49 protein-coding genes are annotated in these 44,936 nt (G+C 69.6%); 27 read left to right on the top strand and 22 right to left on the bottom strand.

Annotated features, from left to right (window positions below):
* The first annotated feature begins 107 nt into the window (after nt 1-107).
* Nucleotides 108-458, top strand: a complete 351-nt coding sequence (locus EJK15_RS76580) for a Sua5/YciO/YrdC/YwlC family protein (RefSeq protein WP_276615468.1) — start codon at nt 108-110, stop codon at nt 456-458.
* A 52-nt stretch (nt 459-510) separates the two neighbouring features.
* On the opposite strand, the gene EJK15_RS37325 is transcribed toward EJK15_RS76580, so the two are convergent.
* From EJK15_RS37325 to EJK15_RS37310, 4 genes are read right to left on the bottom strand one after another with little or no spacing between them, the layout of a single operon-like run.
* Entirely contained in the window at nt 511-2,622 is a 2,112-nt protein-coding gene (locus EJK15_RS37325) for an FtsX-like permease family protein (protein WP_138715182.1), read from the bottom strand.
* A complete protein-coding gene (locus tag EJK15_RS37320; protein ID WP_171074740.1) occupies nt 2,619-5,789 on the bottom strand; it encodes an FtsX-like permease family protein in 3,171 nt (1,056 codons plus the stop codon). The genes EJK15_RS37325 and EJK15_RS37320 overlap by 4 nt, the downstream gene beginning before the upstream one ends.
* A gap of 9 nt (nt 5,790-5,798) precedes the next feature.
* Nucleotides 5,799-6,524, bottom strand: a complete 726-nt coding sequence (locus tag EJK15_RS37315) for an ABC transporter ATP-binding protein (RefSeq protein ID WP_240777456.1) — start codon at nt 6,522-6,524, stop codon at nt 5,799-5,801.
* A gap of 20 nt (nt 6,525-6,544) precedes the next feature.
* Nucleotides 6,545-7,477, bottom strand: coding sequence for an ABC transporter ATP-binding protein (locus EJK15_RS37310; RefSeq protein ID WP_138715181.1), 933 nt, complete (start codon nt 7,475-7,477; stop codon nt 6,545-6,547).
* Nucleotides 7,478-7,668: 191 nt separating this feature from the next.
* Here EJK15_RS37310 and EJK15_RS37305 point away from each other — a divergent pair, with 191 nt between their 5' ends.
* Nucleotides 7,669-8,031 (top strand): hypothetical protein, encoded by a 363-nt coding sequence (locus EJK15_RS37305; protein ID WP_138715180.1) that lies wholly within the window; start codon nt 7,669-7,671, stop codon nt 8,029-8,031.
* Here the strand turns inward: EJK15_RS37305 and EJK15_RS37300 are convergent.
* Nucleotides 7,971-8,957 (bottom strand): LysR family transcriptional regulator, encoded by a 987-nt coding sequence (locus tag EJK15_RS37300; protein ID WP_138715179.1) that lies wholly within the window; start codon nt 8,955-8,957, stop codon nt 7,971-7,973. The two genes, EJK15_RS37305 and EJK15_RS37300, sit on opposite strands and share 61 nt — an antisense overlap.
* Before the next feature lie 184 nt (nt 8,958-9,141).
* On the opposite strand from EJK15_RS37300, the gene EJK15_RS37295 reads away from it, so the two are divergent.
* From EJK15_RS37295 to EJK15_RS37285, 3 genes are all read left to right on the top strand, one after another.
* Entirely contained in the window at nt 9,142-10,359 is a 1,218-nt protein-coding gene (locus EJK15_RS37295; RefSeq protein ID WP_206061335.1) for an MFS transporter, read from the top strand.
* Nucleotides 10,360-10,394: 35 nt separating this feature from the next.
* A complete protein-coding gene (locus EJK15_RS37290) occupies nt 10,395-10,895 on the top strand; it encodes a pyridoxamine 5'-phosphate oxidase family protein (RefSeq protein WP_138715178.1) in 501 nt (166 codons plus the stop codon).
* 380 nt (nt 10,896-11,275) lie between these two features.
* Complete coding sequence (locus EJK15_RS37285) at nt 11,276-11,839, top strand: dihydrofolate reductase family protein (protein ID WP_138715177.1); 564 nt, start codon at nt 11,276-11,278, stop codon at nt 11,837-11,839.
* A gap of 216 nt (nt 11,840-12,055) precedes the next feature.
* On the opposite strand, the gene EJK15_RS37280 is transcribed toward EJK15_RS37285, so the two are convergent.
* From EJK15_RS37280 to EJK15_RS71145, 6 genes are all read right to left on the bottom strand, one after another.
* Nucleotides 12,056-12,262: a Tn3 family transposase gene (locus EJK15_RS37280; RefSeq protein WP_138715176.1), complete on the bottom strand. Its 207-nt coding sequence runs from the start codon at nt 12,260-12,262 to the stop codon at nt 12,056-12,058.
* Entirely contained in the window at nt 12,217-13,122 is a 906-nt protein-coding gene (locus EJK15_RS37275) for a S8 family serine peptidase (protein WP_138715175.1), read from the bottom strand. Before EJK15_RS37275 ends, EJK15_RS37280 begins: the two co-directional genes overlap by 46 nt.
* 354 nt (nt 13,123-13,476) lie before the next feature.
* On the bottom strand, nt 13,477-14,682 hold the full coding sequence (locus EJK15_RS37270; RefSeq protein WP_138715174.1) for a CU044_5270 family protein: 1,206 nt from the start codon (nt 14,680-14,682) through the stop codon (nt 13,477-13,479).
* Nucleotides 14,675-15,271 (bottom strand): RNA polymerase sigma factor, encoded by a 597-nt coding sequence (locus EJK15_RS37265; RefSeq protein ID WP_138715188.1) that lies wholly within the window; start codon nt 15,269-15,271, stop codon nt 14,675-14,677. The genes EJK15_RS37270 and EJK15_RS37265 overlap by 8 nt, the downstream gene beginning before the upstream one ends.
* 551 nt (nt 15,272-15,822) lie before the next feature.
* Nucleotides 15,823-16,125 carry a tyrosine-type recombinase/integrase gene (locus tag EJK15_RS37260; RefSeq protein ID WP_138715173.1) on the bottom strand — a complete coding sequence of 101 codons (303 nt, stop codon included), beginning with the start codon at nt 16,123-16,125 and terminating at the stop codon, nt 15,823-15,825.
* An 88-nt stretch (nt 16,126-16,213) separates the two neighbouring features.
* Nucleotides 16,214-16,390, bottom strand: coding sequence for a hypothetical protein (locus tag EJK15_RS71145; RefSeq protein WP_171074738.1), 177 nt, complete (start codon nt 16,388-16,390; stop codon nt 16,214-16,216).
* A gap of 277 nt (nt 16,391-16,667) precedes the next feature.
* Here EJK15_RS71145 and EJK15_RS71140 point away from each other — a divergent pair, with 277 nt between their 5' ends.
* Complete coding sequence (locus tag EJK15_RS71140; protein WP_171074737.1) at nt 16,668-17,234, top strand: hypothetical protein; 567 nt, start codon at nt 16,668-16,670, stop codon at nt 17,232-17,234.
* 665 nt (nt 17,235-17,899) lie between these two features.
* Here EJK15_RS71140 and EJK15_RS73165 read toward each other — a convergent pair.
* Nucleotides 17,900-18,235: a tetratricopeptide repeat protein gene (locus EJK15_RS73165; RefSeq protein WP_206061334.1), complete on the bottom strand. Its 336-nt coding sequence runs from the start codon at nt 18,233-18,235 to the stop codon at nt 17,900-17,902.
* Nucleotides 18,236-18,364: 129 nt separating this feature from the next.
* On the opposite strand from EJK15_RS73165, the gene EJK15_RS37240 reads away from it, so the two are divergent.
* The 6 genes from EJK15_RS37240 to EJK15_RS37215 are packed head-to-tail and all read left to right on the top strand — an operon-like array spanning nt 18,365 to nt 22,235.
* Complete coding sequence (locus tag EJK15_RS37240; protein ID WP_206061333.1) at nt 18,365-19,090, top strand: SDR family oxidoreductase; 726 nt, start codon at nt 18,365-18,367, stop codon at nt 19,088-19,090.
* On the top strand, nt 19,087-19,902 hold the full coding sequence (locus tag EJK15_RS37235; protein ID WP_138715170.1) for an SDR family NAD(P)-dependent oxidoreductase: 816 nt from the start codon (nt 19,087-19,089) through the stop codon (nt 19,900-19,902). Before EJK15_RS37240 ends, EJK15_RS37235 begins: the two co-directional genes overlap by 4 nt.
* 60 nt (nt 19,903-19,962) lie before the next feature.
* The gene (locus EJK15_RS37230) at nt 19,963-20,670 is read left to right on the top strand and encodes a hypothetical protein (RefSeq protein ID WP_138715169.1); all 708 of its coding nucleotides are present in this window, start codon (nt 19,963-19,965) and stop codon (nt 20,668-20,670) included.
* Nucleotides 20,671-20,691: 21 nt separating this feature from the next.
* Entirely contained in the window at nt 20,692-21,039 is a 348-nt protein-coding gene (locus tag EJK15_RS37225; protein ID WP_138715168.1) for a DUF899 family protein, read from the top strand.
* Nucleotides 21,032-21,988: a sigma-70 family RNA polymerase sigma factor gene (locus EJK15_RS37220; protein ID WP_138715167.1), complete on the top strand. Its 957-nt coding sequence runs from the start codon at nt 21,032-21,034 to the stop codon at nt 21,986-21,988. The genes EJK15_RS37225 and EJK15_RS37220 overlap by 8 nt, the downstream gene beginning before the upstream one ends.
* A 1-nt stretch (nt 21,989) precedes the next feature.
* A complete protein-coding gene (locus tag EJK15_RS37215) occupies nt 21,990-22,235 on the top strand; it encodes a hypothetical protein (RefSeq protein ID WP_206061332.1) in 246 nt (81 codons plus the stop codon).
* A 155-nt stretch (nt 22,236-22,390) separates the two neighbouring features.
* Here EJK15_RS37215 and EJK15_RS73160 read toward each other — a convergent pair whose 3' ends face one another.
* From EJK15_RS73160 to EJK15_RS37200, 4 genes are all read right to left on the bottom strand, one after another.
* Nucleotides 22,391-22,609, bottom strand: coding sequence for a hypothetical protein (locus tag EJK15_RS73160; RefSeq protein ID WP_206061331.1), 219 nt, complete (start codon nt 22,607-22,609; stop codon nt 22,391-22,393).
* 17 nt (nt 22,610-22,626) lie between these two features.
* Nucleotides 22,627-23,736 carry an IS1634 family transposase gene (locus EJK15_RS37210; RefSeq protein ID WP_206061330.1) on the bottom strand — a complete coding sequence of 370 codons (1,110 nt, stop codon included), beginning with the start codon at nt 23,734-23,736 and terminating at the stop codon, nt 22,627-22,629.
* A 126-nt stretch (nt 23,737-23,862) separates the two neighbouring features.
* Nucleotides 23,863-24,930 carry an acyltransferase family protein gene (locus EJK15_RS37205; protein ID WP_138715166.1) on the bottom strand — a complete coding sequence of 356 codons (1,068 nt, stop codon included), beginning with the start codon at nt 24,928-24,930 and terminating at the stop codon, nt 23,863-23,865.
* Nucleotides 24,927-25,538 (bottom strand): TetR/AcrR family transcriptional regulator, encoded by a 612-nt coding sequence (locus EJK15_RS37200; RefSeq protein ID WP_138715165.1) that lies wholly within the window; start codon nt 25,536-25,538, stop codon nt 24,927-24,929. Before EJK15_RS37200 ends, EJK15_RS37205 begins: the two co-directional genes overlap by 4 nt.
* 511 nt (nt 25,539-26,049) lie before the next feature.
* Here EJK15_RS37200 and EJK15_RS37190 point away from each other — a divergent pair.
* From EJK15_RS37190 to EJK15_RS37170, 5 genes are all read left to right on the top strand, one after another.
* Entirely contained in the window at nt 26,050-26,382 is a 333-nt protein-coding gene (locus EJK15_RS37190; protein ID WP_138715164.1) for a hypothetical protein, read from the top strand.
* Nucleotides 26,383-26,411: 29 nt separating this feature from the next.
* Nucleotides 26,412-26,762: a hypothetical protein gene (locus tag EJK15_RS73155; RefSeq protein ID WP_206061329.1), complete on the top strand. Its 351-nt coding sequence runs from the start codon at nt 26,412-26,414 to the stop codon at nt 26,760-26,762.
* A 123-nt stretch (nt 26,763-26,885) separates the two neighbouring features.
* The gene (locus EJK15_RS37180; protein WP_138715163.1) at nt 26,886-28,046 is read left to right on the top strand and encodes an AAA family ATPase; all 1,161 of its coding nucleotides are present in this window, start codon (nt 26,886-26,888) and stop codon (nt 28,044-28,046) included.
* Nucleotides 28,047-28,224: 178 nt separating this feature from the next.
* The gene (locus EJK15_RS37175; RefSeq protein ID WP_138715162.1) at nt 28,225-30,576 is read left to right on the top strand and encodes a LuxR C-terminal-related transcriptional regulator; all 2,352 of its coding nucleotides are present in this window, start codon (nt 28,225-28,227) and stop codon (nt 30,574-30,576) included.
* 33 nt (nt 30,577-30,609) lie between these two features.
* Nucleotides 30,610-30,888: a hypothetical protein gene (locus tag EJK15_RS37170; protein WP_138715161.1), complete on the top strand. Its 279-nt coding sequence runs from the start codon at nt 30,610-30,612 to the stop codon at nt 30,886-30,888.
* 151 nt (nt 30,889-31,039) lie between these two features.
* Here the strand turns inward: EJK15_RS37170 and EJK15_RS37165 are convergent, their stop codons facing one another.
* From EJK15_RS37165 to EJK15_RS37150, 3 genes are all read right to left on the bottom strand, one after another.
* A complete protein-coding gene (locus tag EJK15_RS37165; RefSeq protein WP_138715160.1) occupies nt 31,040-31,657 on the bottom strand; it encodes a DedA family protein in 618 nt (205 codons plus the stop codon).
* Nucleotides 31,658-31,923: 266 nt separating this feature from the next.
* Nucleotides 31,924-32,610, bottom strand: coding sequence for a response regulator (locus EJK15_RS71135; protein WP_171074736.1), 687 nt, complete (start codon nt 32,608-32,610; stop codon nt 31,924-31,926).
* Nucleotides 32,582-33,067 carry a glycosyltransferase gene (locus tag EJK15_RS37150; RefSeq protein ID WP_276615467.1) on the bottom strand — a complete coding sequence of 162 codons (486 nt, stop codon included), beginning with the start codon at nt 33,065-33,067 and terminating at the stop codon, nt 32,582-32,584. The genes EJK15_RS71135 and EJK15_RS37150 overlap by 29 nt, the downstream gene beginning before the upstream one ends.
* Nucleotides 33,068-33,108: 41 nt before the next feature.
* On the opposite strand from EJK15_RS37150, the gene EJK15_RS37145 reads away from it, so the two are divergent.
* The 3 genes from EJK15_RS37145 (at nt 33,109) to EJK15_RS77815 (ending at nt 35,909) form a co-directional block, all read left to right on the top strand.
* The gene (locus EJK15_RS37145) at nt 33,109-33,681 is read left to right on the top strand and encodes a helix-turn-helix domain-containing protein (RefSeq protein WP_138715158.1); all 573 of its coding nucleotides are present in this window, start codon (nt 33,109-33,111) and stop codon (nt 33,679-33,681) included.
* A 642-nt stretch (nt 33,682-34,323) separates the two neighbouring features.
* A complete protein-coding gene (locus tag EJK15_RS37135) occupies nt 34,324-35,295 on the top strand; it encodes an alpha/beta hydrolase (RefSeq protein WP_138715157.1) in 972 nt (323 codons plus the stop codon).
* Between the two features lie 329 nt (nt 35,296-35,624).
* Nucleotides 35,625-35,909, top strand: a complete 285-nt coding sequence (locus EJK15_RS77815; RefSeq protein ID WP_138715185.1) for an SsgA family sporulation/cell division regulator — start codon at nt 35,625-35,627, stop codon at nt 35,907-35,909.
* 307 nt (nt 35,910-36,216) lie between these two features.
* On the opposite strand, the gene EJK15_RS37125 is transcribed toward EJK15_RS77815, so the two are convergent.
* The gene (locus EJK15_RS37125) at nt 36,217-36,825 is read right to left on the bottom strand and encodes a hypothetical protein (RefSeq protein WP_138715156.1); all 609 of its coding nucleotides are present in this window, start codon (nt 36,823-36,825) and stop codon (nt 36,217-36,219) included.
* A gap of 131 nt (nt 36,826-36,956) precedes the next feature.
* Complete coding sequence (locus EJK15_RS37120) at nt 36,957-37,892, bottom strand: quinone oxidoreductase family protein (RefSeq protein ID WP_206061328.1); 936 nt, start codon at nt 37,890-37,892, stop codon at nt 36,957-36,959.
* 104 nt (nt 37,893-37,996) lie between these two features.
* On the opposite strand from EJK15_RS37120, the gene EJK15_RS37115 reads away from it, so the two are divergent.
* Entirely contained in the window at nt 37,997-38,476 is a 480-nt protein-coding gene (locus EJK15_RS37115; RefSeq protein ID WP_138715184.1) for a MarR family winged helix-turn-helix transcriptional regulator, read from the top strand.
* A 258-nt stretch (nt 38,477-38,734) separates the two neighbouring features.
* Here EJK15_RS37115 and EJK15_RS37110 read toward each other — a convergent pair whose 3' ends face one another.
* Nucleotides 38,735-40,120, bottom strand: a complete 1,386-nt coding sequence (locus EJK15_RS37110; RefSeq protein WP_171074735.1) for a tetratricopeptide repeat protein — start codon at nt 40,118-40,120, stop codon at nt 38,735-38,737.
* 57 nt (nt 40,121-40,177) lie between these two features.
* Here EJK15_RS37110 and EJK15_RS71130 point away from each other — a divergent pair, with 57 nt between their 5' ends.
* The 6 genes from EJK15_RS71130 (at nt 40,178) to EJK15_RS71125 (ending at nt 44,923) form a co-directional block, all read left to right on the top strand.
* A complete protein-coding gene (locus EJK15_RS71130) occupies nt 40,178-41,155 on the top strand; it encodes a hypothetical protein (protein ID WP_171074734.1) in 978 nt (325 codons plus the stop codon).
* The gene (locus EJK15_RS37105; RefSeq protein WP_138715153.1) at nt 41,152-41,400 is read left to right on the top strand and encodes a hypothetical protein; all 249 of its coding nucleotides are present in this window, start codon (nt 41,152-41,154) and stop codon (nt 41,398-41,400) included. The genes EJK15_RS71130 and EJK15_RS37105 overlap by 4 nt, the downstream gene beginning before the upstream one ends.
* A 68-nt stretch (nt 41,401-41,468) precedes the next feature.
* A complete protein-coding gene (locus EJK15_RS37100; protein WP_171074733.1) occupies nt 41,469-42,920 on the top strand; it encodes an alpha/beta fold hydrolase in 1,452 nt (483 codons plus the stop codon).
* 7 nt (nt 42,921-42,927) lie between these two features.
* Entirely contained in the window at nt 42,928-44,046 is a 1,119-nt protein-coding gene (locus tag EJK15_RS76575; protein ID WP_138715151.1) for a sensor histidine kinase, read from the top strand.
* Nucleotides 44,043-44,702 (top strand): response regulator, encoded by a 660-nt coding sequence (locus EJK15_RS37090; RefSeq protein WP_206061326.1) that lies wholly within the window; start codon nt 44,043-44,045, stop codon nt 44,700-44,702. Before EJK15_RS76575 ends, EJK15_RS37090 begins: the two co-directional genes overlap by 4 nt.
* 68 nt (nt 44,703-44,770) lie before the next feature.
* Nucleotides 44,771-44,923 (top strand): hypothetical protein, encoded by a 153-nt coding sequence (locus EJK15_RS71125; protein WP_171074732.1) that lies wholly within the window; start codon nt 44,771-44,773, stop codon nt 44,921-44,923.
* Nucleotides 44,924-44,936: the final 13 nt, after the last annotated feature.

The raw sequence follows: 44,936 nt of genomic DNA, 5'->3' as shown, positions 1-44,936 counted from the left end.
CGGTATCCGGGCTGACGAGAAGCCGTAGCCGGCGCAGGACCTCGCGCGGCAGCGATGCCAAGAGGGCGGCGAGGAAGGATCGGTCCTCCAGGGCGAATCTCACCTTGGTGCCAGCGCCGAGTTGCCGCTTGGTCAAGGCGGCGACTCCCGGCGGTTACACATTCATCCTGCCCGCGACCAAGGAGGTGCCGCGGCGGTTGCTGCATCCCAGAAAGAAGACGGTCGGCGTCCGAATCCCCGATCACGTCGTCACCCAGGCGCTGCTGGCCGAGCTCGGCGAACCACTGCTGTCGAGCACCCTGCTACTGCCCGACGAGACCGAACCCCTGACACAGGTGACATACCACTGTGACCGTCTGGAATCTGCCGGGCTTATCGTGCGCCGACGGCAGGGACGGGAGATCTACGTGGACCGCACGCCACGCGCCTCCATTCTGGTGGAGCTTTTCACCACCTGACCGGTCCCACCTCCATAGGCGATGCCGATCCATTCGCCGGCAGTCGGCCGGCTCAGCTGTCGCCCGCGCGGAGTACCTCGCCCAACCGTCGTCGGCGGCGTAGCGCCGATTCGACGGGCACCACGACGGCGACCGCCGCCAGGAACACGACCGCCACCAGGCCGAGCCCCCACCACGGCAGCGCCAGGGCCGGATCGGCGCCGGTGAGCAGGCGCAGCGCGAGCGAGCCGAACGTCAGGCGGGCGAGCAGCACCCCGAGCAGCGGACCACCCACAGCGGCGACCACCACCGGCGGCAGCAGTTCTCCCGCGGCGACCCAGCGAGCCTCCCGGGGCCGCAGCCCGAGGGTGCGCAGCCGGGTCAGGGTCTGCCACCGCTCCGGCGCGCCGGCTGCCGTGCCGAGAGCGAGTCCCAGCAGGCCCAGAACCGGCAGGGTCACAGCCGAGACCCACGCCAACCGCAGCAGTCCCGAGGCCAGCGGCCCATCCGCAGTCCCGTGGCCGACAGCGGCACCAAGGGTCAGCGCGTACGAGGCCAAGGCCACGGAGGTCACGAGCACCAGCAGCGGTAGCACCCGGGCCGAGGTCGCCGCCGCCCTCGCGGCCCCGAACACCGCCAGCGGCCGGCTCGACCGCAGAAGCCGCTTGAGCACGAAGCGCATCCCGAGGGGCAGCGCCCGCGCCAGTATGAGCGCGCCTGCGAGCGAGCAGAGGGCAGGCGTGCTCGCGGGCAACACCCCGCCACCGATTCCACGCTGGTACAGAGCGACGACGGCACCGGACGCGGCCACCAGCACCCCGGTCTCAAGAGCCGCCCGCCGCAGTCGTACGGTGTTACGCACCCACCGCCGCGCACTCCGGTTGGCCGGGACGCGGCGATCCCGGGTGGCGCGGGCGGCGGTGAGCGTGCCGAACGCCGGTCCGGCGGCGACGGCGGTTACCACCACGGGAGCCACCCACTCCCAGGAGACCCCCGGCGCGACGGCCCGGGCCAGGCCGAGCCCGGCCGCCGCGGCCAGCAGCGCCATCACGGCGGATTCGAGCAGCAGTTCGCCACCGATCACCGGTAGCGACATCCCTCTCTGCCGGGCGGCGGCCAGGGCGGGGGCGCGGCGGTGTACCAGCAGGTCGGCGGCGAGCAGCAGGACCAGGACCGCGACGGCGAGCAGGGTGATGAGCAGGATGGACGCTTGCGCGAACGCGGCGTCGACCTGGGAGCTCACGTGCCGTAACACGCCGTCGAGCCGGGTCTCCCACTTCAGCGAGCCGTCCCGGGCGCCGGAGGAGCCGGAGGCCGCCTTGAGCGCGACCACCTTCGCGGCGACCGACGGGACCGCGTCCCAGGTGAGCCGGATCGGGTCGGGCGTGAACCAGACGGTACGCCGCAACTCGTCCTGGCCGAAGGAGAGCCGGGCGTCGGGCAGCGAGTCGCGTGACAGCAGCCCGGCGAACCGGGTGCTTCCCGTGCCGTCCACGCCGGCGACGGGACTCAGCAGCGAAGGGAGGAGCCGCCAGGCGGGATCGGCGCTGTCCCGAGGCCGGAAGATGCCGCTGACCTGGACCTTTTTGACATTACCCTGGTCGTCGGCCAGCGGGATGCGGGCGCCGGGACGGAACTGGAGAGCGGCGGCGTCCGCCTCCGACAGGCCCACCTGCACCGGCCACGGCGGCGCGCCGTAGGGAACCGACGCCGTCGCGGAGGCGGTGGGCTGGGGCGGGCCGCCCGCGATCCAGGTCACGTCGGGCCCACCGTCGCGGGCCACATAGGCGAGCTGGAACGTACGCAGCACGCTGCCATCGGTAATCTTGAGGGTGGGGCTGGTGACGGTGGCGACGGGTGGATGCAGGGCGGCGCGCAGGCTGGGGCCGAGTTCGTCCGTCGCCCTGGCTCGGAAGTCGTCGACGTCCTCGGCGAGGCGGGGGTGCCGGAGGCGGCTGCCGTCCGGCCCGTCGTCGCCTTCCATGCGGGCGTGGACCTGGAGGTCGCCGCCGGTCCTGCGTACCGCGTCCCGTACGGCGGCGTCGGCGGTCGCGGACAACGTCGGCGGCATCGCGCCGGCGAGCAGCGTGACGACCGCCACCACGACGGCGGCCAGGAGCAACGGCCCGGCGTCCGCGCGGGCGCGGCCGACGACGCTGGGCCAGTGCGGTGCCGGGATCCTCACGACGCCACCCGCAGATACGCGGCATCGGCAAGCCGGGCCTGGACGACGACCACCGCGCTCACCGCCAGCGCGCACCCGGCCAGCAGCCCGGTGAGCAGGGCGGCCTCGGCGGCCCACGGCCAGACGGGCAGAACCTCGGGAACGGGAGCGGCGCCAGTGTCGGAGCGGACGAGCAGAGGTGCGACGACGCGCGTGGCCAGCGCGCCGACGACCGCGCCCGCCGCGAGCAGCGGCAGCAGGATGCCGATGTGCTGGCCGAGCAGCACGGTACGGATCTCGCGCCGGGTCATCCCCAGACCCCTCAGGCGCGCCACCTCGACCGCGCGGGTCCGCAGGTCGAACGTCACGTGCAGGACGATCCCGGCGATCATCAGCAGCACCGCGGCCGGTACGAGCAGCCGGAGCACGGCCGGCAGCCCGGCCCGCAGCGGGCCGCCGGTGAGCCGGGCGGTCTCGGACGCGCGCGTGGTGACGCTGCCGAGGCGGAGATCGGCCGCATCACCTCTGGTGGGATGGCCGACCCACCACGCGTCCACGGGCACGCCGAAGTCGCCGCTGACAGCGAGGGCACGGGAGAGGGCGTCGAAGTCGGCCAGGATGGCCGCGGCGCCCGGAGCGGACGGCACGGCCGGCAGCACCTCGGCCACGCTGACCTGTACGGGGGTGAGGCCGACGGTGAGGTCGAGCCGGGAGCCGCGCCGGGCGTCCACCTCGTCGGCGAAGCGGGCGGAGACGGCGACGGGCACCGGTCCCGGAGCCGGGAAAGCAGTGGCGACCAGGTTCCTGGCGGCGTCCGGCGGGCCCTTCAGCGCGACGGTCGTGGTCATCTTCAGCTCGGTGCCCGCGGAGGTGCTGGTCAGGGCGACGGCCGGATTGCCGAGCTGCCCGGGGGCCGGCCCGGCTGAGGTGGCGGTCCAGGGCGATGGTACAGAGCCTGTTCCCGCCACGGTGAGCGTCACGGCGACGCGGCTGTCCCCCGCCGGGGGTTCCGCCAGGGGATCGGAGTGGCCGGTGCCCACGTTCTCCATCGCGATCGCGAACGGAAGAGACACTGCGACCAGCCGGAGCCCTTCGGCCGTCGCGCAGTCCGGCAGCGGATGCGCTTTGCCGTCGAGCGGGATGGGTTCACCTGTGCAAGGAGTACGCAGCCCTGTCGCATCCTGGAACAGCAGCCGGGGCGTCACGGTGAGCGGCGTCGTACCGGTCGCGTTCCCGACCAGGGAGAGCGCAGCTCCGGCCGGGACGGGAACACCGGCGGCGCGCGTCGGCGGCGCGAGACCGGCGCCCACAGCCTTCCAGGTGCGACCGTCGTTCAGCCGTCCGCGCAGCAGCGCCTCGGCACGAGTGGTGTCCACGGCGATCAGCCGCGGGGGGTCATCGGCGCCGCCGAGCCACTGCCCGACCGCGATGCCACGATCGGTGGCCGGGCTCACCTCTCCCCCGCTGGCCGCGCCGACCACCGGGCCCTGCCCGGCGACTGGCGGGGCGGTGAGGGTGAGCGCGAGGTCGGTGCCGACGGACAGATCGGCCTGGTCCTGCTGGGAGCGCTGCCACGTGGCGTCGAACCCGACCCCGTACGTGGCCGCCGCGCAGCCCAACCCGATCAGCAGCCCCGCCGCGACCGCCTGTGGCCTGCGGGCGGCTTCGAACGCGGCCAGCGGAACCATCAGCCCGCGAGCCCGGCCGGCCAGCCGTTCCACAGCGCGCAACGCGGGCCACACCAGGCGCAGCGTCACCGCGGCTCCGGCGATGAGCAGCAGCGCGGGAGCGAGCACCCGTACGGCGTCGACGGGAGAGCCTGAACCGGTCGGCTGATCGCGCAACTGCCACCAGCCGACGGCGGCGAGCGCCACGAGCAGCAGGTCGGCGCCGGATCGGGCGAGCAGCTCCCGCCGGCCGCGGACACCTCCGAAGGAGGCCCGCAGCGAGGGCACGACGAGCACCACCGCCAGCGCCAGCGCGCCGCCGGCGACGGACAGCACCTGTACGGCGTTCACGCCGGGAGGCATGGCGAGCCCGGCCCCGGCCATAGGCGGCAGCCGGGTCAGCCCGGCGTGCAAGGCCGACGAGGCCGGGATCGCGATCGCGGTGGCGAGCACGGCGAGCGCGCCGGCCTCGACGAGCGCGGCGGTGGCGTGTTGACCGCGGCCGACGCCCAGCGCGGACAGCAGGGCGGTCTCGTCGCTGCGCACACCGGCGCTGAGCCGACCGGCGAGAGCGAGGGCGGTCGCGGTCAGGACGAGGCCGATGGCGGCGACGGCGAGCACGGCGGCCGTGGTGACCCGCTGCTGGTCGTGGGCGGCCAGCAGGGTGGAGGGCAATCGGGAGGCGACGCGCTGGATCCGTACCCGGTCGCCGAGCGTCTGCCCCAGCCGGCGGTCGGCGCCGAGCACGGCCTGGGTGACGGTGTCGAGGTCACGGCCGGCGGGGGCGGACAGGTCGGGGTGGGCGCTGATCTCCAGCCGGTCGAGGGTGGAGCCGCCGTCGAGCAGGTCGGCGAGGTCGACGATGAACGGCCCGTACGCGTGAACCGGCTGTGCGGAGCGGCCGTCGCGGTAGGCCGGATCGTACCCGGTGGCGGCGAGGGGGTCACGGTCCCAGCCGGTGCCCGGCAGCGGGCGTACGACCCCGACCACGCTCACCTCGACCCTCTGGTCGGGATCGTCGGCCAACTCTCTGCCGAGGCGGACCCGGCTGCCGACAGCCAGGCCGAGCTGCCGCGCGGTGCTTTCCAGGACAACGGCCTCCGTCGGCGCGACACCCGCCCGCGGCAGGCGGCCGGCGGCCAGTTGGGTGCGGGCCGGCAGGTCCTCCACTCCCGACAGGTACGCCACAGCCGGAACACCGGCGCTGGGGAGCGACCGCATCACGGACGACGCGCGGGCGGCCGTCGTTGTCGCGAACGGAGCGAGGGCCGAGGTCAGCACGCCGCGGGTGTCGTCGGCGACGGATCTCGCGTGCTCGCCGCGAATGGTGACGGTGTAGGCGGTGACGTCGATCTGGTCGGAGGTGGCGCGAGAGGCGGCGGTCTCCAGCGCCTGCTCGGCGGTACGGGTGAGCAGGAGGGCACAGGCGCCCAGCAGCGTGGGGCCGACCACGGCGACGGCCAGGAGGGCTGCCAGCAATGGCCATTGCGCACGGGCTCGCCGGGCGACCAGCCTCAGCACGGGCAGCTCTTACTGATCAAGAATCGCCCCGGCCGTTGGCGAGCGCCCGTCGAGCTGCCCATCAGACCGCATGCCGGGATGCTCGTCGAGATGCCCATCGTTGATGCGGATCACCCGATCCGCCAGCGCGAGCATCGTCGGGTCATGCGTGGAGACCAGCGCCGTCACGCCCTCGGACTCCACCACCCCGCGCAGCAGCGCCATCACCGACAGACCGGTCTCGGCGTCCAACTGCCCGGTCGGCTCGTCCGCGATCAGCAGCCGGGGCGAGGCGGCCAGCGCCCGGGCGATCGCCACCCGCTGCTGCTGCCCGCCAGACAGCTCGCCGGGAAGCTGTTCGGCATGGGCGGCCAGTCCGACCAGCTCCAGCAGCAGCGCGACCCGCCGCTCACGCTCCACCGACGGTACGCGGGCCAGCCGCAGCGGGGCGCCCACGTTCTCTGCGGCCGACAACACCGGGATCAGGCCGAAGGTCTGGAAGACGTACGAGACCTTCTCCCGCCGTAGCAGGGACAGGCCGTCCTCGTCGAGGGCGGTGACGTCCGTTCCGTCGACGAGGACCGTACCGGAGTCCGGGCGGTCCAGGCCGCCGATGATGTTGAGCAGCGTGGTCTTGCCGGAGCCGGACCGTCCGACGAGGGCGGTCATGGTGCCGGCCGCGAGCTCGAACGTCACGTCCCGCAACGCGTGCACGGCGGTCGCCCCGCTGCCGTACCGGCGATGAACGCCACGCACACTGACCAGGGGCCCGCCGTTCATCCGGCCCCGCCGCCGTCGGGACGGATCGCGATGTGATCGGCCTCCAGCACCAGCCGGACCCGTCGCGTCAACGCCAGCGCCTCCCGGTAGTCGCGCGGAACCTGAATCCGCCCCGCCCGGTCCATCACCGCGTATTCCTCGGCGATCACCTGGGGGGCGCCGTCATCTCCGGTGGTGGTACGCCGCAACACCTCGCTGCTCGTGCGCCCGTCGCGAATCGCCACGGTCCGCTCCACCTGCCCACTGACCGCGGGATCGTGGGTCACGATGACGACGGTGACGCCCAGCCGCCGGTTGATCTCCCGCAACACCCCGAACACGGCGGCCGACGTGGCGCTGTCCAGTTCTCCGGTCGGCTCATCGGCCAGCAGCACCCTGGGCTCGTTGGCAAGGGCCACCGCGATGGCCACCCGCATCTGCTGCCCGCCGGACAGCTGTGCGGGCCGCCGCTCGGCGCACTCGGCGACGCCGAGCAGATCCAGCAACTCGGCAGCACGCCTGCGGCGTACCCGGCCGGGAGTGCGGGCCGCTGTCATCGGCAGGTCGACCATCTGCCGCGCGGTCAGGTACGGGATGAGGTTGGCGGCCGTCTGCTGGCGTACGAGTCCCACGGTGTGCCGCCGATACCGGACCCGATCGGCCCGCGACATGTCCAGCAGATTCCACTGATCGACCCGCACCCGCCCGGCGGTGGGAGCGTCGACCCCGGCCAGGATGGACAACAACGTCGACTTCCCCGACCCGGACGCTCCGACGACGGCCACCATCTCCCCGCTGTCCACGACCAGGTCCAGCCCCTGCAGTGCCTGCACCTCGACCGACCCGGACTGGTAGATCCGCACCAGGCTCTCGCACACGATCAGCGCGTCTTGTCCGAACTCCGGCGCCTTCGCAGGAGGCTGCGGCAGGGACAAGGGCGTGATGGACATCGCCCTCCTCAACCCCGGCACCACTCTGATCTAGGGCCAGACTCTATCCTCCTCGCAAATCGGACTCCAAGACCCTTTCACGCTGCGGATCTCACCGTGCGCTCGCCTGAAGGGTGTCGACACTCCGTTCACGGCCGCGAGCTGCGGTTTTGTTGTGGCCTCCTGGTCCGGAGCAGTGGCCTGGGTGGGGCATGCTCGAGTTCGTGGCGCTCCGTCTCTTCTATCTGATCTTCTGCCGCATCCTGGGCCGGCTGACGCTGGCGCTGGCCGACTCGCGCGAGCCGGCCGCCCGTACCCAGATCGCCGATCTGATCAAACGCACCCTGGCCGAGACCGACACCCTCCCGAACGCGGAAACGATCCGCCGCAAGATCAAGACCGGGCAGCATCTCACTCAGGAGATCACCGTCGAGCAGTGGCCGGCCGAGTTCCTCAACCGCAAGCGGAAGATCAAGGAGACCACCCGCCGCTCCTACGAAGGCCACATCCGCCTCTACCTCACCCCCTGGCGCGGCTCAGGCTGGATCAGCTCAAGGTCAGCGACATCGCGTTGATGTTCGAGCAGCCCCGGCTCCCACGACTGACCCGTCTTGGGAGAGGGCGTCTCCCCCAACTGGAGGGCGTTGATGGTGGTCCGCAGGGCGGTGATGAAGGCGGTCGTGGCGGGCGGGTCGGGTGGTTCGCCGAACGTGGCGAGGTAGATGCGGCGCCGGAACTCGGTCAGTTCGCTGGCGATGACCCCGTCCGCGTGGTGTGAGCGCAGCGCGAGGCCGGGCATGGTGGTGACCCCGAGCCCGGCGGCGACGAAGGCCTGCTCGACGACGATGTCGTCGCTGGTGTAGATGATGCGCGGGCTGAATCCGGCGGCTTCGCAGAACTGGAGCAGTTCGCCGCGGCAGTTCTCGCAGCCCGCGATCCACGCCGAGTCCCGGTGGTCGGCGAGCGTCTGGCCGGGGTGCCGGCTGAGCAGGTACATCGGGTCGTCGAGGAGGTAGGAGTAGCGGATGCCGTCGTCCGGCACGATGTCGTCGTAGCGGTGCACGATGGCCAGGTCGGCCGAGCCGTCGCGCAGCCGCCGCTGGGCCACCGTGGGATGGGCGTCGGCCAGGTGCAGCTCGATGTTCGGGTACGACTGGGTCAGCGCCACGGCCGCGGGCGGGACCAGGACGCTCAAGGCCGAGCTGAAGGCCGTGAGGCGGACCCGGCCGGTCTGCAGCCCGAGCTGGGCGGCCAGTTCGGCGCCGGCCGCGTCGACCCGGCCGACGATCTCCGCCGCGCGGCGGGCGAGCAGCTCGCCTTCGGGCGTGAGCCGGATGCCGCGCCCGGCGCGCTGGATCAGCTTGGCTCCGGTCGCCGCTTCCAGCCGGGCCAGATGGTGGCTGATCGAGGGCTGGGAGTAGTGCAACGTCTTGGCCGCCTCGGTGACCGAGCCGTGGGCGGCGACCGCCGCCAGGACGCGAAGCCGGACGATATCGAGCATTCATCAATCCTATCGATGGATTCTCGCTAAAGGTGGCATTAGACGCATAAGACCTCTTGGGTGCAGGCTCGTCAGTGAGCCGAGATGGGCTGGATGACCGGGTCAACCACAACGGCCGAGCCAGTGCCGGCCGCCGGAGGCTGTGAAGGCCCGACGGCGGACGAGAGTAAGGGAATCCCCAGCGATGCGTACGTACCAGGAACTGTTTCGAACACCCGAGTTCACCCCGCTGTTCGCGGCCTCGTGCGCGCAGGTCGCCTCGACCACGCTGAACGGGCTCGCGCTCGCCACGCTGGTGTATGCCCGCACGGACTCCCCGCTGCTGGCCGCGTTGAGCATGTTCGGGCCGTCGTTCGCCGAATTGCTCGGCGCCACCACGCTGCTGTCGGTGGCCGACCGGGTGCGACCGCGTACGGCGCTGACGCTGACCGCGCTGGCCGGCGGCCTGGCCGCCTCGGCTCTGGCCATGCCGGGCATGCCGCTGTGGGCGATGTTCGCGGTGATCTTGGCTCTGGGCCTGGTCAGCTCGATCGGCGGCGGTGTCCGGTACGGCCTGCTCAACGAGATCGTGCCGCCGAACGGGTACGTGCTCGGCCGCTCGATGCTCAACATCTCGGTCGGCGCGATGCAGATCGCCGGCTTCGCGCTCGGCGGCATCCTGCTGGCGGTGGTGTCGCCGCGGACGACGCTGGCCATCAGCGCGACGCTGGCCTTCGTCGCGGCTCTGGTGCTGCGGTGGGGACTCAGCGCCCGGCCGGCGCGGGCGTCCGGCCGCCCGTCCGTCGCGGCCACCTGGCAGGTCAACCGGCACCTGCTGTCCACGCCGGCCCGCCGGGCCGTCTACCTGGCGACGTGGGTGCCCAACGGCCTGGTGGTGGGCTGCGAGGCGCTGTTCGTGCCCTACGCGCCGCGGTCCGCCGCCGCGCTGTTCGTCGCGGCGGCGCTGGGCATGCTGTTCGGCGATCTGGCCGCCGGGCGGTTCATGTCGCCACAGGGGCGGCGGCGGTACGTCACCCCGCTGCGATTCTTGCTCGCGGTGCCGTACCTGCTGTTCGCGCTGCCGCTCAGCACGCCGGTCGCGGCAGGCGTCGTCGCGGTGGCGTCGATCGGCTTCGCCTCCACGCTGCTGCTGCAGGAACGGCTGATCGCGCTGATCGGCGAAGACGTCCGCGGTCAGGCGCTGGGCCTGCACGTCACCGGCATGAAGGCGATGCAGGCAGCCGGCGCCACGCTGGCCGGCCTGGTCGCGCAGTACCTGCCCGCGGGTGCGGCGATGACCGTGATGGCGGTGGCATCGCTCGCCGTCACCGCGATGCTCAACCCGGCCCTGCGCCTGTCGAACGGGACCCCGCCGCCCAGACCACAACCGACCACTGCGCAAGCAGTGGCCGAACGCCCCTGAACCGACGCCGAGAAACAACAATGAGAGGAATCACCGTGAAATCGTACGAGGTCACCGAGGTTCTGAACCGGCCGCTCAGCCGGGAACTGCTGGCCCGCGACGTGACCCGCCTGGCCTACGTCGCCAAGGACGGCACACCCCGCAACATCCCGATCATCTTTGCCTGGAACGGCTCGGAGATCGTCATGAGCACGCCGAAGAACGCTCCGAAGCTCCAGGCCTTGAGCGAGAACCCGATGGTCGCCCTGACGATCGACACCGAGGCGCACCCGCCCAAGATCTTGCTCATCCGCGGCCGGGCCGAACTTGACTACGTCGACGGCATCCCGGACGAGTACCTCCAGCAGACCAGCACCTACCAGATGACGCCCGAGCAGCGGGTCGTGTGGGAGGCGGAGGTGCATTCGCTCTACCACGACGGCATGGTCCGGATCGTCGTGACCCCGACCTGGGCGAAACTGATCGACTTCGAGACGACCCTGCCCAGCCCGGTCGAGGAGCTGATCCGGCAGCGCGAGGAGCGTCAGTCCGCCTGAGCGCCGCCAGGCCGCTCGCCTTGAGTGGATCGCCCACGCCTCCAACCTCACCGCGGTGCGCGGAAAGGCCTGCTCCTGCCGGCCACACCGGGTGCCGATCGAGAAGCGGCGATCCGACGCGGCTGCATCTGGGGCACCACCATGTCCTTGGCGCGCCTGGGACGCGAAGTGGCTCTCCCCGTGCCCGTTTGTGGCCGCCTCGCAGTGCGCGAATCCGTTGAAGTCCGCCAGGAAATGTCGAGATAAGTGGTCGAGAACCCGCGCACGGTTTCGTCCTCGAAAAAAGACCCGCTCCAGTTCCTCCGGTGTCGGATCCGTCACGAAGGCTTCGTACCGGCGGACCTGTTCAGCCGACAAATACTCGAAAGGCACAGTCAGTGATGCGAAAGCTCATCGTTCAGCAGTGGGTTACCGTCGACAACATCGCCGCGGAGGAGGACGGCGGGCTCAGCTTCGTGTCAGGGGAGCCCTTTTCCGAGACCACCGACCCTGCGTTCAAGGCAAGCGTGATGGGGCTCATCGACGAGGTCGACACGCTGATTCTCGGCGCGAACACCTACGCCCAGTCCACGGGCTGGGCGTACGCCGAGGAACAGGGCGAGTACGGCGAGAAGCTCAACAACCTCACCAAGTTCGTCGCCTCGTCGAAACTGGAAGACGCCCCCTGGGGCGACTTTCCCGCCGCGACCGTGACGCGCGACCCGGCCGCCACCATCCGGAAGCTCAAGGAGCAGAGCGGCAAGGACATCTGGCTGTGGGGCAGCTTGACCCTCATGCGCTCCCTGCTGCACGCCGGTGTCGTCGACAAGATCACCCTGCTCGTCTGCCCGGCGGCACGCGGCAAGGGAACGCGCATTTTCGAGGATCGGCAAGACCTGAAGCTGATTGAGGCCACCGGGTTCGAGAATGGCGTGGTACTTCTGCGCTACGAGATCAAGAAATAACGCGGAAAGTCCGCGCTTTCGAAGCATCGGACGCCGGCGATGCTACTGGTTTGGGCATCGGCCGGCGTCCGATTTCTTCTGCTACCGGTTACGGTACCGGCCGGCCAGATGAGGGAGGGCGCGGTGTGGGCGAGGTCGCCGGTGGGTGGTAAGGCCGGGGCCGGCCTCGCCACGGCGTGCCTTCGTCGGCTGAGGTGACCCCGCCCGGCATGCCGTTCAGGCTGCCTCTGTCTCCTCCTCGAGATCGAGGTGGACCTCCATGCCCTCCAGCGGCGCGTTCAGGTCGTAGATGTAGTCGCCGAAGCGGCGTACGTTGTCCTCCTGGTAGGGCGACATGATGGCCACGTCGGCGCGATGCACCGTCTCGCCCTCGCGGCTCAGCCGGTTGAGCACCAGCGACATGTCCAGCGTGGTCTGGTACATGACCAGGTGCGTTCCCGGCCCTCGTTTCCGGCGGCGGCGACGAACAGCGTGCCGTACCGGGCACTCAGCGCCTCGATCGCCTGCTCCAGCGGATCCTGCTCAGGCGTGTCCGCCAGACCCAGGCTCAGGTTCACCACTCGCGCGCCCCGCTCGGCCGCCCACTGCATGCCCGCCAGGATCGCCGAATCGCGGCACCACACCGAGCCGCACACCCGCCCGTCCAGCAGGTCCGCGCCCGGGGCGACGCCACGGTAGCTTCCCTGGGAGGCCGCGCCGCTCCCGGCGATGGTGGAGGCCACATGGGTGCCGTGGCCGACCAGGTCACTTTCGTCGGGCTCGTCGGTGAAGTCCTTGCGCAGGCTCACTTTGCCCGCCAGGTCGGGGTGCGCCGCGTCGATCCCGGTGTCCAGGACCGCGACCTTCACGCCCTCGCCGGTCAGCCCTCTGGCCCAGGCTGCGGGCGCGCCGATCTGCCGGACGCTGCCTTCTAGCGAGACCCGGCGCACTCCGTCCAGCCACACCTTCGCCTCGCCTCCCAGGGCGCCGGTGAGCTCCGTCCAGAATCGGACGGCCCGCGCGCGCTCTTGGCGTACGGCATAGCCGTCGACCGCGGCCAGCGTCGTGATCGCCGAACTCCCCGCCAGTGCCTTGGGCGGGGCCGCCTGTGTGATGATGAGCGGCAGATGGTCACGGCGGTCGTCATGGCCCGCCCGCAGTAGGGCATCGATGTCGAACAGTCGCGGGTCCAACCGTCCCTGCCCCAGCAGCGGCATGGCGTCGCTGGGGACCACTCGCCGCCACCCGTTCTCCTCTTCGGTGAGGAAGGTGAGGTCGTCCCGTCCTTCACCGGGGTCGATCATCACTCCGCCCCCGGACAGGGCGGGTCACCCGATCGCCGGTGATCAACGTGACGGTCCGCTCGTCCTGCCCTGCCTGCGCGCCCGCCCGTGGGTAACGGATGGGCGGCCAGCATGACCAGGGCGGACGCTGCCACCGCCGTTGTTCTCAGTCGCATACGATGCTCCAGATCGCTGACAATAGATCACTACCTATCCGCCGATCCGCGGGATGTGCTTCGCTCCGGGCGACCCGCCGGGCGCTCCACCACCGCGCGGGCACGCCCCGTCGGTCGTGCCCGCGTCGGTCGTGCCCGCGTCCAACGGCTCGTCACGGACCCGTGGAACTCTTCCCCTCGCCCGGTGTGGGCGTACGGGTCAGTTTCGGCGGGCGGGCAGTTCGGGGCGTTCGTCGGTCCAGCCAGCCACCTGGTAGGCAGTGGAGCTGCGGATCTCCGCCTGCCGCCCGTTCGCGAGAGTGATGGTGGTCGTCCGCATCTCGGCGAGAAGGCCCGTGCCGGGATCGACGACGAGCTGGGTCGTGGCGAACAGGCCCGGCTCAATCTCTTCCTCGTAGCTGAGCGCCTGCCCGTCCCGGCCCAGCGGGTCGGTGATTTCCCCTTCTGACCGGATGCCGGGCAACGATGCAAGGATCCGGTACGCGGACGCTCGCACCTCGCCCGAGACAGGCAAGGTGCTGATGAGCTCCACGCAGCCCTGCCGAAGGTGCCGCATCCCCACCTCCTCCCTGTCGCTGCCGGCGCTGTCCGCCAGCAGCCGGGTGACGCGCTCTTGGAGGTAGGTCCGGAGCCGGTCGGGATCGTCCGGGATCTCGCGCAGGTCCTTCCAGGTGATCGGTTGCGCTGTCAGGATGCCGCCCGTGCCCTTCCAACCGCCGCGGAGCCGTGTGGCCGTTCGCTCGCCCGCCGCCGCTTCCAGCGGCTTGGACGGGACGGCGAAGAGCTGTTCGTTCATGTCCTTGGGGTATCGCCAGCTCGTGGGCGCGCCCGCGGCCTGCCAGGCCGCCTCGTCCTGCGGGGTCGCGGGCTTGGTGCCGAGATACTGGTCGATCCACCAGCTCTGCAGCTCCGGCCGTTCGGCTAGCCACGACTCCTTCGACTGGCTGGCCTCGATCACGTAGTCGCGGTTGGGATCGGTCAGACTCCAGCGGGTGACCGTCGCGGTATGCCAGTAGTCACCGCTCGCCCGCTCCTTCTCCGCGGCGACGGCCGCCGCGAGCAGGATCTGCCGGGCGGTCGGCGCACCCGCCGGCGACGACGTGCCGGGCTGGGGCGTCAGGGAGACAGGCCCGCCGGACAGCATCGTGGGCGCCACCACCGCGACCGCGGCGGCCACGGCCAGGCTCAGCCCGGCGCCGACCAGCCGGCCGCGCCGCCTCTTCCGCGCGGGCTTCAGGTCGTGAACGGGGGCGGCGGTGGCGGCCGCCTCGGCCAGCAGCCGGGCGCGTCCCTCCATGACGGTGTCGAGGGAAGGTTCGTGCGTCCCGAGCAGGTCGAGGACCGCCTCCACCTGGCTCGGCTCGACCAGATCACGGGAACCGTCGCCCTCACGCAGCTCATCCATCAGATCCTCCAGATTCGGTGACGACGTCATCCAGTGCCACGCGCAGCTTCTTGCGCACCCGGTTCAGCCGGGAGGCCACGGTCCCCAGGGGGATGTCGAGGGCCTGGGCGATCTCGTCGTAGCTGAGGTCGCCGTACGCGACCAGGAGCAGCACGTCCCGCTCGCCGTCCGGCAGCCGCCCGAGTTCCGCGACCAACCGGCGCCGGGTGCCGGCCGCGGTCACCCGCGCCGCCACGCGGTCGGAGTGCTCGTCCTCGCCCGGCTCGTCCGCCGGCACCCTGGCCAGCGCCTCCAGCCGCCGCATCTCGCTGCGGCGATGGTCAGCGAGGAGGTTGGTGGCGATTCCGTACATCCAGCCGCGTACAGCGCCCCGGTCGGGGTCGAAACTATGTCGTTTGCGAAACGCGGTCAGGAACGTCTCTGAGGCCAGGTCATCGGCGACCTGCGGTCCGACCCGCGCGGCGACATAGCGGTAGATGTGGCCGAAGTGGCGGTCGTACAGCGCCGCGAACGACTCGGGCCGATGCCGTGACTGCTCGATGAGCTCGGCGTCGTCCAGCCTTTCCGGCGTATTGGGGGGAGCGGTCATCCGCATGGCGTCCCTTCTTCGAGGTACACCATTACTCCGCCGCAGACCCCGACTCACTTCGCGGCCTGTGCGAAAGGGGGGCGGCAGCCGCACACACGGTCCTGATCGTATGGGCGCAGCTCGTGGCCGGGTCTGTCCGGCGACACCACCGAGCCTGTTGCACGAGGTAAGCGGACGATTGTTAGATCAAGCTGATCACTTCGTCGGTGTGGCGGCGGACCCGGAGGAGGGACAGAGCAGGTGCCTCGGCCAGAGCGTCCGCTGGACACGGGAGACAGCTCGTTGTTACATTTCGCGGCCAACCTGCGTGCCCTGCGCAGAAAGGCCAGCGACCCCCACCTACCGGGTGCTCGCTCAGCGTGCCCACTACTCCGCTGCGGCGCCGTCGGAGGCCGCCTCTGGCCGTAAGCTGCCCACGCTGACGGTGACGCTGGCCTACGTGTCCGCCTGCGGTGGTGACGAGGCCGAATGGGAGGCCCGCTGGCGGCGTATCAGCGAGGCGTCCCGCTCATGGAGAGCGATCACCGTGCCGGTCAGGCTGTCCGGCCCGCTCACGACTGCGCCTGCCTTCTCGCGGCGGCCACCATCTCGACGGCCTCGCGCTTGTCGGAGTCGGTGACGTGGGAATACACATTTTGCGACGAGGCTGAGACATGGCCGCCGATCTCTTGGGCCACTCGGCGGTCCACCCCGGCCTGCCGCATCTTCGTAATGGCACTATGCCGCAGCATGTGCGGCTGGGCCCGGAACCCGGACACGGGCGGCCAGACGGCAAAACAGTCATATTTTCGGACCGGCTCGTGGGCGTTGTCGTACTTCATCGGCTCGCGCAGCGGGGCGTGGAACAGATTCACCGAACACCAGGTCGGCCCTCATTGTCCACCCCGGCGGCCTGGGCCTCGCGGACGAGGCGAACCGCGGCTGCGGCGGCCTGGTGCCAGTTCACCTGACGGTGCCAGCAGCACGCCTGCGGGGTTCGGCGGGCAGGAGCCAGAGAGCCAGACGGCGGATGCGGCGCGCTGCCCAGACCTTGGGGCCGATCATGCAGTCCGGTTCGCGGATCTCGTTGGGTACGGGCAGGCGGGCGACCTTCACCACCTGGTACACAGGCTGATACACCGGTTCGGATTGTGCGGACAGGTGCACCATCTTCCTGTGCGGAAAGACGAGCCGGGCGCGGACCGGTAAGGTCACCGCGCCGCCGCTGCGATCACGCCTGCCGTGCTGGTGGCGGCCCTGGCGTCGTGATCACGGAGCATGCGCAGGACGGTCGCCGCCGAGGGGTGGCGCCCTTTCCGCTTGCCCGTGGTGATGACCAGGCGTGCGGCGATGTCGCGCAGGCTGAGGTTCTGCTCGCGCAGGTGCAGGGCGGTGGCCCTCCAGGGTGCGGTCGCGGATGTACTCGCGTTCCATCCCCGGCAACGCGGCCAGCACGGTGAACACGATCCCGGACGGGTCGTGCGAGCCCTGCAGGTCGCCGGTGAGGAACTCCAGGCCGACGTCGGCCGCCTTCCTGCAAATCCTCAACCTGCACCGGGCCGAGTTTCCATCCGCGCAACCGCCGATAGCGCCACCCGTCCCCCAACCGAACGTTGCGACCTTTCTAGCGCCTCGGGAACAGCAGGCCCTGGCGGGCATCGGCATGTTCCAGCGCAAAGCGCGCGCCGAAGCGAAGCAGCGCGCACGACTAGCCGCTGAGGCCGACACGCAGCGTTGGTTGATCCAGGTCAATGGCGAGCGCGACAGATACCAGTGGGAACTCAACCAGCAATGGCAGCGCCTGCGCGGGAACGATCCAGAAGTGGTCCTGCCGGTCCTGGCGGAGGCGTTCGAGGACAACGAGGCACCCGCGGTCCCCGTAGCACTGAATGACTCAGAGGTTTCTCTCGTGATCCTGGCACCGGGCCCAGACTTCGTACCCGAACGGTTCCCATCCGTACTCCGGCAGGCAACTTCTCTCTGAAGAAACTCACCAAGACCCGGCGTGCCAGCTATTACGCATTGACGTAGTGCGGCTATCTCCTGGTCACCCTGCGCGAGGCGTTCGCTGTAGCCCCTGGCCTCGCCACCGCGCGTGCGGTCGTCCTGCGCACCAATCGGGTCGACGCCTACGGTCGGGTTCAGGTGGACTGCATGCTCGCCGGGCGTTTCGAACGACAGGCCTTCAATGGCATCCAATGGTGACCACCTGGCCATCCGGCCCGACGACTTCGGCCAGCAGCGCGGCGTTGTAGCCGCCGCTGCCGAAAAGCCGACGGGTTCGTGAAATCTCGCAGGGGCAGATGCGGGAACCTGAGGGCGAGGCACGTGGGTTCACTCGGTCAGGGTGGTTAGCCGGGGCGCTGCTGAATCAGTCCGGTGTAGCAGCTGCGGCAGATGGGGGCGCGCCAGTTGTCGTCCATGGTGGCGATGGTTCGGGGCCTGGCCGTGCCATTGGCAGCGGCCGCAGGTGTAGTTGGTGCGGTGGTCAGTTGGAGGACGCCTTGGGCGGGCAGGGAGGAGGTGACTCGGTCCCGGAGCGGTTTGGACGCCATGACGAGCTGCTCTAGCGCGGGGATGGGGTGTCGTGACGTCGGGCCTCGAGCTTGCGGTGGAGGCTGCCGCGGACGATGTTGCCGGCAAGCGTGATCACGTTCGTGGGTCGATGTTGGCGGCGGACAACACGATCGGGTAGGTGAGGCGGGCCGGGTCATCGGAGGGCGGCACGGTAGAGATCGCCTCGTAGCCAGTCGATGGGATGTCCCAGAGACGTATCCGCAACGACGTGTCGTACTCGTCTTCATAAAGCCAGAATTCGGCCTGCTCGGCGAGCACCCGCTGCCGATCCGCCGGCGTCTGCTCATACAGCGGGATCGCGCGGCCCAGGTCCCCCGCCGACTGGTAGGCGCCGGCGAGGTTGTTCCGCGACGACAGCGTGTCGCGATGGTCGCCGCGGCGGTGTGTGCGGGCGGTACCGCCACGCATGGCGTGATGGCGCTGAGGTTGTTCGACGAATCCGTGTCGGCAACCCGAAGCAAGCCGCAGCGATGACTTTCGCGGTGAGCTCGCCTCTGTATAGGTATGAGCTCATCGCGCCAGTCACAGACCACGGCGGTGGTCACCGGAGCGGGCCGCGGCTTCGGATCGGCGATCGCCGCCGCGCTGATCGACCAAGGTCACCAGGTCGTCGGCGTTGCGCGCACCGCCGACGCATTGGCGGACGTGCACCGACGATTGGGTGCGGCGTTCGTCCCGGTTGTCGCCGACGCGACCGACGCGGAGACCGCCCGCACCCTGATCGAGCAACACCAACCGACGTTGCTTGTGCTCAACGCGGGCGCGACACCCGCCATCGGCCCGGTACACGAACAGTCCTGGGAATCGTTCAGCCGCAACTGGCAGGTCGACACCCAACACGCTTTCCATTGGATCCGCGCGGCACTGCGCCACCCGCTGACGCCAGGCAGCCTGGTGGTGGCGATATCCAGCGGGGCTGCCCTGCGCGGCTCACCGCTCAGCGGCGGATACTCGGGCGCAAAGGCGATGATCCGATTTCTCGCCGGATACGCCGCCGATGAATCCCGCCGCGCCCAGCTCGGCATCGGCTTCGCCACCGTGCTGCCGCAACTGACGCCTGCCACCGAACTCGGCGCCGCCGGGGTCGCCGCATACGCCCAGCGGCAGGGAATCGACACCGACACATTCGCGGCGGCACTGCAACCGCTTCTCACGCCGGCCATCGTCGGCGCCGAGATCGCGCAGCTGTGCCAGGACACCGACAACCAGGACGAGCACCGGGAGTACCAGCTCACCGGCCACGGACTTCACGCGATGGCGTGAACAACCAGAAAGAGAAGGTTATGTTGCTGGAAAACAAGAATGTCGTCGTCTACGGCGCGGGCGGCGCGGTCGGTAGTGCGGTGGCCCGCGGTTTCGCTCACGAAGGTGCCAGGGTGTTCCTGACCGCGCGAAATCTCGACGTCATCGACACGGTCGCGAAGGAGATCTCCGCCGCGGGTGGAGCAGTCGAGACCGCCGTGGTGGACGCCGGGGACGAGAAATCCGTGACCGAGCACCTGGACGCGGTCGTCGCCGACGCCAGCAGCATCGACGTGTCGTTCAACGCGATCGGAATCTCGCCCGTGGGATTGCAGGGAATACCGCTCACCGAACTGCCGGCCGAGAATTTCCTGCGCCCGATCACCACGTATGCCCAGGCTCATTTCATCACCGCGAAATCCGCCGCACGGCACATGATCGCCCGGCGGTCGGGGGTGATCATGATGCACACACCCGAACCGGCCCGCTTGCCGCTGCCCCTGGTGGGCGGCATGAGCGTCGGCTGGGCGGCGATGGAAGGTCTCAACCGCGCGCTGTCGGCCGAATGGGCCCAGCACGGTGTTCGCGCGATCTGCCTACGCACCACGGGCATGGTGGAGACACCGGTCATCGACGTCGTGTACGGGCTGCACGCCGACGCGCTGGGGATCACCAAGGAGCAGTTCATTGCGCTAGCGAGTGGTATGAGCCACCGCAAGCGCCCGACCACGCTGGCCGAACTCACGGAAGCGGCGGTGTTCCTCGCCTCCGACCGGGCATCCGCGATGACCGGCACCGTCGCCAACCTGACCGGCGGAATCATCGTCGACTGACCCGACTCGCCCCGATCGCCGTTTCGGCGGCCGGGGCATCCCTACAGAGGAGCAAGAGCAATGAACGATCTACTCGCGAGCGCCGTCGCCGCGCACGGTGGCGTGGACCGGTGGAACCGGATCCAGACGATCGCTGTCGACGCCGCCATCACCGGGGCCTTCTGGCAGATCAAGGGACAAGGCGACGCGCTGACGAAGGTCCGCTTCGAGGTGGACACCACGCGGGAACGGCTGACCATGGACTTCGTCGGCCAGGACCGACGGTCGGTCTTCGAACCCGACCGGGTCGTCCTGCAACGACCGATCGGCACGGTGGTCGAGGCACGCGACGACCCGGAACGGTCGTTCGACGGCCACCAGTTCGAGACGCCGTGGGACGACCTGCATCTCGCGTACTTCACCGGGGAAGCACTGTGGACGTACCTGAATACGCCGTTCCTGTTCACCTGGCCGGGGTTCGTCTGCGAGGAGATCGCCCCGATTGAGGCCGACGGTGAAACATGGCGGCGGCTGAAAGTGACCTTCCCCGACCACATCAAGAGCCACACCCGCACGCAGGTGTTCTGCTTCGGCCCGGACGGGTTGCTGCGCCGCCACGACTTCACCATCGACATCGTCGGCCGGACGGTCGAGGCGCAGCTTTACGCCGCCGACTACCGCGACGTCGACGGCATCGTCATCCCCGCCACGCGACGGGCCTACGCCCCAATGGGCGACGACCAGATCGTCTTCGTCGCCATCGACATGGCTGACATCGCCGTCCACTGATCCGAACCCGACATCGAACGGATGAAAGCGCGCATGGGCTGGGCCATGCCCTGGTACACGATCATCGACAGCTTCGACGCCGACTTCGGCGTGGCCGAGTGGTACGGCACCAACGCATTCATCCGTGACGGCGACAACGTCTACCGCACGTACTTCATCAACGGTCGCGAGCACGAGCCGATGGGTGCAACGTTGGGTTCCCTCGACTTCACCGCGCTCGGACGCCAAGAGGACTGGGAGGACTCCCCCGACGGATACCCCCAGGTGCCGCGATATTCGTGGCTGAAGCGACACCACGAATACGGCTCGACCGGGCGAGCCGCGCACCCCGCCACCACAGAATCGGCGGATCATGCACACCATGACTGAAGCCAAGGCCGCCGGCGACAAGGATTTCGGAAGGCTGAGCGAACCGTTCCGGCGTGAGCTGCTCGCCTACTGCTACCGCATGCTCGGCTCGGTCGACGAGGCCGAAGAGGTGGTGCAAGACGTCTACCTCGAAGCCTGGCGTGCCTACGACGCGTTCGAGGGACGGTCGTCGCTGCGTACCTGGCTGTACCGTATCGCGGCCCGGGCGTGTTTCAAGGCGCTGGAAAAAAGTAGACGCAGGCCTCTGCCCGCGGATCTCGGCGCCCCCCAGACAGACCTGGATGCGGCGCTCGGCGCACAAGCTCGGGAGGTGCCGTGGCTCCAGCCGATACCCGACTTCCTGTTCACCACCGCACCGGCCGATCCGGCGACGGTCGTGGTGGAACGACAGACTATGCGGCTCGCGCTGGTGGGAGCGCTCCAGCAGCTGCCGCCGCGACAGCGAGCCGTGCTGATTCTCCGCGACGTGCTGCAATGGCGTACCGCCGAGGTGGCGCAACTGCTGGAGATGACGACAGCGGCCGTCAACAGCGCGCTCCAGCGCGCCCGAGCCCAGGTTCCGCTCAGCCAAGACGACCTGACCGAACCCGCCGAGCCACGACAGCGGGCCCTGCTCGACCGATACGTCACCGCCTTCGAAACCGCGGACGTCGATCAACTCGTCGCGGTATTGACCGAGGACGCCAGATGGGAAATGCCGCCGATCGCGACCTGGTTCGAAGGCCGCGACACCATCCTTGCCTTCCTGGCCAAACAGATACGAGTGATCGGACCGGCCGCACTGGTCCCCACCTCCGCCAACGGACAACCCGCCTTCGCGGTGTACGCCCGCGGCCGCGACGGCGCACACCACCCACATGCGCTGCACGTACTGACACTCACGACCGAGGGCGTCTGCCGGATCGTCGCGTTCCACGGCTCAGGGCTGTTTCCACTGTTCGGGCTCTGACATGGCCAACGGCATGTCCGAACCAGAAAACATCACCCAGCACAACGAGGAGCTTCACGCACAGCTGCGACTGTTCTGCCACCTCATGCTCGGTTCGGCCGACGCCGCCGACCGCGTCATGCGGCAGATCTACCATCGCGCACTCGATCACCAAGACGATCAACAGCATCGGCAATCAGCACGCGTCCGACTATTCAGTATCGCCGCCGACCTCTGCGGGGCCCGCGGTCATTCATCGCACGAATAAGCTACGCGACGAACTCCAACGCCTGCATCTGGGCACCTTCACCGGCCCCGCGGGTCCTTCCGCCAGCGCAGCCCGAGTTTCCGGATAAGACGATCTTGAGGGTAGTTCCCTCTGGTCACAGGTGGCGAGGTGGCCAGCGGGGTGTATTACCCACGTCATCGTTGCGGGGCGAACCTCCCAAGGTCGAACACCTCGAAGAGTCTGCGCTGGTCAGACGTGGTGTCGGTGAGCATCCGCCGGGCGCGAGGACGACCCCGATCGCCGGGGAACAGCAAAACGGTCTCCTGGATGGCGGCCAGGTGAGCCAGAAGTTCGCGGACCGACAGGCGAAGCCCGGCCTGGTCGGCACGGCGGCGCATTAGCTGCGCCACCATCAGCGCCAGAACACAGGTCAGCAGATGGACGCGGATCTTTTGGTCGGTCCAGTGGAACATCGGCGAGAAGGACACCACGTGGGGGTCTTTGAGCTGGCGGAATCCCGCCTCGACTCGGCCTGGGAGCGGTAGGCGGCGATCATCTCGGCGATGGGCCACTCGTCGTGGTCGGTCACCAGGATCCGCTTGCCGAAGATCTCCTCTTCGAGTTCGGCGTGCGCGGCAGCGTCGATCCACCAACGCAGTCGCAGGTCGGCGGGGGTGGCGCCGGTCAGCTCGGTGCGCAAGACTCTGCCGACCCAGCGGGGTTTGACGATGCGGTCGATGTCGGCCTCGACGGCCTGGCGCAAGCGGCGGGTCTTGCCCCGTTCCAGCCGCGCCGCCAGCTCCGTCAGCTGCCCGCTCGCCTTGCCGACAGTCTGGGCGAATCCGACCTGTTGGGCCTGATGCAGGCCGGGCGAATGGGTCAGCACCACCCGGCGCACAGCGCCCAGCACGCTCACCCGGTCTTCCAATGCGGTCAGCTGGTCGAACCGCTCGACATCGACCAGGTGCCGGTCGGTGGCAGGGCGTGCCAGCAGCCCTGGATGATCGCTGGGTGGGACCGACCCGACGAAGTGCAGCCCGAGCCGGGCAAGGCGGGTGAAGTTGTCGGCGGAGTTCTGCCCGGCGTCAAAGACGATGGTGGCCTGCGGCGCATCGCCCAGCACGTCGCCGTAGCGGCCGATCACCGCCTCGGCCAGGGCCGGGAACTGGGTGACGTCGGGCCGGTTGCCCGGGTAGGCGTGCGACAGCAGCGGGATGCCGCCGTCCCGGGTGACCACCAGGCCCAGCCCGACCAGCCGCAGGTCGGTTGCTTCGGCCCGGCCAGGTCCGCTGACCTGATCGACCACTTCGGCGATGCCGAGCTCGTCGATGATGGACCAGGTGGCGGCCACCTCGCCGAACCGCCGATGCTGGGTACGCTCGGGCAGCTCGGTGTCGCCGCCCTTCAGCCGGGCCATCACCTCCTCGGCGGTGCCGAGGTACTCCTGCGAGACGATCCGCGGCTTACCGTCGACCCGGGCCGACTCGGCCAGGTAGTAGTAGGTCCGCGCCCCACGGCGCTTCCCGATAATCGACGGCATATATGGGTAATGCGCGATCTTCGCTACAGAGATCAAGACCGCTCTGGAAACTCCCAGCCCAACGACTGGACCCAGACCGCGAACAGCCTCCGAAACCGACCTTGATTAACTTGCCCGGAACTCGCGCTAGAGGATTCGCTTGGCCCCGGGGATCATTCGGACCAGGTAGGCCAGGCCCCAGCACAGGGGCAGGCAGATCGCCGCGACCAGGGTGAACTTGAGGATCGCCAGGGTGTGCAGGCCGTCCAGGGCGGCGCTCACCGCGACCAGCGCGAGCGGGTGGATCACATAGACCGCGTAGGCCTGGTCGGCCAGGAAGCGGCCGAAGGGGCCCTGGCGGTTGAAGCGCTCGCGGAACAGCACGGTCAGCGCGATGATCAGGGAGATCGCGAACACCGTCTCCCAGGTCGCGGCGAGGAGCTGGTTGAGCACGCCCGTGGTCATCCAGGAGAGCGGGAGCAGGGTCAGCGAGGCGGCGGTAGCCGTACCGAAGCCGATCCGGACGGCGGCGCGCGGCAGGCTGGAGTGCCAGCCGCGCCGCCAGGCCAGCACGCCGACGGCGAAGAGTGACACGTACTGCGGCAGGTAGGAGGAGGTGGGCAGGCCGACGACCGGCCAGTACGTGCCCACCGGCACCAGGAAACGCCAAAGGAAGGTGGCCGCCGACAGGCTCAGCGCGAACAGCGCGATCCGGCGCAGCGTCAGCGGGCTCTCCTCGACGCGTGGAACCGGACGAGCCCGCCGTATCACCACGTAGCCGACCGCGAGGACCAGCAGCACCTCGACGAACCACATCGGCCCCGGGTCCCACGAGGCCAGATAGAACTTCCAGTACGGCACGGCGCCGTCATAGAGACCGAGCGTCACCAGCGGGCGCAGGAGCAGCAGGTAGGCCAGCAGCGGGATGCCCAGGCGCTTGAGCCGGTCGCGCAGGAAGGGGCCGCCGCCCTTGCGGTCGCGGGAGGACGGGGTGAAGAAGCCGGAGATGAGGAAGAAGAATCCCATGAAGAAGGCCTGGTCGAACATGACCATGACGTCCAGCGCGGTGCCGGTGGGGTCGGTGGCCCGCTGGTAGTAGTACCAGGCGGGGATGTTGCCGTAGGAGACGGCGACGTGGTGGAGCACCACCAGTGCGGTGAGCACCACTCGCAGGTTGTCGACGCCCAGGAGCCTGGCCCGGGTCTCGGTCTTCACGTGACCGCCCTTTCGAAGACGTCGGCGAGTTCGCGGGCATGGGCGTTGAGGTCGTGTTCCGGCCTGACCGCCCAGTAGGCGAACATGGCGTCGATCGCGGCCTGGTGGGTGATGGCCATGACCCGGAGGTCGAAGTCGCGGAACTCGCCGTTGCCCTGACCGAAGCGGTAGATGTGCTCCAGGGCCTGGTAGAGCTCCTCGTTGGTGTGCGCGCCGTAGCGCGGCTTGCCTTCGGGGGTGCGCAGGTTGTGGACGATCTCGCCTAGGGCCAGCAGGCGGCTGCGGTGTCCGCGCATCTGCTCGGCGACGGACAGGATGTGAGTGCGCAGGAGTTGCTTGGCGGTGGCCAGGCCCTCCATCTTCGCCAGGACATACTGGGTGATGTTGGTGTAGACCTCGTTGACCACCTCCTCCATCAGCTCGTCCTTGCCGGCGAAGTGGTAGGAGATGACGCCCTTACTGATTCCCGCGTGCTTGGCGATGGTGGCCAGCGACGCGTTGGCGAAGCCGGACTCGGCCAGGACCTCGATGGCCGAGGCGATGATCTGGGCTCGCCTGGCTTTCTCGATGAACGATTGTTGGCCGGTCAGCTTATTTTTTGACCGCATGGATAATATTTAGCACGTGCGGTCAGGATTTGCACGCATGCGCCTATGGCTATCGATTGATCGCCGGCATCACGCCGAGCCCGACGAAGATGCCGACAGTCGCCATGCCCAGGCGGCGGGCGGCCCGGCGGCGGCGCAACCAGCCGCCGATCCGCCCTCATCTCCTCGGCGGCGCCCGGGATACTCCTGCGAGACGATCCGTGGCTTACCTACTACTACCTGGCCGACTCGGCCAGGACACAAGGGGTGTCGGCCGCGAGCTGTCCGCCCAGGCATTCGAGCAAGTGACAGGCGTGCCCATGCTCAAGCAGGCAAAGATCGATGGCATTACCGAATCTGTGATCTTCCGGGAGACCGCGAAGCTCCATGGCCTGCAGACCGATCGGCATGACGGCGGACCCCCGGATCCCTGTACGACCGCGTCCCCGCCCTCCACGAGCTGGCGCGAGCGTCGGAGCCGTGCTGGGTATGGGCGGCGCGCCTGGCCGACCGGCTGACCACGCTGCCCGAGTTGTGCGCGGCGGTCGCGCCGGGGCGGGAGCTGGCCAGGGGGCTGTTCGACTGGTTCTGCGACGGCCCGGACGCCGACCTCGACGCCGTGCGCGGCATGTATGAGGCGTGCGTGCGTGCGGGCGGCCCCGGACGCATCACCGAGCCGGCGGACTTCACGATGCTGGTGGCGTCGCGGCTGAACTTCCTGCTGGTCCAGGCGCGCGTCGCCCTCGATCCGCAGGCGGAGCCGTGGCACCGCGAGTGGGCGGAACGCGAAATCGACGAAGGGCTGCGCATCCTGCCGACCCCGCGGCAGCTGGCCGACGTACTGGAGGTGACCCGCGCCCGGTAGCCCGAGCGAAAGAATCGGCCTCCGCCATTGTGTTCAACAAGGTCTTCTTCTCCAACCTCGGCCCCCCTGGCCGGCACGGTGGCCAGCCTGGCACGTTCATCACCGGCTACCTGGCCAGGCCGGTCGGAGGCGTGGTGTTCGGCCACTTCGGCGACCGGCTGGGCCGCAAGCGCATGCTGGTGCTGACCATGGTTGTGACCGGTGAGGTGCGGCCGGCGGTGGCACTCGCGGTCCTGGGAATGTCCCCGCTACTGGCGACGGTGTTCACCATAGAGGTGTCGTCCACGTCCGCGGCGCTCGCGGTGATCGCACTGGCCGGCTGGGGTGCCGTCCGCGCACGGCCGGGGAACCGGTACCCCGTGAGGACGTTTGAGAGTTGACGCCCAGGACGGCGATGAAGCCGTCATGGCATATGCGCGACCGTTCGGCCCAAGGGCAGCGGGTCATCGTCCATGGCCGGGTATCGTCATGCGCGTATTGGCCGGACGGCATTAAGCAGGTTCATGCTCACCACGCTCGCAGTCGAGAACTACCGGTCGTTGCGTCATCTCGTCCTCCCGTTGCACCGGCTCAACGTGGTGATCGGCGCCAACGGCAGCGGAAAGTCCAACCTCTACCGCGCGCTGCGGTTGCTGGCCGACTCCGCGCGGAACGGCGCGGTGGCCGCGCTGGCCAGGGAAGGCGGTCTGCCGTCCACGCTGTGGGCCGGGCCGGAGCACCTGGGCCGGGCCGTACGGGAACGACGTCACCCGGTCCAGGGGACGCGGAGGAAGGGGCCGGTCAGCCTGCGGCTCGGCTTCTCCGGCGACGAGTACGGCTACGCCATGGACCTCGGCCTGCCCACACCCTCCAGTTCGGCCTTCGCGCTCGATCCCGAGATCAAGCGCGAGGCGGTCTGGGGCGGCCCGGTGCTGCGCTCCTCGACGCTGCTGGCGGACCGCGGCAACGCGGTCGCCCGCGTACGGGACGCCGAGGGCGCCTGGCAGCCGATGCCGTATGCGCTGGGGCCGTTCGACAGCATGCTCAGCGAGCTGGCCGACCCCTACCGCGCGCCGGATCTGCTCACCCTGCGCGAGCTGATCCGCTCGTGGCGCTTCTACGACCATGTGCGTACCGACGCCCACGCGCCCGCGCGGACGGTGCAGGTCGGCACGCGCACGCCCGTCCTGGGGCATGACGGCGCAGACCTCGCGGCGGCGTTGCAGACCATTCGGGAGATCGGGGATCGCGACGCCCTGGACAAGGCGATCGACCACGCGTTCCCGGGCAGCCGGATCGAGGTCCGCGCGCAGAACGGGTGGTTCGAGCTCGCCTTTCACCAGCATGGGCTGCTCCGGCCACTGACCGGCGCGGAGCTGTCCGACGGCACCCTGCGCTACCTGCTGTGGACCGCGGCGCTGCTGACCCCGCGTCCTCCGGCGCTGTTGGTGCTCAACGAGCCGGAGACCAGTCTCCACCCGGATCTGCTCACTCCGCTCGCCGACCTGGTCGTCACCGCGTCGGCGCACGCCCAGGTGCTGGTCGTCACGCACGCCGCCACGTTGATGGCGGCGCTTCGCGACGCGGGCGCGAACGCCATCGAGCTGACCAAGGAGTTCGGCCAGACGCGCATCGTCGGGCAGGAACCCTTGGACGAGCCCGCCTGGCACTGGCCCAAGCGATGACCCTCACAAGCCGGACCAGCCGGTCCGCGGGTACCGGCGCAGGGCTGAAGCGGTCTCGTCTGTTGAGACGGTCACACCCGTGGGGCGGGTAGGTGGTTGAGAGCGCCCTGTCGGCGTACGGTCAGCTGCAGAGCCAGGTATTTGTGAACCGTGCGCGGGCCGATAGCAGTGTTCGACGATGGGCTCGTGGCGCGTCCGACCATGTGGGCTGTCGGCGAAGGCGGCCAAGGGCTTCATCGGCCAGACCCTCACCCTTGGCCCGGACGCGATCCATGATCTGCTGTCCGATGTCGCCGGTGCGCCGCCGGGGCCCGCGCTGGTGGAGCTTGCCGCCCAGGCCAGCGGCAATCCCCTGTACGTGCGGGAGCTGGTCGAGTCCCTGGTGCGGGAAGGCGGCGTGACGGTCGGCGAGCTCGCCGACCTGCGGAACACCTCGCTGAGCACCGTCCGGAGGTCGTTGGCCGCGGCGCTGGACAGCCGGCTGAGCTTCGTGCGGGCCGACGCGCTCGACATGCTGCGGGTGGCCTCGCTGCTCGGCCGGGAGTTCGCGGTCGGGGAAGTTGCAGCGCTCCTGGGCCGGTCCACCATCGACATCTCCGCTGATCTCCAGGAGGCGGTCGCAGCCGGGATCCTCGTCGATGCCGGTCAGCGGATGACGTTCCGGCATCCGCTGATCCGCCAGGCCCTGTACGACGGCATGCCGACGGCGCTGCGCGTTGCGCTGCACCAGGACGCGGCCCGGGCGCTGGACGGTATCGGCGGTGTCGAGCCCCAACGGGTGGCGCTGCAACTGCTGGAGTCGGGCCGCGTCGGCGACCGCTGGACCCGGCGCTGGCTCGCCGACACCGCGTCGGCGCTGGCGGTCAGGGCCCCGCGTATCGCGGCCGAGTTGCTGGACCGGGAACTGGAGCACGGGGTCGCGGACGAGCGTGACCGTGCCGCGTTGAGCGCGGCTCTTTCCCAGATCCTGGTCGGCGCGGGCGAGCACGAGAAGGCCGCGGTCCGCGCCCGGCAGGCCCTGGCGGTGTCGAGGGAGCCGGCCGACCGAGGGCGGATGTACTGGGTCCTGGCCCGCGCGCTGTTCAGCAGCGGTGACAACGACGCGGCGGTCGCAGCGCTGGATCAGGCATTGGAGCAAGACCTGCCCGACGCCTGGCGCGCCCGGTTGCTCGCCTCGTTGGCGATGTTCCAGCGGGCAGGATCGGGCGCGCTGGAAGCCGCGGACGCCACCGCGCGCCGCGCATTGGAGATCGGCGAGACGGCCGGAGACACGTTCGCCATCGCTTACGCGCTCACCGATCTGTGGCTCAACCACTCCGTACAGCGGCGCTACCTGTCCGCGCTGGACTGCGTGGATCGCGCGCTGGAGACGCTGAACGCCACCGACGACCACGCGGACCTGCGGTCCTATTCACTGCATGCCCGGATCTTCACCCTGCAGAACCTGAGCCGGTGGTCGGACGCCGAGGCGGCACTTCGGGAGGCGCGGCAGTTCCTGCTCGCCACCGACCGGACCGATGACGCCAGGTTCAGCGTCACCGCCGCAGTCCTCACCTACTGGCTGGGTCGGTGGGACGACACACTGGCGGAGCTCAACTCGGTCGACCAGAGCGTCTCCGCGATGATCTACCGGGGACTGCGCGAGCGCGGCCCCATGTGGCTGTGCCACGGCGTGGCCGCCCTCATCGCCGTCCGCCGGGACGATCGCGCCACGGCCGACGCGCACCTGCGGGCCGGACTGCGTCAGCCACCGGTCACGATCGCCGATCGCGAGAACACCGACTTCCTGCTGTGCGCGCAAGCGCTCGCCGCCGAGCAGAACGGGGACCAGCACCTGGCCCTCTCACACCTCGGCGATCTCCTGACCCGGGAGCCAGGCGAGATGACGCTGACCCACCAGTGGCTGCCGACGGTTCTCCGCCTGGCACTCGCCGTGGACGACGACTCCGCCGCCGCGGCCGCGCTGGAAGCCTGCCGTGCCGAGGCGGCCGCCGAGCAGGTCCCGGCCCGCGCCACGGCCGCCGCCGACTGGTGCACAGGACTCTACGAGCGCGATCCGGCACCGTTGCGGTCGGCGGTGGACCACTACCGGGCCGTCGGCGTGCCGGTGGAGCTGGCGGGAGCGCTGGAGGACCTGGCCGTCGTCCTCGCCGCACACGGGAACACGGCTGAGTCCAAGCACCTGATCGGCGAAGCACTCGACCTCTACGGCGGATTCGGCGCGGTCTGGGACATCCGCCGTGCCGAGGGGCGGCTGCGCCGGTACGGGATCCGCCGCGGCGTGCGCGGCGCCCGGATCAAGCGGCCCGCGCACGGCTGGGACGCCCTGACCCCGACCGAACACAAGATCGCCCTTCTCGTCGCGGCCGGCTGCTCCACACCCGACATCGCGCAGAGCATGTTCCTCACCCGGCGCACCACACAGACGCACATCTCCCACATCCTCGCCAAGCTCGGGAAGCGTAGCCGCGTAGAGATCGCCCGGGAGGCCTTCAACCGCGACCCCGCAGCCATTCCCACCGATCTCTGATACCGACCGCTGTCAGGACGCAGCGACCGGATCTTGCACGCGCGGTTTCTCAATGATCGGCACGAAGATCCGCGTGAGCTGATGTTGTTCGAACGTGCGACGCAGTTGTATCAGATGCTCGGCGATACGGCGGGCGAGGCTGAGTCGGTGTTCTCGGTGGGCTGTTTTCACCAGGTCGTACGGCGCGATCTCCCTAGAGCCATTCCCCTGCTCGAGCAGTCATACGACCTGGCCACGCTGGCGGGAGACCGGCATACCCAGTCGGAGGCGCTTCGGCACCTGGGGATTGCGACCATTCCGCAGGCCGGCTGAATGCCGCCGGGAGCGTTTGGAGGAATCGGTGCGGCTGCGCCGGGAAATCGGGCTGTGGGCTGGTGTCGCCGCAAATCAGGCCGGTTGTGGCAAAGCCGTAGGGTACGCGGTGACACCCCCGAGGGTCACCGCGTCCGACTGCCGCAGGTCCTCAACGGCGAGCCGTGTGGCGGCTCGTGCGCCGCTCGGCCAGCCGTACCCCGACGAAGACCAGCACCGCCGCCACCACCAGGGCGATCACCACGTTGCTGCCGATGCCGACGTAGGTCTCGACGAGCGACCAGTTCTCGCCCAGAAAGTACCCTGCCAGTACGAACGCGGTGTTCCAGATCAGGCTGCCGACCGTCGTGAGCAGGGTGAACGTGGGTAGCGGCATCCGCTCGACCCCCGCCGGGACCGAGATGAGGCTGCGGAAGAGGGGGATCATCCGGCCGAAGAACACGGTCTTGCGGCCGTGACGCCCGAACCACGCCTCGGTCTTCTCGATGTCGGACGCCTTCACCAGCGGCAGCTTGGCGGCGATGGCCAGCACGCGGTCGCGGCCGAGCAGCGCGCCGATCCAGTACAGCGTCAGAGCGCCGATCACCGAGCCGAGGGTCGTGCACACCAGCACATCGAGCAGGCCCATGTCGCCCCGGCTGGCGGTGAAGCCCGCCAGCGGCAGGATCACCTCGCTGGGCAGGGGCGGGAACAGGTTCTCCAATGCGATCGCGAGGCCCGCCCCAGGGGCCCCGAGAGTCTCCATCAGTCCAACGAGCCAATCGGTCATGCAGGCAAGGCTCATCGACGACACTGGGAATCACCTGGAAACGCGCTGGGATTCACCCGTCCGTACAGTGTGATGGTGATCGAGCTGTCGCCGTTTCTCGCCACGCGAGTGCCGGCCCAGCGGCGAGCGTCCCCAGGTCCGTCTGTGTCCCGGCGTGGCGACCATGCCGGAAGCCGGGTCCGGTCCCCGAGCCGGCGCATGGTCCTGGTCGAGCGGGACCGCGTCAGGGCCCCGTCCGGCAGGGCTGCCGCAGACGGGGAGGATACCTAGGACAAGGAAAGCAGCACGGTGAAGCGGGCGCCTTCGCCGGACGCTGTCCTGAGTTCGACGCGGCCGCCGTGGGCCTCCAGGATCGCGGCGGTGATGGCCAGGCCGAGCCCGGTGCCTCCGCGGGTTCGGGACCGGGTCTCGTCGGCCCGGTAGAACCGGTCGAAGATGTTCGGCGCGGCGTCCAGCGGCACGCCAGGCCCTTCGTCGATCACTTCCAGCACGACCCGGCCACGCGACTCCAGGCTGCCTGCCGCGGCCACCGGAGGTCCTGGGCGGTTGGCGGGCATGCCTACACGGACGTGTACGGGTGTGCCGGGCGCGGCGCGGCGCAGGATGGCCCGCGCCCGCAGGGCCAGTTCGCGGGCGCTGAACGGCTTGGTGACGTAGTCGTCGCTGCCCGCGGTGAAGCCGATGACCCGGTCCACCTCCTCCGTCCGGGCGGTGAGCAGGATCACCGGAACCTGGCAGGTCGCCCGGATCCGGCGCAGCACCTCGAACCCGTCCAGGCCGGGCAGCATCACGTCCAGCACGATCAGGTCGGGCTCCTCGCGGACGGCCGAGGCGAGGCCGGACGGGCCGTCCGCGGCCTCCAGGACCTCGAAGCCGTCCGCCTCCAGATAGCCGCGCAGCGTCATCCGGATCTTGGGTTCGTCGTCAACGACCAGAATGCGCTGTGTGCTCATGGTTCTCCCTGCCACGGGCCGTCGCGAGCTTGACCGCTTCCCGATAGAGTATTCCGAAGGTGTCCAGGGTGAGCTCGATGTCATGGCGGGCGACGATCTCACGGCTGGCTTCGCCCATGCGCGTCCGGCCTTCGGGGTCGCCCAGGATCGAGCCGAGGGCTTCGGCCAGGGAGGGGACGTCGCCGGGCGGGAAGAGCAGTCCGTTGCGTCCTTGGTGCACCAGATGGGGCAGCGCCGTGGCGTCGGCGGCGACGACGGGCTTTCCGGCGGCCATGGCCTCCATGGTAGCCAGGCTCTGCAGTTCGGCGGTTCCGGGCATGCAGAACACGTCGCAGCGGGCGTACGCGTCCAGGACCTCCTGGTCACTGACCAGGCCGTGGAAGGTGACGCGGTCGGCGAGGCCGAGCTCGCGAGCCAGGTGCTCCAGGTCACGGCGGCGGGAGCCGTCGCCCACGATCTCGGCCGTGACCGGGAGCCCGCCGGGCAGCAGGGACCGCCGTGGGGCTGAGCAGCGCCGAACTGAGACGGATCACCTGGACGACCGTCCGCGGAGATCAGGGGCTGGGCGCGCTGGTCTCCTGCTTCCTTTCCGGGCTCGCCACTCAAGCGGCGGACTGCGGACCCGAGGTGGGCGAGCGGCTCGCGGGCCACGCCATGAACCTCCTCGCGAGTCTGTTCGCCGAGCAACTCGGCCATGACGGGGACGGGAGCGCCGAACCCGATGCTTCCCATGCGCTGCTCCTGCGGATCAAAACGTTCATCGACGAGCACCTCGCCGACCCCGACCTGACCCCGGGGGCGATCGCGAGCGCCCACCGGATCTCCGTGCGCTACCTGCACAAACTGTTCCAAGGCGAAGCCACGACCGTGAGCCGCTGGATCAAGCAGCGTCGCCTGGAGCAATGTCGCGAGGAACTCCACCGCGGCGGGCGATCCGCTCCCAGCGTGTCGGCGATCGCACAGCGTTGGGGATTCCCCCATCCCGCCCATTTCACCCGGGCATTCCGGGCCGCCTACGGCATGTCCCCGAGCCAATGGCAGGCGGCGCACACCGCCGCCCCTGCTCGCTGAGGGGGCGGAAAGAGCCACGCCAGGAGGGCATACAACTCCCGGCGACGTGCTGCGGGCATGACGGCCCCCGCCGGCTCCCGCCTCGACCGGCCGCGCACCGGCGCGGCGGCCTCTGGGTGAACAACATCTGTGAGCTGCGGCGCCCCGGGGCGGCGTGCCCTCGGCAGCGTGCCGGGATCACCGACCGCGACTTCACCCCGAGCCTGAACCCACTGAGCGTGTCGACGAGTTCCAACTGCTCTGCCGCGTGCTTGTCCAGCAGCAGGTGCAGCCGTTGGAAAGTCGAGCCCCGCGTGATCCAGTGGCCGTCCTGTGGAAGACGCCGGCAGGAGTACATGCGCCGCGTCGTGGGCCCGGGCGCTGAACGTACCCTCACGACGGCGCCGACGAATGGAACGACCGGGTGCCGGCCGACCGTCTCGCGGCCAGAGGCGGACGGCTGGTCCGCCGAGTAGAACGGCTCAGCGGCGGGTGACGATCGGCGACACGTGCCATTCGCTGAAAAACAAGCAGCGGTGCGCTCGCCATCAATCACCGCCCAGGCAGTGGTCTTAGCGTGACGATCAACACTCACCGGGGGCCCTGCGCATGATCCGTGTCATGTCGCCAGAAGGGCCGGTGTACCAACCCCAGGAGATTGACATGTCCAATGCCGTCGAGCCGGTTCAGCCGGTTCTGGAGCCTGCTGCGGCTGCCTTCGCGGAGGCGACCGCCAATCCGCCGTACCTCTTCGACCTGCCGCCGGCCGAGGGCCGCAAGGCGGTCGACGAGGTACAGTCCGGCGAGATCGCGAAGCCCGCGATCGACGAGGAGTGGATCATCGTCCCGGGCGGTCCGACGGGCAGTGTCCGGGCCCGCATCGTCAGGCCCGCCGGCGTCAAGGGCACGCTGCCGGTGATCCTCTACATCCACGGTGCGGGCTGGGTGTTCGGCAACGCCCACACGCACGACCGCCTGGTGCGCGAACTCGCCGTCGGCGCGAACGCCGCGGTCGTTTTTCCCGAGTACGACCTCTCCCCCGAGGCCCGTTACCCGATCGCCATCGAGCAGAACTACGCGGTCGCGCGGTGGGTCGTGCAGCAGGGCGCGTCCAAGGACCTGGACGGTTCCCGCCTGGCCGTGGCCGGAGACTCGGTCGGCGGCAACATGGCCGCCGCGCTGACCCTGATGGCCAAGGAGCGCGGCGATGTCCCACTGGCCCAGCAGGTGCTGTTCTACCCGGTGACCGACGCCGCCTTCGACACCGGCTCCTACCACCGGTTCGCCACCGGATACTTCCTGCGTCGCGACGCCATGCAGTGGTTCTGGGAGCAGTACACGACGGATGAGGCCGAGCGCGCCCTGATCACCGCGTCCCCGCTGCGCGCCACCACCGAGCAGCTCACCGGTCTGCCGCCGGCCCTGGTCATCACCGGCGAGGCCGACGTGCTGCGTGACGAGGGCGAGGCCTACGCCAACAAGCTGCGCGAGGCCGGTGTCCCGGTCACCGCCGTCCGCATCCAGGGCATCATCCACGACTTCGTCATGCTCAACGCCTTGCGCGAGACCCACGCCGCCGAGGCCGCCATCACGATGGCCGCCGGTGCCCTGCACGCCGCCCTGCACGCCGCTTGACTCGGAGTGCGCCGCGTTGACTGGACGCGTCTCACAGCCAGATGAGCGATGCGTCCGGGGGGGCGTGTCCGAGAGAGGGCGGTGGTACCGCAGGAAGCATGCCGTGCAAGAAACCGCACCAGAAAGTCGAGCTCATGATGGAGAACCAACCTGGCCCGCGCGCCCCAGGGCCGAAGCCGAACGAGGTAGCCCCCTGTCACTGCGGATCTTCCGGATCGTTTGGACTCCTACAGGATTCCGCTCCGGGTGGAGTTCCGTTTCGACCGCGATGATCCCCTCGTCATCTCGGTCACCTTCCACCCGGCAGGTGGGCCTCCGTCACCTGGCGGATCGGCCGTGACCTTCTCCACGACGGCCTGCTGGCGCCGACGGGGATCGGGGACGTGCGGGTCTGGCCGAGTTCCAGCAGAATGCTGCGCAGGTTGGGGACGAGATGCCGGACGAGCTGTTCGTCCGACATCTCGGCCAGCGGTCCGCTCCTGAAGACGTGCCTGATCGACAGGAGAACTCACCGCGATCACCGCCCGTCCCTCGACGAGGCTGACCTTGCCCGACGCCGTGGGAGCCGACTCACGGCTTCGATCTTCGCCTGCCGGTTCTGTGTCCGTCCCTGAGCAGGAGGAACGCTGTCCTCAGCAGGCGCTGTGATTTGTTCCCTACTTCTGGGTCCCCCGCCGGGGGCACTCTTCTCTACCAGGCATTCGCGCTCTGACCTGCGGTTTCCCGGCCGCAGGTCTTTTGCGTCCCAGGGCCTTGATGGGCTGCCGAGGGCACCCGTATGCAGCCGTAGGACCATGATCACGAGATATATGCGAGATGATCTTGAAGGCACTTCTTCAGGTCCCCTCCCTGCTGAGCGAGCCCGAAGGCCGCCAGGCCCGACTATCCCGATGAGGCGGTAACTCTGGTCCAGTGGTGCGGCTACCGACGACGGGGGACGAAGTAACGCCGGTGGAGCGTGGTCTCGAACCACTCGACATCCAGACGGTGCCCCACCAGCGTGAACGCGAGCTCCAGGAAGGCACCCTGCCGCTCGTCATAAGGGTGCGGTGGGAACAGCGGCAGGTCCCCCAGGCGGTCGTCGAGGCCGCGGGGGTCCTCGCCTCCGGCGAATCGCGGGCCGCCACTGTCGACCACGGTCAGCAACCGGCCGTCGAACGCCCGCCTGAGGCTGAGCCGCGTGTTCACGTTGGCGAACAGGTTGAGGACCTCAACCCCATTGGCCGAGACTTGCTCGATCTCCGTCTTGCCATGCCAGCCCAAGGGCTCCATCACGACGACACGGTCGCCCGCACGCCCGCAGACGATCACGTGTGGCGCGGTCAGGTCGGGGTATGCCGGCAGTTCGCCTCTCGCTTCGGCAATGGTGCAGTCCCGGACGCTGCCCAGGTCGGCGCCAAACCGCCGCGCAACCTCTTCGATGTCGGCGAGCCCGACCCAGGTGAGACAGCAGGACTCGGCCAGGCCCTCCCCTGCGAAGAGCCGGTAGTTCTCGCCGAACCGTCCGGCGCCTGAGACCCCTGGCCGCATATCTCTTCCTTTCTAGCCCGAAGGTCAGCCCTGTTCGCCCGCGAATGTCCATGTCGGTCTTCATCGAACCCGTCCGGCGGCACGGGGTGCTTGTGGTAGCCGACAGCGCCCCAGGCAGATCCGGACTGGCGTCATCCGATCCGGACGATGCTCTTGCCGCGGGTCGCTCCGCCGGCGAGATCGGCGATGGCGGTCTCGACGTCGGCCAGCTCGTATTCGGCGGTGATGTCGATGCCGACCTTGCCGTCCCCGACCAGTTCCAGCGCGCGGCGTGCACTGTCGGCGAGCCGCTCGGGATGGGTCTGGCTGAGCAGGTTGCTGTTGTAGGTCAGCATCGACGTGCCCTGCATCAGCAGATCGTTGGCCGAGACCGAGACCGGCTCGAAGGTGGCGATGTTGCCGTAAACCACGATCCGGCCGTGCGGTGCCAGGCGCTCCAGGTTGGCCAGCCGGGCCTGGCCGCCGATGGGATCGAGAATCACATCGAAGTGCTCCCCGCCCAGCGCTTGGGGGAACTCCTCGCGGCTGAACGCCTGGTCATAACCGACCTTCCGCGCGTAGTCGACCTGCCCCGGATTGCCCACGACACCCACGACACGCCCCGCGCCAGCAGCCCGGGCGAACTGCCCCGCGAGCGTGCCGACCCCGCCGGCTGCCGCGTGGATCAGGACGCTCTGGCCCGGTCGGACCCCCGCGACGGTGTTGATCAGATCGTAGGCGGTGGAGGTGACCCAGCCGAACGCGGCGGCGGTCCGCGAGTCCACGGTGGGCGCCGGGATCGCCAGCACCGAGGAAACGACGACGACTTCCGCGAAGCCGCCTGAACTGGTCAGCGCGATGACCTGCTCACCGACGCGTGCCGGATCGACACCCTCGCCGACCGCGATGATCTGCCCAGATGCCTCGAAGCCGGGCACGAAGGGGCGAGGAGTCGGGAAGTGACCGTCGCGGATCAGCACATCCCCCCACTGAACACCCGCATAGGCGACACGGATCGCCACCTCCCCGTGCCCCGCGGTGGGCTCGGCGATCTCGGTCACACGGAACTGATCGTCGGTGGCGAGCACGACAGCCTTCATAGTTCACAACCTTCTTGGTTGACTCAGTATCCTGATACACAGACGCTAGCGAGTCTCAGGATGCTGAGTCAAATGAGGAAGCTGTGACAACCATGGCCGACGTGCCCGCCGAGGAATACCTGTGCACCAGGATCCGCCGAGCCGAACAGGCCCTGATGGCCCACCACGAAGCCGCCCTGCGTACCTATGGGCTGACCATGACCCAATACATGGTGCTGCTCAACCTCTCCCGCGATGACGGCATGTCCGGCGCCCAACTGGCCCGCACCTGCGGCGTCACCCAACAGAGCATGGCCACGGTCCTCACCGGCATGCAGGCCAAGGGCCTCATCGACCGGAAGCCATCGCCCGTGCACGCCAAAGTCATGATCGCCACCCTCACCGACGCCGGCCGGCACCACCTCGACGGGGCCTACCAAGAAGTCAACGCGCTCGAGAAAGCCTTCATCGACAAGTTCACCCCAGCCGAGCACAGGCAGTTCTGCGACCTCCTCGATCGAGCCACCGAAACTCTGATCGAACAGACCCCCCGACCCGCTAAGTCAACATCCCATCGCCCCCCATCGACCTGAGTCGAGCCGGGGAGAACCGCTGCCCGCCAACGTGTTACATCCCGTGTCCGCAGCTGGGGGAGGTCTTCTGTCCGCGAACATATGGCCGGGATGATCTTGAAGATGTTTGCCCAGGTCGTGACGGCTTCTGATGCTCTGCAGCATGAATCGAGTCCTGGCGAGGGGCACGCTCTGTCACCCAGTCCTCCGCAGCCGATCACCTCCGGCCTGATCGCCCGCGTCCGGATCCCTGCAAGGAACCCGAACACCAGACGCTTCCTAACTATGACGAAGACGGTGTCGGCTTTTTTCGGTCCAGCGGACCAGGTTGGTGCGGGCGGCTCGCGTCAGGGGATGATCGGTGCCCGAGACGCGTTCGCGGATCGGGAGCAGGTTGATCATCAGGTCGCGGGCGGCGACCGGGTCGCCCGCACGGCCGGTGAAGTCGGCGTGCGCCTCCTTGGCGACCAGGGTCTCGTTGGGGTGTTCCCCGCCCCAGGCCCGCTCGAAGAGCGGGATCAGGTTCGCGAGCCGGTCACGCGCCTCTTGCAGGTCTCCTGCTTCTCCGATCCAGGTGGCGAGGTCTCGCGATGTGGCCAGAGTCTCAGGGTGGTCCGGGCCGTTACATCGTTTGCGGAGCGATAGCAGTGCGGCGTACTGGTCACGCGCGCCAGCCGCGTCCCCGGTATGGCCGGTGAAATGGGCCAGGCAGCCGCGCAGAGTAAGGGTGTTGGGATGCTGGTGTCCCCATACCCGCTCGGCTGCGGGCAGCAGGGGGGCGCACATCTCGCGGGCGCGGACCGCGTCTCCCAGGTGCCCGATCCAGTTCGCAAGATCCATGCGCGCGTACAGCGTCTGCGGGTGCTCCGGGCCGAGGACGCGGTCGAGGATAGGCAGCAGACTCATGTAGTCGTCGTGGGAATCCGACCTGGCTCCGGCCTCGCCGGTCCACTCGGCGAGGAGGACGCGGAGGGTGAGCGTCTGCTCGTGCTCGAGGCCGAAGTGCCGCTCGAACAGGGGCAGCAGTTGGAGGTACTGGTCACGCGCGCTGGCGGCATCACCCGCCATGCCCGTGAACCTGGCCAGCCGTGCCCGCGCGGTCAGCGCTGACGGATGCTCGGGACCCGCACGCTCGCACGTGGTGTCGACGATGTGCTGCTGGAGTCGTACGGCGTTGACGTAGTCGGCGGTCGCGTCGAGGTAGTCGACGGTCTGGTTCAGGCCAGGCGAGCCCGCCGGCAAAAGGATCAGGGCGTGGGGTAACAGGCGTGCGTAGGCTGGCCAGCTGGCCGGGTCAGCGGGGCGGTCGGGCAGGGATGCCGCCAGTGCTGCGGCAGCCCGCTCGCGCAGCGCGGCGCGCTGCCGGTCATCGAGCTCGTTCATCGTGACCGCCTGCACGAGCCGGTGCACGGAGACGCCATCTCCGACCAGGCCGATCATGCTGTACGAGGCCAGCACCCCCATCGCTTCAGCCGCGTCCAGTTCGTCGGCCGCCACCGCGCGGGACAGCACGGCGCAGGGTAGGTCGTGGGAGGCAAAGCAGGCCAGCAGGTTCAGCAAGTCGACAGCCAGCGGGTTAATGTCCTCGATTCGGGACCGGGTGACCGTCCACACCTTGGCGATCAACCGCTCCGGATCGGCCCCGACCGCGGCAGAGGCGTACATACGGGCCGGCGAGCTGTGTAACAGATCCCGATAGCGGCGCACGCCGATGCCGGGAGCGTGCGCGATATAGGCGCCCGCCTGGGCCAGTGCGAGCGGGAGATCGCCCAGGCCGCAGCACTGCGGCAGATCATGGACTCGCCTCTTCCCCAGCGACGCCGGCTTGTGAAGCGCAGGCTCATCACTGGCACTGTCGTCACGGCCCTGGCGATCGTCATCGCGATCGTCGTGGCACCTGCCGACCTTGGGGGGATGCGGATAGGTCCGGATTCTGCTCACGCGCTGTCGTTCACCAAGAACGGCGACTACATCGACGTGCGCATTGTGGATCCTTCCGCGGATCCACAACGATTCCGCGATGAATTCGCTGCGCACGGCCTCGATGTCGACCTCAAGCTCTGGGCCGCCTCGCCTAGCGTTGTCGGCACCATAATCTCCGCGACAGTCAAGGACGGCAGAGGGCCTCAGAACCTGGAAATGCTCGAGTCGGCCGAGGGTCCTGGCCGGTGCGGGAACCTGTGGTGCAAGGGCGGCGTCCGCATCCCGGTCAACCATCGTGGCCGCATCGAGCTGATCTTCGGCCGCGCGGCCGGCCCCGGTGAGAAATACGAGATCCAAGGTGACCCCACCGCTCAGGGCGAGATCTTCGCCGGCCTCGACCTGCGCAACCGCTCTCTCGCCGAGGTCAAAGCAATGGCGCGAGAACGAAACGCAACGATCGCGAGGCTCTTCCAGGCACCACCGGAAAATCCTTCTCCCAATGACGATGCCTGGCTACAGGAGGATCATGAACTGTCCCCCGTGAACGTACCCGACACCTGGTACGTACACGAGGGGATCACCAGTCGCGAACCGGGAAGCGTCGACCTGGTCGTCGCACCTTGGAAGAAAAAGGGTCCACGCCCGATTCCCGCAGGCGACGCGCCAATCGGGGGTGCTGGGACTATTTCCTCAGGAACGACGCTCAGCTCAGCGCTTCGCACGTTTCCTGTGAGAGGAGGATCTGAAGAATCGAGGTCCGCAAGGTCGAGGCCGTGAAGGCCACCGTCAAGGACGGGGGTGGTCAGCCGTTCTCGCCTAGCGGGGGCTCGCGCCGAGAAGTCGGCCGCCGCTTCACCCGCCGGCATCCGGGCCGCGCGCTGGTTCCGCTCACCGGCCAGTTCTGGTGGGCGCTGTTCTGCGCCACACTGCTGCTCGGCCAGGAGTCGCTCGCGATCGTCCCGGCCTGCCAGGAGTACGTCCGCCGGTTCATCGCCTGGCGCCGCGGAACAACCGGAGGCTGAGAGACCGCCGCGCAGGATATGCCGGACGGCAGATGCCGGCGCGGGGCGCTCCGGGCGAGGTTGGTGTCATGAGAATCTCGACCAGAGCGCTGGCCGCCCTCATCCTGGGGACGGCGCTGGCGGTCACCCTCCAGGCTCCGGTGGCCGCCGCGCCCCCGGCCCTGACGTGGGCCGGGTGCGGCGACGGCATGCAATGCGCCAAGCTGACCGTACCGATCGACTGGAGACGCCCGCACGGCCGGAAGACCCAGGTCGACCTCGCGCGGATGCCCGCCCGCGACCCCGCGCGCAAGCTCGGCTCGCTCGTCGTCAACACCGGCGGCGGCGCGACCATCCAGCCCGTACGCGCCACACCCGCGGTCGTCTCAGAGCTGACCACCTGGTTCGACGTGGTCCTGATCGACCCCAGGGGCATGGGCGACAAGGGCAGCTCCGCGGCCGTCGAGTGCGACACACCGCAGCCGAGCATCGCGGGGCTCATCCTGGCGCCGGGCGAAGCCGGGTGGCGCGCCCAGGCCAGGGCGAACGCCGCCTACGACGCCTCCTGCCACAACGCCATGGGCGCCGCCTACGCGGGCCTGACCTCCTGGCAGGTGGCCCACGACCTGGAGGCGCTGCGAGCCACCCTCGGCGAACCCGAGCTGCGCTATTTCGGCAACTCGTACGGGACCGTGTACGGCCAGGCGTACTTGGAGCTGTTCCCCGCCAAGGTCGGCCGGATGGTGCTCGACAGCGTCCCCGACCACACGCGGCCCTCGCTGGAACGCTGGCTGACGGAATACGCCCGCACCGAGGAACAGCAGCTGGGGCGCTTCCGCGACTGGTGCAGGGCGGGATGCGCACTGGGCGGCGACGACGCGATCGAGGTGTTCGACAGGCTGCTCACCCGCGTCCCGCTCCCCGCGGGCAAGGGGACGGTGAGCAAGGAGGAGTTCCTCCTCGCGGTGAAGGAGGGGCTCGCCCCGCCCGTGTGGCCGCGCCTGGCCGCGGCGCTGCGCAAGGCCGCCGACGGCGACGCGTCGGACCTGGGGAAGCTGCGGCCGCTCCCGCCGGAGTCTCCCGGGCACCCGGCCGGCGCGATGCTCTGCCACGACTTCATGCCCGGCCTGCCCGGATACCGGGAGTTCCAGGCCATCGAGTCGCGGCTGCGCGCGGTCGCGCCCCGCATCGGCTGGATCCATGGCCGCTACCAGGTCGCCCGCTGCGTGGGCATGGGGAAGAGCCCCGCCTACCCGCCGCACCCGCTGCGGGCCGAGGGCGTGCCGCCGGTGCTGATCGCGATCGGCGACACGGACGTCAACACGCCGCACTCCGGCGCCGAGCACCTGGCCGCGCAGGTCCCCGGAGCGCGGGTGGTCAGGCACGGTGACGGGCACGCCGCGTACCTCATGCAGAGCGCGTCCGGGCTCGGGGCGACCTGCCTGCGTCGATACGTGCACGACTACCTGACCGCCGGCGCCCTGCCCCCGTCCGGGGCGCGCTGCCCCGGGGACCTGATGGCTAGGATTCCCCGGGGGTGAACCGAATGTGATCGGAGCCTGGCGGAAGCTGCCCGCGCTCGCGCAGGACGCCGCGCTGGCCCTGCTCACGACACTGGTGACCGCGGGGTATCCGCTGCTGGGCGCACCCAGCGGGCACACGTTCCTGTGGGTGATGCTGGTCTGCGCGGTGTGCGCGCCGCTGGCCCTACGCCGCCGCCTGCCGCTGACGGCCTCGCTGGTCTCGGGCGCGGTCGTCGTGCTCGCGCGGCTGCTCCACCAGCCGGAGGTCGGCGCATGGGTGACGGTGGCGGCGTTCGCCTCGGCCGCCTACCACCGCGACCATGACCGGTGGCTGCCCGCGGTGGCCGCGACCTGCTGGCTGGTCGCGCTCGACCTCGCGTACGGCGGGACCATGGAGGATCCGTCCGGGCTGGCGAGGTCGGTGGCCGCCGGGCTGGCTCCGGTGGCGCTCGGGCACATCCTGCGGCTGCGCCATGACCAGGCCCGGCAGGCCGAGCTCGTCCGGCGGGCGCAGGAGCGTGCCCGGATCGCCCGCGAGGTGCACGACGTGGTGGGCCACCACCTCAGCGCGATCCGGCTGCAGGCCGTGGGGGCGCGGCGGGGCACGCCCGCGGACGCCGGCCGGGCACTGGACGTGATCGCCGAGATCTCCGGCACCGCGCTCGGCGAGACCCGGCGGCTGCTCGGCCTGCTCCGCGAAGAGGAACACGCCGACACCGATCTCGGCCCGCTGCTCGCCCGCCTGTCCCGCCAGGGGCTCCGCGTCCGCCTGGACGGCGACCCGCTCCGCGATGAGGTGCCGCCCCGGATCCGGTACGCGGTGTACCGGATCGTTCAGGAGTCGCTGACGAACGTCATGCGCCACTCGGGAGTCTCGCACGCGGTCGTCCGCATCCGCCGCAGGTCCGGGGCCGTGGAGGCGACGGTGGAGGACGACGGGCAGGCAGTCCCAGAAGGCCCCGGCGCACCCGGTGGACCTGGCGTGCCCGAGGGCGGCGGGCTGCGGGGCATGCGTGAGCGGGCGGCGCTGCTCGGCGGCACGCTCATGGCCGGGCCGCGAGAGCCCCACGGCTGGCGCGTGACCGCCCGGTTCCCGCTCGGCGAACTCGGCGAACTCGGCGAAAAGGAAGGAGCCGACCCGTGACCATTCGCGTGATCGTTGCCGACGACCAGGCGCCTACCAGGGAGGGCCTGCGCCTGCTGCTGTCGCCCGAACCGGACATCGAGGTGGTGGCGACGGCGTCGGACGGGTACGAGGTCGTCGCGATGGCCCGGCGGCATCGGCCCGACGTCGTTCTCACCGACATCCGCATGCCGCGCATGGACGGCCTGGCCGCGATCAGAAACCTCGTGGCCCTCGACCCCGCCCCGGCCGTGGTGGCGCTGACCACGTTCGACCTGGACGAATACCTGTTCGGCGCCCTTCAGGCGGGCGCGGTCGGGTTCCTGCTGAAGGAGAGCGACCCCGGCCTGATCATCGAGGCGGTGCGGGGCGCCCACGAGGGGCAGGGCCTGGTGGATCCGCAGGTCACCCCCCGCCTGCTGCATCGGTTCGCGGCCACGTCGCCCCGCCCGCCGACCAGCGAGCTGGCCACGCTGACGCCGCGCGAGACCGACGTGCTGCGGCACCTGGCCGCCGGCAGCAGCAACGCCGAGATCGCCGGCGAACTGGTCATCTCACCCGGCACGGTGAAGATCCACATCGAGCGGATCCTGGCCAAGCTCGGGCTCCGTACCCGCGTGCAGGCGGCCGTCTACGCCCACCGGCACGGCCTCGTCACGTGGACGGATCTGCCCTGACGCTGCGGAGGGCGTCCGTTTCATTACTATCTGTCGGGTAGGTGCGGGCTCGTAGAAGGGAGATTGACATGTGTCTGAGCTGTGGCTGCGGAGAGCCCGACAACGATCACGGTAATCCGGCCAACATCACCGCACAGGATCTGCGGAGCGCCGCGCAGGCGGCGGAGATCAGCCCGCAGGAGGCCGCCGACAACATCCAGGCCGGAGCCGGAGCCGGATAGCGGCCCCGCCCGC

The organism is Nonomuraea basaltis (genome assembly GCF_005893125.1).
Taxonomy (GTDB): Bacteria; Actinomycetota; Actinomycetes; order Streptosporangiales; family Streptosporangiaceae; genus Nonomuraea; species Nonomuraea basaltis.
Note: the sequence above shows the minus strand (reverse complement) of the source record. Positions and strands in the feature narration are given on the sequence as shown.

What these genes read in the sequence shown, in the direction of transcription:
- EJK15_RS37310 (WP_138715181.1), bottom strand. Translation starts at nt 7,477, where the DNA reads ATGTCCATCACGCCCTTGTCCCTGCCGCAGCCTCCTGCGAAGGCGCCG.
- EJK15_RS37305 (WP_138715180.1), top strand. Translation starts at nt 7,669, where the DNA reads ATGCTCGAGTTCGTGGCGCTCCGTCTCTTCTATCTGATCTTCTGCCGC.
- EJK15_RS37300 (WP_138715179.1), bottom strand. Translation starts at nt 8,957, where the DNA reads ATGCTCGATATCGTCCGGCTTCGCGTCCTGGCGGCGGTCGCCGCCCAC.
- EJK15_RS37295 (WP_206061335.1), top strand. Translation starts at nt 9,142, where the DNA reads ATGCGTACGTACCAGGAACTGTTTCGAACACCCGAGTTCACCCCGCTG.
- EJK15_RS37285 (WP_138715177.1), top strand. Translation starts at nt 11,276, where the DNA reads ATGCGAAAGCTCATCGTTCAGCAGTGGGTTACCGTCGACAACATCGCC.
- EJK15_RS37280 (WP_138715176.1), bottom strand. Translation starts at nt 12,262, where the DNA reads ATGTACCAGACCACGCTGGACATGTCGCTGGTGCTCAACCGGCTGAGC.
- EJK15_RS37275 (WP_138715175.1), bottom strand. Translation starts at nt 13,122, where the DNA reads ATGATCGACCCCGGTGAAGGACGGGACGACCTCACCTTCCTCACCGAA.
- EJK15_RS37270 (WP_138715174.1), bottom strand. Translation starts at nt 14,682, where the DNA reads ATGGATGAGCTGCGTGAGGGCGACGGTTCCCGTGATCTGGTCGAGCCG.
- EJK15_RS37265 (WP_138715188.1), bottom strand. Translation starts at nt 15,271, where the DNA reads ATGACCGCTCCCCCCAATACGCCGGAAAGGCTGGACGACGCCGAGCTC.
- EJK15_RS71140 (WP_171074737.1), top strand. Translation starts at nt 16,668, where the DNA reads ATGTACTCGCGTTCCATCCCCGGCAACGCGGCCAGCACGGTGAACACG.
- EJK15_RS73165 (WP_206061334.1), bottom strand. Translation starts at nt 18,235, where the DNA reads ATGCGTGGCGGTACCGCCCGCACACACCGCCGCGGCGACCATCGCGAC.
- EJK15_RS37230 (WP_138715169.1), top strand. Translation starts at nt 19,963, where the DNA reads ATGAACGATCTACTCGCGAGCGCCGTCGCCGCGCACGGTGGCGTGGAC.
- EJK15_RS37225 (WP_138715168.1), top strand. Translation starts at nt 20,692, where the DNA reads ATGAAAGCGCGCATGGGCTGGGCCATGCCCTGGTACACGATCATCGAC.
- EJK15_RS37220 (WP_138715167.1), top strand. Translation starts at nt 21,032, where the DNA reads ATGACTGAAGCCAAGGCCGCCGGCGACAAGGATTTCGGAAGGCTGAGC.
- EJK15_RS37215 (WP_206061332.1), top strand. Translation starts at nt 21,990, where the DNA reads ATGGCCAACGGCATGTCCGAACCAGAAAACATCACCCAGCACAACGAG.
- EJK15_RS73160 (WP_206061331.1), bottom strand. Translation starts at nt 22,609, where the DNA reads ATGGTGGCGCAGCTAATGCGCCGCCGTGCCGACCAGGCCGGGCTTCGC.
- EJK15_RS37210 (WP_206061330.1), bottom strand. Translation starts at nt 23,736, where the DNA reads ATGCCGTCGATTATCGGGAAGCGCCGTGGGGCGCGGACCTACTACTAC.
- EJK15_RS37200 (WP_138715165.1), bottom strand. Translation starts at nt 25,538, where the DNA reads ATGCGGTCAAAAAATAAGCTGACCGGCCAACAATCGTTCATCGAGAAA.
- EJK15_RS37180 (WP_138715163.1), top strand. Translation starts at nt 26,886, where the DNA reads ATGCTCACCACGCTCGCAGTCGAGAACTACCGGTCGTTGCGTCATCTC.
- EJK15_RS37175 (WP_138715162.1), top strand. Translation starts at nt 28,225, where the DNA reads ATGGGCTCGTGGCGCGTCCGACCATGTGGGCTGTCGGCGAAGGCGGCC.
- EJK15_RS37165 (WP_138715160.1), bottom strand. Translation starts at nt 31,657, where the DNA reads ATGACCGATTGGCTCGTTGGACTGATGGAGACTCTCGGGGCCCCTGGG.
- EJK15_RS71135 (WP_171074736.1), bottom strand. Translation starts at nt 32,610, where the DNA reads ATGAGCACACAGCGCATTCTGGTCGTTGACGACGAACCCAAGATCCGG.
- EJK15_RS37135 (WP_138715157.1), top strand. Translation starts at nt 34,324, where the DNA reads ATGTCCAATGCCGTCGAGCCGGTTCAGCCGGTTCTGGAGCCTGCTGCG.
- EJK15_RS37125 (WP_138715156.1), bottom strand. Translation starts at nt 36,825, where the DNA reads ATGCGGCCAGGGGTCTCAGGCGCCGGACGGTTCGGCGAGAACTACCGG.
- EJK15_RS37115 (WP_138715184.1), top strand. Translation starts at nt 37,997, where the DNA reads ATGGCCGACGTGCCCGCCGAGGAATACCTGTGCACCAGGATCCGCCGA.
- EJK15_RS37110 (WP_171074735.1), bottom strand. Translation starts at nt 40,120, where the DNA reads ATGTACGCCTCTGCCGCGGTCGGGGCCGATCCGGAGCGGTTGATCGCC.
- EJK15_RS37100 (WP_171074733.1), top strand. Translation starts at nt 41,469, where the DNA reads ATGAGAATCTCGACCAGAGCGCTGGCCGCCCTCATCCTGGGGACGGCG.
- EJK15_RS71125 (WP_171074732.1), top strand. Translation starts at nt 44,771, where the DNA reads ATGTGTCTGAGCTGTGGCTGCGGAGAGCCCGACAACGATCACGGTAAT.